Below are 56,526 nucleotides of genomic sequence, written 5' to 3'. Positions count from 1 at the left end.
CCTCGCCGTCCAGGGCGACGACGTCCGGCCGTGCCGTGCCGAGCGCCGCCAGCGCGTGCCCGTACGCGTCGCGCGTGGCCACCAGATCACCCACCGCGTACCGCGGCAGCGCCGGATGCGCCGCGACGGCGCGCGGGGGCGGGGCGGCGGGCGGCGGGGTCTGGAGCTCGACGCGCACGTCGGAGGTGCCGCCCAGCTCGGCGATCGCCGCCTCGGGGTCCGGCAGCGGCTTGCCGTGCATGCCCTCGCGGTTCGCGACCGAAGCGACCCCGCTGCCCTTCACGGTGCGGGCGAGCACGACCGTCGGCCGGTCGGTCACCGACTCGGCCTCGGTGTACGCGGCGTCCACGGCGGCCATGTCGTGGCCGTCGACCTCGACGATGTGCCAGCCGAACGCCTCCGCCCGGCGGGCGTACGCGTCCAGGTCCCAGCCGTGCCGGGTGGGACCGCGCTGGCCGAGCCGGTTGACGTCGACGATCAGGGTGAGGTTGCCCAGATGCTCGTAACCGGCGTGCTCGAACGCCTCCCAGACCGAGCCCTCGGCCAGCTCACTGTCGCCGCACAGCACCCACACCCGGTACGGCAGGTGCGAGAGCCGCTTGCCGGCCAGCGCCATGCCGACGCCGATGGGCGGCCCCTGCCCGAGCGCCCCCGTGGCCACGTCGACCCACGGCAGCATCGGCGTCGGATGCCCCTCCAGCCGGCTGCCCAGCTTCCTGAACGTCAGCAGTTCCTCGTCGTCGATGGCGCCAACCGCCTTGAACGCCGCGTACAGCAGCGGCGAGGCGTGCCCCTTGGACAGGACGAGCCGGTCCGCCCCGGGGTGGTCGGGCCGGTCGATGTCGTAGCGCAGATGCCTCGCGAGCAGCACGGCCATCAGGTCCGCCGCGGACATCGACGAGGTGGGGTGGCCGGATCCGGCAGCGGCGGCGGCCCGTATGGCGTCGACGCGCAACTGGCGCCCGAGCTCGGTGGAAAGGTCCAGGTCCACATCGGCGGATGTCATGTCGTGCTCCTTGTCCGAGCGGTGTGCTCTGCGGCTACGGGCACGGCGGCGCACCGGTCCGGTCACGCACGCGTCGTGTCCTGGTCGGTCATGCGGGCCGGGTACCACGCTTCAGCGGGCACTAACGACCGATTTGCGGTGATGCCGGCCGGGCCACCGGGGGCGGAGCGGGCCCGCCCGGCCGGTGCGGGCGGGCTCCGCTCACGGCCGCACGCGCGGGGAATCCGCAGGTCGACCGGGTTCGGAGGGCCCGTTCCGTGGGGCGGGGCGGCCAGCGCTCGTGCGAGGTGCCGCCCCGTCGTATTCTGGAACGGTCCGTGTCAGCACTGTTTGCATCGGACGGCGCCGGTCAGGCGGACCGACGTGCTTCGGACAGGAGGTACACCCCAGGAGTGCACGGCTTCCAGCCGTCGGCGCTCCGGCCTCCGTTCGGTCCGGGCACCGCCGTTTCGGCCGCGGCCCCCTCTCCCGCCGCCGTCATCCTCTCCCGTGAGAAACGAACGCGCACCACTCGCCCGAGGGAGGCCACCGTGCCGCATGTCCGGGCCAGGAGAAAACACCCGCACCACGACGCACCCGACACCTCCGCGCAGTTCCGCCGGCTCGCCGGAATGCCCGAGGGACCCGACAAGAAGGCCCTGCGGCAGGAGGTCGTACGCGCCTGGATGCCGATGGCCGAGCGGCTCGCCCGCCAGTTCAGAAACCGCGGGGAGACGCTGGAGGACCTGGAACAGGTCGCCCACCTCGGCCTGGTGAAGGCGGTCGGGCGGTACGACGCCGCGCGGGGCAACGCCTTCGAGAGCTACGCCGTGCCGACGATCGTCGGCGAGCTGAAGCGCCACTTCCGTGACGACATGTGGAGCGTCCACGTGCCCCGCCGGGTCCAGGAGCTGCGCAACCGCGTCCGCAGCGCCGCCCTGTCGCTGGCCGTCACGGCCGACGACCGGTTCCCGCCGACCGCGGACATCGCCGAGGCGGCCGGGCTGACCGAGAGCGAGGTGCGCACCGGCCTGGAGGCGTGGGAGAGCTACGCCACGCTCTCCCTCGACGCCGCCGTCACGGCTGCCGAGGACGGCTACTCGCTGGTCGACACCTTCGGCAGCATCGAGCCCGGCTTCGAGCAGGCGGTGGAGCGCGAGGCGGTACGGCCGCACCTGAGCCGGCTGCCGGAACGCGAACGCGAAATCCTCTATCTGCGCTTCTTCTGCGACATGACGCAGCGCCGCATCGCCGAGCACCTGGGCATCTCGCAGATGCACGTCTCCCGCCTGATCAGCAACTCGTGCGCGCGTGTCTGCGCGCGTGTGGAGGCCGACCAGGACGCCGCCGCACCGGCCGCCGCCTAGGCGGCCCCGGTCGCAGCGGCCGGACCCCGCCCGGGCCGGCCTGCGCGCGCGGGCGCCCGCGGGGCCGGCGTGTACGGACCGTGAACTGCCGGGTCACCGCGCCCCCGTCCCGTCGGCGGGAGACGGGAAGGCAACCGGGTAGTCCTCGCCGGAGTCGGCGGAGCGGCTCACGGCCTCCCACGCGGCGGCCTCGGCGAGCTGGCCGTGTGCATACTCCTGGGCCATGTGGACGGCGCCCGCACCGAGGATGAGGTGGGAGGGGAGATCGGGCCGTCTGACGAGGCGGACCAGGATCTCGCCGGCGCGGTCGGGGTCACCCGGGGAGAGGTGGGGGCCGAGCCGGCGCGCCATCTCGCCGACGGTCGCCTCGTACTCCGGCGGGACCTCGGGGATCCGCATCGAGGAGCCGGCCCAGTCGGTCGCGAAGCCACCGGGCTCCACCACCAGGCAGCGGATCCCGAACGGCGCCGTCTCGGCGGCCAGGACTCGGGTGAAGCCGTCGATGGCGAACTTCGCGGCCTGGTACGAGCCGACGCCGGGGTTGCCGCCGACGCGGCCTCCGATGGAGGAGAACTGCACGATCACACCGCCGCCCTGGGCGCGCAGGACCGGGATGGCCGCGGTGGAGACGTGGTAGACGCCCCAGAAGTTCGTCTCGAACTGCGTGCGGAAGTCGTCCTCGGGCGTCGTTTCGATGGCCGAGGTGTTGGCGTAGCCGGCGTTGTTGACGACAACGTCGATGCGGCCGAAGCGCTCCCCGGCCGTCCGGAACGCGGCCCGGACGGCCGCGGCGTCCGTGACGTCGAGGGGCACGGTCAGGACGCGGTCGCCGTACTTCTCGACGAGGTCGGCCAGGTGCCCGGGCCTGCGGGCCGTGGCGGCGACCCGGTCGCCCGCCTCCAGGGCGGCGACGCTCAGGGAGCGGCCGAAGCCGCGCGAGGAGCCGGTGATCAGCCAGGTGTAGGGGTGCGTCTCCATGGGCCCAGCAAAACACGGTTGCACTAATAATGAAACACCGTTGCGCTATCTGCCCCACGGGTATCGCAACCATGTTGCGTTACGCTGGGGCGGTGACCGGCACCGAGTTCCTGCGCGCCCGCAGCCCCGGGGCCAAGCGTGCCCGCGAGGACGCGATTCTCGCCGCGGCCACCCGGCTCGCCACCGAGCACGGGGTCCGGGAGGTGACCGTCACCGCGATCGCCGAGACCGTCGGCATGCACAAGTCGGCGATACTGCGCTACTTCGAGACCCGCGAGCAGATCTTCCTGCACCTGGCCGCCGACGCCTGGCACGCCTGGTCGCTCGAAGTCCGCAGCGGGCTGGCGGAGATACCGGCCGCTTCCGCGGACGACCCCCGGTGGGACCGCACGGCCCGGAGGATCGCCGAGCTGCTGGCCGGGTCCCTGGCCGACCGCCCGCTCTTCTGCGACCTGCTCGCCCACACCCCGCTGAACCTGGAACGCAACGTCTCCCACGACGCCGTACGGTCCTTCAAGAGGCAGGCCGTCGCCGAGGCCGACTCCATAGGCACCGCCCTCGGTACGGTCGCACCGCTCGGCGCCGACCAGGCGCGCAGCGTCGTGACCACCGCCACCGCCATGGCGGGGGCGCTCTGGCAGATGGCGGCCCCGGGCACACGGCTGCGGACCTTCTACGAGACCGACCCCGAGCTCTCGCACTCCGTCGTCGAGGTGCGGCCGAGGCTGACCGACCTCCTCACCGCACTGCTCGCCGGCTACGCCGGCCGCGGCTGACATCCGCCCGGTCCTCTTCCCTTCCCCAGAGCACCACCACGTCCAGAGCGGGCAGCCCGCCGGCCGCCCGGTAAGGAGCCGGAATCCCGTGCAAGCCCTCACTGTTCGCGACCGTGACGCCGGCCCTGAGGGGATGACCCTGACGGACCTGCCCCACCCGAACGCCGCCGAGAACGACGTCATCGTGCAGGTCCACGCGGCCGGCTTCACCCCGGGCGAGCTGACCTGGCCGACGACGTGGACCGACCGCGCCGGCCGGGACCGGACGCCGAGCGTGCCCGGGCACGAGCTGTCCGGCGTGGTCACCGAGCTCGGCTACGGCACCACCGGCCTCACCGTCGGCCAGCGGGTCTACGGACTGGCGGACTGGGCCCGGGACGGCTCCCTCGCGCAGTACACGGCCGTCGAGGCGCGCAACCTCGCGCCGCTGCCCGCCGGCGTCGACCACGTCACCGCGGCGGCCCTGCCGATCTCCGGACTCACCGCCTGGCAGGCGCTGTTCGACCACGGCCGGCTCGCCGCGGGGCAGACCGTGCTGATCCACGGCGCGGCAGGTGCCGTCGGGTCCCTCGCGGTGCAGCTCGCCCGCGACGCGGGCGCCCGGGTGGTCGGCACCGGCCGGGCCGGCTCGCGGGCGACCGCCCTGGAGCTGGGCGCCGACGCGTTCGTCGACCTGGAGTCGGAGCGGCTGGAGGACGCCGGACCCGTCGACGTGGTCTTCGACCTCATCGGCGGCGAGATCCTCGACCGCTCCGCCGCACTGGTCCGCCCCGGCGGCACGCTGGTGACCGTCGTCGAACCGGTGAGGGTGCGGCCCGACGACGGACGGGCGGTCTTCTTCGTCGTCGAAGCCGACCGGGCCCGTCTCGCCGACCTCGCCGAGCGGCTGCGGGACGGCCGGCTCAAGCCGCGGATCGGGGACGTACGGCCGCTCGCCGAGGCGGCTGCGGCGTTCACCCCCGGCCGGCGCGCCTCGGGGAAGACGGTCATCCGGGTCGCCGAGGACCGCTGACGCCCCGGGCCGCCGGAGCGGAGCGCGGGAGCGGTGTCACCCCGGCACGCGGTCCAGAAAGCCGAGCACGGAACGGATCCGGCCGTCCTCCGCCAGCGTGACGACGTCGAAGCCCTGCACCGGTGCCGAGCCGTCCGGCGCGATCAGCTCCCAGGAGAAGCGGGCCGTGTCGTGGTGGCCGTCGACCGGGCCGAGGAGGCGGAACTCGAAGCCCGGGAACTGCTCCCGGGCGCCGGTGATCACGGCCGCGAGGCCGGGGTGGCCGCTGACCTCGGCGAGGGGGTCGGTGTACGTCGCCTCCTCGGTCCAGGCGGCGGCGACGGCCTGCTCGCGCTCGGCGGGGTCGTGGGCGTTCCAGGCGGCGAAGTAGCGGGTGACGGCGGTCTCGTATGTCGACATGGCGACCTCCTCGGGGAGTGCTGCTGATCGGTGCGTCCACGATGCGGGGCGGCGGGGTGCGGCGTCGATTACCCCCGGGGTAAGGCCCGGCCGGGTGCCGGCGGTGCGGGGTGGGCGGAGACCGCGGCCGGCCCGGTGCCGGCCGCGGTCTCCGCGTGTCACCTGGTGAGTTCCGCGGGGTGATCGAGGCGGGTGAGCTTGTGCGGGTTGCGTACGACGGAGATCCGGGTGATCCTCCCGTCGTCGTCCGGCTCCAGGCTCACCGCCCCCGGCGCGCCGCCGAACGCGAGACGGCCCGCCGGGGCGCCGTTCAGCCAGACGACGGCCGTCTCCAGTTCCACCCGGTTCGCGCCCGCCAGCAGCTCCGCCACGGGGCGGGCGCCGTGGACCGGGGAGAGCACGGCGGGCACGATCCCGCCGCCGTCGGCGACCATCACCACGTCCGGCGCCATGACTTCCAGGAGTTCCTGCAGTTCGCCGGTGTGCAACGCGGCGAGGAACCGTTCGACCACCGCCTGCCGCTCGGACGGGCCGACCCGCACCCGCGGGCGGCGGGCCGCCACGTGGCCGCGGGCCCGCCGGGCGATCTGCCGCACGGTGGCGACCGGCTTGCCGACGGCTCCGGCGATCTCGCCGTACGGCATGTCGAAGACCTCGCGGAGCACGAACACCGCGCGCTCCGTGGGCCCGAGCGTCTCCAGCACGGTGAGCATCGCCATCGACACGCTCTCCGCCAGCACGATGTCCTCGGCGACGTCGTGCGTGGTCAGCAGTGGCTCCGGCAGCCACTCGCCGACGTACTCCTCGCGCCGCCGCGACAGCGTCCGCAGGCGGTTGAGGGACTGCCGGGTGACGGTCCGCACGAGGTACGCCCGCGCGTCCCGGACCCGCGACCGGTCGGCGCCGGCCCACCGCAGCCAGGACTCCTGCAGCACGTCCTCCGCATCCGCCGCCGACCCGAGGATCTCGTAGGCGACGGTGAAGAGCAGGCCGCGGTGGGTGACGAACGGGTCGTCGGGCGCCGTCGTCATGCCCGGCCGGCGGCTTCCGGGCGGCCGGCGAGCGGAATGGCGCACGACTCCGAGAAGCCCTGCGAGGTGATCCCGTGCGCCGTGTTCGCCCGTGTCGACATATTGGCGTACGCGACGAACGTGGTCAGCTCCACGACGCCGGCGGGGCCGAGCTGCCGCAGCAGGCTCGCCGCCTGCTCGTCGGTGACCGTCGTCGGGGTGACCGACATCGCCTCCGCGTAGGCCAGCACCTCCCGCTCCAGCGGGGAGAACACGTCCGAGTCCCGCCACCGCGGCACCTGGGAGGCCTTGGCCAGGTCCAGGTCGTCGTTCTGCGCCTGGAAGTAGCCGGCGTCCAGGCACCAACTGCATCCGACGAGCGCGGCGACGGCCATGTGCGCGAAGGACTTCAGACTCGCGTCGACGGCGCGCCACGAGGCCGCCTCCGCCGAGAACTCCAGATTGGCGGCGGCCAGCTCGGGGTGGTTGAACAGCACCTCGACCGGCTCGGGCACCTCGCCGAACTGCGCCGCCAATGTCTCCTTCCACTCGTCCGGAAGCTCCGTCTTGGGAACACGCACCGTCACGGTCTCTCCTTGGTCGCCATCGATCTGCCGCCCATCCAGACACCGCCCGGCGGCCCGGCGTGACACCTGACCGCGCGCTTTCGCCGGTCACCGCGGTCAGGCGTCGGTTCCGTCCTTCTCCAGATCGGCGAGTTCCGCCGCGGCCTTGTCGGCCGCCCTGCGGGCCTCGCGGCCGGCGCAGGCGCTGGCGGTGAGCGAGCGCCGGGCGCGGGCCAGTGCTTCGCGGGCCTGCGACTCCGCTTCCTCCGCGGAGCGCAGCCGGCCGGCCAGCTCGGTGACACGGGCGGTGGCCTCGTCGAGACGGGAGGCGGCCTTGTCCCGCTGGGCTTCGTCGTGGCGCAGCGCCTTGTCCCGGTCGCGGGCCCGGCGCTCGGCGGCCCCCGCTTCCCTGCGGGCACGGGCCAGCTCGTCCTTGCGGGCCTTGCCGGGGTCCTCGACGACCTTGAGGTGGCGCTTGCGGGCGGGGCGGGGAGCGGGTTCACGGCCGGTGGGTACGGTGCCGGGGAAGCCGGGGCGGGTGGCGAGGGGTTTGGCGAGGTGGCCCGTGGCCCACTCGCGGGCCGCGTCCGGGTCGGCGAGCACGGCGTGGAGGGTCGTCTCGACCTCGTGCTGGACGGCGTCCCCGACCGGCTGACCGGCTTCGGCGGCGAGCCGGCGGGCCTCGCGGGCGAGTTCGGCGACCAGCGCGTTGCGCTGCCGGGTCAGCTCGCGCAGTTGCTCGCCCGCGAGCCGGTCCTGCGCCTCGCGCAGGCCCTCCCCGAGCCGGCGCACCGTGTCGACCTGCTCGGGCGCGGAACGCACCAGCAGGTTCCCGGCCCAGGCGGCGAGCGTCGGCTTGCGCAGTGCGGCGATCTCCTTGGCGAGGTCCCGCTCCCCGGCGGTACGCGCGGCGGCGACGTGCCGGCCGCGGGCGGCGACGAACTCGCCCGGCGGCAGCGCGTACAGCTCGTCCGCGACGCTCTCCAGGTCCATCGGTCCCATTCTCCTCGCGGTCGGTACCCCGGTCTTCTAAAGAAACCTTTCTAAAGATATCTTTAGATACATGCCGGACCGACGCATCGACCTCACCGACGCCCGCGCCCTGCGCGCCTACGCCCACCCCACCCGGATGGAGCTGGTCGGCCTGCTCCGCCGCCACGGCCCGCTCACCGCCACCCGGGCCGCGGAGCTGACCGGGGAGTCCGTCGCCGGGTGCTCCTACCACCTGCGGATGCTCGCCAAGTACGGGCTCGTCGAGCAGAGCGGCGGAGGGCGGGGACGGGAGAAGCCGTGGCGGGCCACGGCACGTGCGACGCACTGGGAGGCCGCGTACGACGACCCGGATGCCACCGAGGCCGTCGGGGATCTGACGATGGCGCAGGTGGAGGCGTACGTGCGGAAGCTCGGCGCCGCGCTCGCGGTCCGCCACCGGCTGCCGCGCGCGTGGCAGGCAGCGGAGCACTCCGGCGACTGGAGCCTGTACCTCACGCCCGACGAACTGACCGGGCTGACGGAGGAGATGACCCGGCTGCTGTCCCGCTACGACGACCGCCTCGCGGACCCGGCGCGCCGCCCGGAGGGAGCGCGGCTGGTCAGCGTCCTGCGGCTGGCCTTCGTCGACCCGCAGGACGCGGCGGGACGGCCGGGTTCGCCGGCTCCGGCGGAGCCGCGGGATGCGGCCTCCCCCGGAGCCGGTCCCTCGCAGACCCCCTCGTGATACGCCCCGCCCGCCTCTCCGCCGCGGTGCCGGAGCTGCTGCGCGATCCCCCCTTCCGCCGCTACTGGGCCGGCCAGAGCGTCTCCCTCGTCGGCGACGAGGTCCACCGCATCGCCCTCCCCCTCGCCGCGGTCCTGCTCCTCGGCGCCGGCGCCGAGGACATGGGTCTGCTCACCGCCGCGGCGCTGCTTCCCGCACTGCTGTTCTCGATCCCCGCCGGTGCCTGGGCCGACCGCCGGCGCAGCCGCCGCCGGGTGATGATCGCCGCCGACCTCGGCCGGGCGGCGGCCGTCGCCTCCGTCCCCGTGGCGTACGCGCTGGACGAGCTGACGCTCACGCACCTGTACGCGGCGGCCTTCGCCGTCGGCACCCTCGGCGCGCTGTTCAACGTCTGCGCCGGCACCGTGTACGTCGCCCTGCTGCCCGTCGAGCGCTACGTCCAGGGCAGCTCCCTGCTCAACGGCAGCCGGGCGCTGGCGTTCACCGCCGGGCCGGGGCTCGGCGGCGGTCTCGTGCAGGTGGCCACGGCGCCGTTCGCGCTGCTGCTCGACGCGCTCAGCTACCTCGTCTCGGCGGTCTTCCTCGGCCGGATCTCGCCCGCGGAACCGCCGCCCGCCGCACGGGAGAAGAGCCGGGCGGCGGCGGGCATCCGGTGGGTCCTGCGGACCCCCGCGGTGCGCGCCTGTGCCGCCGCGACCGCGACGCTCAACTTCTTCCACTTCATCTTCCAGGCGCTCTTCGTGCTCTACGCGACCGGGGAGCTGGGCCTCGGGCCCGGACTCCTCGGCGTCGTGCTCGGCGCCGGCGGCGTCGGCGGCCTGGCCGGCGCCCTCCTGGCCGGCCGGATCGTGGCACGGTTCGGGGTGGGGCCGGCGATGACCGCGGGGTTCGCCGGCTTCAGCGTGCCGCTCATGCTGATCCCGCTGGCGGACGGGCCGACGCCGGTGGTCGCCGTGATGCTGCTGGCCGCCGAGTTCGCCTCGGCGTTCGGCGTGATGGTCCTCGACATCTCGGCGAACGCCTACTTCGCCGCGGCCATCCCCAACGAGCTGCGCTCCCGTGTCCTCGGCGCCTTCCAGACCGTCAACTTCGGCGTCCGTCCCCTCGGTGCGCTCGCGGGCGGGGCACTGGGCGGCGCGCTCGGGCTGCGGCCGACGCTGTGGGTGGCGACGGCAGGCGCGGCACTGGCGGTACTGTGGCTGCTGCCCTCGCCGGTGCCGCACACCCGGCGGCTGCCCGGCACGGGGCCCGCCGGGCGGGCCGCGGAGGACGAGGCGCCGGGACCGGCGTCCGCACGGCGTCCGCCGGACGAACCCTCCCCGCCCGGGGGACTACGCTGATCACCGATGTTCAGTCCCGAGGGCCCGACCCTTCTCGAGCTGACCGTGCAGGCGCTTTCCTCCACGGAACGCGGCTATGACCTCCTGGCACCGAAGTTCGACAGCACCCCGTTCCGCACCCCCGACCGCGTGCTGGACGCGTTCGTCTCCGCCGTCGGGCCGCTGGGGCCGTTCGCACGCGGCCTCGACGTCTGCACGGGCACCGGCGCGGGGGCACACGTGCTGCGCCGGCTGTGCACGGAGCGGGTCGTCGGCGTCGACTTCAGCGCCGGGATGCTCGCCGAGGCGCAGCGCGCCTACGCGGACGCCGGCCCGCCCCCGACACGCTGGGTACGGGCCGACACCCTGGCGCTGCCGTTCGCGCCCGCCTTCGACCTCGCGGTGAGCTTCGGCGCCTTCGGCCACTTCCTGCCCCGGGAGCGCCCGGCCCTCTTCGCGGAGGTCTTCCGCTCGCTGCGCCCCGGCGGCCACTTCGCCTTCCCCGTTCCCGCGCCGCAGCCGGTCGGGTCCCGGGGATACTGGGCGCTCTGGGGGTTCGACGCCGTGATGCGCGTGCGCAACGCCCTGTGGCGCCCGCCGTTCGTCATGTATTACCGCACGTTCCGCCTGCCCGGCGTGCTGGCAGATCTGGAGCGCACCGGATTCGCCGTGGCGACGGTCGCGCTGGAGGAGCTGGGGCGGCGGCCCGACGGCAGTCCCCGTGCCCGCGCGGTGCTCGCGCGGCGCCCCTGAAAACCCGGGCGGCGGCAGATGAGTAACCCCGGCGTACCAGAGGCATATTCAACCTCAACAATCGCTTTCCCTGTACACGTTGACTCCTTCGATGCGAGACTGAAGGGCGCGACCTGATCATCCCTGGGAGCCCGATGCACGCGCCAAGCATGTCGGAGACGAACTCGCTGCCGGCCCCGTCCCGAGGCGGCCCCACCGTCCGCCGCATCATCCTCGGCAACAACCTGCGGCGGTTGCGCGAGCAACGCGGCATCACGTTCCAGGCCGCCGCACGCACCATCGGCGCCTCGCAGCCCAAGCTGAGCCGGCTGGAGCTGGGCCGGGGCGGCTGCAAGGAGCACGACATCGCCGCCCTGCTGACCCTGTACGGGGTGGACGACCAGGCCGAGCGCGAGCACTACCTCGCGCTGGCCCGCGGCGCCAACAGCACCGGCTGGTGGTATCAGTACAGCGACGTGACGCCCACCTGGATGGAGACGTTCCTCGGCCTCGAAGAGGCCGCCTCACTGATCCGCTCCTACCAGGCCCAGCGCATCCCCGGCCTGCTGCAGACCGCCGACTACGCGCGGGCGTTCGCCCAGATCGCGTACCCGAACGCGGACGACGCGGCCATAGAGCGCCATGTCGACCTGCGGCTGCGCAGACAGCAGATCCTGGGCCACGCCGACGAGCCCGCCCGCTACTGGGTCGTCCTCGACGAGGCGGCGCTGCGCCGCCCCCTCGGCGGACGCACGGTGATGCGCGCCCAGATCAAACACCTGCTGGGAATCCTGGAGCTGTCCAACATCACCGTCCAGGTGGCGCGTCTGTCCACCGGCCGCTTCGCCGCCGTCGTCAGCCCGCTGACGATCCTCCGCTTCGCGGAGCCCGACCTGCCGGACGTGGCGTACGTCGAGCAACTGACCAGCGCCCTCTATCTCGACAAGCGCAACGACGTCGAGCGCTATCTGCTGACGATGGACGGCCTGTGCGCGGCGGCGGAGAAGCAGGAATCGAGCCAGGAGCTGCTGGAGCAGTTGCTCGCGGAGTACTAAGTGTGTGTCTGAAAACCTGACTGCGCCTCGGGGTAGAAGGCAGGCAACTACTCTCCTGGCGTGGGCGGTTGGATAGAGTGACGTCTATGCCAGATTCGGTCTCCGGCCCCTTGGACGACACGGATCCCGACCTGTGGGACCCCGAGCCGCTCACGGTGCGCCAGCGTGCTGCCGCCGCGGCGATTGGTGGGGTGCTCGCGGGAGCCGGGGGCACCGCGGTCTTCATCAGCGAGAACCAAGTCGGCAGCGGCATCCTGCTGTTCGCAGGAGCTGTCTTCCTGCTCGTGGCTGTCAGCGGTATGCCCTTGCTGGGCGCGCGCTTCCAGGAGTTCGAGCTGCGTCTAGCCTGGCGACGCCGGCAATCGGCCCTTCAGACCGCCGCCCGCCTGCCCACCGAGGAAAGCCGGCGGTTGCTTGAGATCATCAACGAGGTCCATCCCGGTTCCACGGACGATCCCTTCCTGTCGCTGATCGAATCGCTTCTCTTCGAGGGACGAGTGACGGGCGCGGTCATCGCCGCGGCGGAGCGACGTGAGCAGGTCGAGAGTCATCCGGGGGCGGATGTCGGGGAACCACTGCTCGACTGGATCTCCCAGTCTGGCGACATCCGGATCGGCGTCTACGCGATGTTCGTGATGACCGAGACCGTCAACGTTTCGCAGGCGCTCAGCGATCAGTTTCTGCAGCGCCTGCCCCGTGCCGGCTACGACGCTCTGATCTGGGTCACCTGCGCCCGCGACGAAGGTGACCTCACTACTCTGGCCGACCGGGTTCAACGGGAACTCGATCTGCCCGTGGCCATCGAGGTCTGGGCTCGTCGAGACAGCCGTCCCTCGCTGCGTCCTGCAATCGACCGGCTGACTGCTCAGACACGCGCCTCTGCGATGACGAAGGCGCGAGCACCCCGTCAGAGCCGCGCCGAGCCGGGTTCGGCGACCAATGAGTGAGTGCTCTTCCTCAAATCCGGCAGGCTCGCTCAGGGCTTCCTCGACCAGTCACCACGTGGGCCGCTTCGGGTGAGTCTCCGGGTCATGAGGGTGATGAGTGCCCAGGTCAGATGCGCTTCGGAGTGTTGTGGGAGGCGTTCGAAGTCGCGGACGTTGCGCCGGGCTCTCATGATCCAGCCGAGGGTGCGTTCGACTTTCCAGCGCCGGGGCAGGACGACGAATCCCTTGGCGCCGCGCGGGCGGGAGACGGTTCTGAGGGTCAGGTCGAGGAAGGTGTCGGACCAGGTGGTGAGCTGGCCGGCGTAGGCGGAGTCGGCCCAGACCTGGGTGAGCTGGGGCTGCATGACGCGCAGGCGCCAGAGGAGTTCGCGGGCGGCGTCGCGGTCGGTGGTGTCGGCGGGCGTCACCGTGATCATCACGGGCAGTCCGAGGGTGTCGACCGCCAGATGTCTCTTGCGCCCGTTGATCTTTTTCCCTGCGTCGTAGCCGCGGGTGGCCTTCGAGACGGTCTCGGCGCCCTTGACCGACTGGGAGTCGATGATCAGCGTGACCGGCCAGGGGCAACGTCCCTGGCCTGTTCGGATGTGACGGCGGAGCTGGTCGCGGACGACGGCGACCACGCCGCGGCGGTGCCAGCGGGCGAAGTGGTAGTAGACGGTCTGCCAGGGTGGGTAGTCCGCGGGCAGGGCCCGCCACTTGATCCCGTTGTCGACGACGTAGAGCCGTGGGAAGCCGTCCGGGGTGCGGTGACCGGCCCACTCGGCGGGCTGCCGGCCTCCCGTGCGTGACGCCTGCCCGGCGGACCCCGGACGTCGTCCACGTCCGTCGCGACATCGCTTCCGGGGCTGAGAGCGTCAGTTCACCGGCCGCCGGGTCACGGGGCGGTGGGTGCGCCGAACCACCTCGGCAGGTGGCCGAGGAGATCGGCCTGGTCCTCGCCGGCCCAGGCCACGTGGCCGTCCGGGCGGAGCAGCACGGCGGGGACGTCCAGTTCCGCCCCCGCGTCGACGATGTGGTCCACGCGATCCGCCCAGCCCGCCGCCGAGAGCCGCCCGGTCCGGTCGAGCAGGATGCCGCGGCCGGTGCGCGCCAGCTCGTACAGCCGCCCCCGGCTCAGCTCCATGTCCCGCAGCCGGCGCCCCAGCAGATCGTGGCCCGGGCCGAAGTCGTAGCGGATACCGACCGCCATGACCCTCTCGATCAGGTACCGGTGGACCTCGTCGAAGTCCATGAGGTCGGTCATCAGGCTGCGCACCGCCCGCGGCCCCGGCTCGGTGGACATCAGCTCCGACTGTGCCCGGGTGAAGTCCAGCACGCCGGCGGCGACCGGGTGGCGCTCGGTGTGATAGCTGTCCAGCAGCCCTGCGGGGGCCCAGCCGGCGAGGGCCGCGGCGAGCTTCCAGCCGAGGTTGAACGCGTCCTGGACCCCCAGGTTGAGTCCCTGCCCGCCGGTGGGCGGGTGGATGTGCGCCGCGTCACCCGCCAGCAGCACCCGGCCCACCCGGTAGTGCTCGGCCAGCCGGGTGGCGTCGCCGAAGCGGGAGAGCCAGCGCGGGGAGTGCGCGCCGAAGTCGGTGCCGGCGACGGCCCGTAGCTGCGCCGTGAGCTCGCCGAAGGCGGGCGGCACCGAGCGGTCCTCGGCCACCCCGGCGGCCGGCACGCCGACGCGGTACGCCCCGTCCGCGAGGGGCATGGCGCCGAACCGGAGCTGGGTCGTGCGGACTTCGGCCACCACGGCGGCCACCGTCTCCGGTGACGCGGTCAGTTCCATCTCGCCGAGCAGGGTGTCGACCCTGCTGGGCTCGCCCGGGAAGCCTACGCCGAGCAGCTTGCGCACCGTGCTGCGGCCGCCGTCGCAGCCGACGAGGTAGCGGGTGTGCAGCCGGGTGGCGGTGCCGGCTCCGGCCACCTCGACGGTCACGCCGTCGTCGTCCTGGCTCAGCCCGACGACCTCGCAGCCGCGGCGGATCTCGGCGCCCGCCTCGGTGGCGTGCTCCTCCAGGAGCCGGTCGGTGAGGGTCTGCGGCAGCCCGAGGATGTAGGCATGCGCGCTGTCGAGCCCCTCGGGCGACGGCTTGGCGATGCCGGCGAAGAAGCCGCCGACCGGGTAGCGCTTGCCGTGCGCGAGGAACCTCTCCAGCAGACCGCGCTGGTCCATCAGCTCGATACTGCGCGCGTGCAGCCCGAGCGCCCGCACGACCGGCGTCGGCTCCGGCTCCTTCTCCAGCACGACCACGTGTACGCCGCGCAGCCGCAGTTCCGCCGCCAGCATCATGCCGGTCGGGCCGCCGCCGGCAATGATCACATCACTCATGAATCCCCCCATATCCGCAGGTCCTGGCCTCGGCGGGAGATTCTGCAACAGCCCGGGGGCCTTGCCGCAAGCCCCGGGGTGCGCTATAAGTTGAGAGTGGCAAGGAGCGCGGCGCTCCTTGCCGTTCGTCGTTTCGGGCGCCTTCGCGCACGTGCCGTGCGACCCCGTACAACCGGGGGCCGGTGGACCGGGGCGGCCGGGCTCAGACGATCTCCATGACCTCCGCCAGCGGCCGGCGTGGCGTCGACGGGCCGCGGGGGCCGTAGCCGATGCGCAGCACCATCTGGACCTGGCCGACGTCGGTGAGCGGGTCACGTACGAGTGGCCGCAGGTCGGACCACTCCAGCGCCTCGCTCGTCAGCGACGCGACCAGCCCGGCGCGGGTGGCGGTCAGCAGCACGCGCTCCAGCGCCTGGCCGGCGCGCAGCCAGTCGGCCGGGGTGTCGTGCGCGGTGCCCAGAAGGGCGAGGTTCGGCGTGGTCTCGAAGCTCACGCTGGTCCGCCCCGGCGGCTCGACGCCGCGGCCGAAGTCGCGCATCGGGGCGGCGCCGGTGCGGCGCCGGGGGCCGTAGGCGTAGCCGGGGACGCCCTCGTCGGCGCCGTCGGGCCGCGGGTGCGTCCAGCGGGCCAGTTCCGCGGCGCGGTCGGGCGTCTCGGCGTCGCGCACCTCGGCGTCCTGCACCAGCTCCAGCAGGGTCGCGGCGTGCCAGGCGTCGGGGAACACCAGCTTCGCGCCCTCGGCCCGCGCCGCCTCGACGAGGTCCGACAGCTCGGCGGGCGGGACGGGCTTCTCCGCGAAGGGCCAGCGGCTGGAGTGCCGGCGGGGGATCTCCGGCGCCAGCCCGGCCAGATCGGTGTCGGCCTCCTCGCCGGGCTCGGCGCAGACGAGGCTGACGGAGGCGAGCAGCAGCGGCTCGTCCGCGGCGGGGAACAGCTCGGTCCGGGGCCGCCAGCCGGCGGCCGCCGCGGCGGCGCGCAGATTGAACAGCGCCGCCCCGCAGCCGACGTGCAGGGAGCGCCTCTCGGGGTCGGCGGCGGGCATGGCGCGCTCCATGTCGGCGCGCACCTCGATGGTCCGCTCCCCGAGGTGGCAGCGGAAGTGCCACGGCTGCGCGTTGTGCATGGAGGGCGCGGCGGTCGCGGCCTGTACGAGTCCCGCGGCCCCGGTGGCGTCCAGCGCTCGCGCGGCCATACTCCCAGCGTACGACCGCCGCCCGCACCCCACGACTCGAGCGGCCGCCGGCCTGCGGAGACCGCCCGGTGCGCGGCGGCGGACCTCCGCGCCGGGGCCCACGGCAGGCGGCGGACGGCGGCGCCCGCCGCGCCCCTCAGTCCTCCCGCGGCCCGCCCAGCGCGCCGAGCAGCGCCCTCGTGCACACCTCCCGGACCTCCGCCCGTGAGGGCTCCCCGCGCTCCAGCCAGTCCAGGACCGCCGCCGTGACGAAGGCCAGCCAGCCGTGCACCGCGAGCCGCAGCGCCGCGGGCGCGGGGCCGTCGATCAGCCCGGCGGCGGCCTGCGCGTCGAGCACCGTGACGATCCGCCGCTCCTGCTCGGCGAGGAGCTGCTCGTGGATCTCGTGGATCTCCCGGTCACCGGTGGCCGAGGCGCGGTGGAAGGCGCGCAGGCCGGGCGCGTGCTCCTCGGCGTACCGCAGGTACGCCTCCAGGCCCTGCTGCACCTGCCGCCCGACAGGCGTGGCGGGGTCCGGCTCGGTCATGCGCAGCAGGCGTTCGCCCTCGTGCCGGACGACGGCGGCGTAGAACTGCCGCTTGGCCGGGAAGTAGTGGTACAGCAGCCCGCGTGAGACGCCGGCGCGCTCGGCGACCTCCTCGATCCACACGTCGTCGAAGGGCCGCTCGGCGAAGAGTTCGGCGCCGATCCTCAGCAACTGCCGGCGCCGCTCCTCGGTGCCCATGCGGGTGCGCGGGCGCCCCGTCTGGGTGCCACGAGCGCCGGAACGAGCCATCGCGCCACCTTACTTGACACCGGTTCAGCGGTGCCGCACGCTGCGTACTGAACCGAGTTCAATAAGGGAGGGCACGATGGCGAAGCCGTTCTTACGCACCCGCCCCGGTCCCTGGCCGGAGCTGCACCGCATCCCCCACCCGCCCCGCCGGGTGCCGGTGGTGGGCGATGTCTTCGGCATCGACCCCGCCACGCCCGTACAGGACTCGCTGCGGATGGCCCGGGAGCTGGGGCCGATCTTCCGGCGCAAGATCTTCGGGCTGGAGATCGTGGTGGTCTCCGGCGCCGACCTGGTCGCCGAGCTGGCCGACGAGACGCGCTTCGCCAAGCGCGTCGTGCTCGCCGTGCACAACCTGCGCGACCTCGGCGGTGACGGTCTGTTCACCGCGCACAGCCACGAGCCCAACTGGCAGCTCGGCCACGACATCCTCGCGCCGGCCTTCGCCCGCGAGGCGATGGAGCGCTACCACCCCGTGATGCTCGCGATGGCCCGGCGGCTCATCGCCGCCTGGGACGGGCACGCCGCCGCCGGCACCGCGGCGGACGTCTCCGCCGACATGACGAAGCTGACTCTGGAGACCATCGCGCACACCGGCTTCGGCTACGACTTCGGCTCTTTCGAGCGCACCGAGCAGCACCCCTTCATCGCCGCCATGGTCCGCTCCCTGCGCCACGCCCAGGGCAGCAACGTGCCCCGGCCGCTGAGCCCGGTGAAGAAGCGCGGGGGCGGCCGCAGGGGCGCCGCCGACACCGCGTACCTCACCTCCGTCGTCGACGAGGTCGTACGGGAGCGCACCGAGCGCCCGGACCCCGACGCGCAGGACCTGCTCGGGCTGATGCTCCACACCCGCCACCCGCGGACCGGCGAGAAGCTGTCACCGGAGAACATCCGCCACCAGATACTCACCTTCCTGGTCGCCGGGCACGAGACGACCTCGGGTGCGCTGTCCTTCGCGCTGTACTACCTCTCGCGCCATCCCGGGGTGATGGCTCGCGCCCGCGCCGAGGTGGACGAGGTGTGGGGGCGGGCCGGGGAGCCGTCGTACAAGCAGGTGAGCAAGCTGCGCTACGTGCGCCGGGTGCTGGACGAGTCGCTGCGGATGTGGCCGACGGCCCCCGCGTTCACCCGCGCCGCACGGACGGACACGGTGCTGGGCGGCGTCCACCCGATGCGCGCGGGTGCGTGGGCCCTGGTGCTGATCCCCGCCCTGCACCGCGACCCGGCCGTCTGGGGCCGGGACGCCGACAGCTTCGATCCGGACCGCTTCCTGCCGGAGCGGGTGCGGGCCCGGCCGGGACACGTCTTCAAGCCCTTCGGTACCGGCGAGCGGGCCTGCATCGGGCGGCAGTTCGCGCTGCACGAGGCGACGCTCGTGCTGGGGCTCCTGCTGCGCCGGTACGAGCTGCGCGGCGATCCCGGCTACCGGCTGGACATAGCCGAGCGCCTGACGCTGATGCCGCGCGGGTTCACGCTGGCACCGGTGCGCCGCCGGCCCGCCGCGCCCCGTACGGCGCCGGGACCGGCGGCGGAGCCGGCGGGGTCACCGGGCTGACGCGGTGCCCGCCTCCGACTCGCCGGCGGAGACGCGCTCGTGGTCGGGATCCTCGGCGCCGCCCGGCAGCGGCGGGGCGGTGCTCGGCTCCCCGGACTCGGTGCCGGGGCCGTCCGACGGGCCGGGCCCCTCGGACGGGCCCTGGGTGGTCGGCCCGGGGTTTCCGGTGGGCTCGGCGCTCGGGCTCGGCGAGCGGCCGTCCGGGCCCGGTGAGGGCGGGCTGAAATGGTCCCGCGGCGGCTGCGCCAGCTTCCGGTCCTGGCCGGGCTGCCCGCCGACGGGCCGCTCGAACCACAGGTTCGTCGTGACGTCGACGATGACCAGCTTCGTCAGCGCCTGCTTGGCCGGGGTGACCACGACCGTGCGCGAGGGCCGGTAGTCGCGCCAGCCCGTGCCGCCGTAGCGGCGGTCGCCGGTCAGTTCCTCGGGCGCCGTCAGCGGGCTGCCGCTGGCGCACCGCACCCGCGGCACGCCCCTGTCGTCGACCAGGACCGCGGTGCCCGCCTGGAGCACCGACGGGAAGGGGTGCGCCGCGGCGTCCGCGAAGCCGTGGTCGGTCAGCCGGGTGTCGGCACGCAGCAGCACGGAGGTCAGCTCGCGCAGGAAGCCCGGCAGGTCTCCTTCGTCGACCCGCAGGGTCTGCGCGAACGCCGCCTGCCTGTCGGCGTCGCGGCCCAGGAAGGCGATCTGCTTGTGGACGTCGCAGCTCGCGACGTTCCGTACGCCGGCGTAGAGACCGTCCATGCTCCCCGGCACCGACCGGTGCCGGCTCGGCTCCGCCGGCGGCGTGCTGTCGGGCGGTGCGGCGGTGGGCGAAGGCGAGGGGTCCGCGCCGTCGGGCGTCGCGGTGCTCGGGGTGAACGGGTCGTGCCCACGGTCGGCGACGGGCTGCAGCACCAGTTCCGCCGCCGGGTCGGCGGCGGCGGCGGAACCGCCCTGCCCGGGCGCGGCGCAGGACGCCGCGGCGACCGACAGGGCGAGGGCCACCGCCGCGGTGCCGGCGAGGTGCGCGGCGCGCGGGAGCCGCAGCGTGGGGCGCGCACGGCGCGGGACACGGCGCGGCGGCAGCGGTGCACGGCGCGCGGAACGCAGACGGGGCACGAGGGTCTCCCTATCGGGGCCGGATGGACACCTTCCGAGGCCATTGTCTGGATTGTTACCAAGGTGTGCGCAAGCTGAGAGCCGCCATCGGTGCGACACCGCCCGCGCGCCGCGGTCCACGGCGGGCCCGTTACGGTTGACGTGGGAGAACGGCCGGCCGGCGACCACCGCGAGCGGAGGGGAGCACCGCACATGACCGAACGCAAACCACCGGGTGTGAGCTTCGAGTCCTGGATCGACCGGCAGATCCGCGAGGCGGCCGAGCGAGGCGAGTTCGACGACCTCCCGGGCACGGGCAAACCGCTCCCGGGCCTGGACCAGCCGTATGACGAGCTGTGGTGGGTCAAGGCGAAGATGGCGCGCGAGCAGGTGTCCGCGCTGCCGCCGTCCCTCGCCGTCCGCAAGGAGGCCGAGGCCGCGCTCGCCGCCGTGACCAGGGCACGGAGCGAGAAGGAGGTGCGCCGGATCGTCGCAGAGGTCAACGAGAAGATCCTTGCCGCGCACCGCGCGCCCGCCGTCGGCCCGCCGCTGAAGCTGGCGCCGCTGGACGCCGACGCGCTGGTACGTGAGTGGCGCGAGGGGCAGGAGGGACGCAAGTAGCGGGTCAGGAACGACCGGAGCCGCGGCCTCCGCCGGTCCCCAACGCGCGCGGGAGCGTCGGTCGTTGGTGGTAGGGTCCCCCTCGAATACGTCAAGCCGTACGCGAGCGCACGGGGTAGACGCAGTCCGGGGGGAACTGATCCGTAGGACACACCCCTGCGCGGCCGTTCCGCCGTCCCGACCAGACGGCGCGGCAGGAGGGTGCCCGGCCCGTATCCGGATACGGGCGCCCTTGCACCGCTTCCCGGCCCGGTTTCCGCCACGGCGGACCCGGTGGCCGGACCGGCTCACCCCCGGCGGGTGACGCGGCCCGGGACACTGCGTGCCGACCCCGCCACCGCCTCCGGACGGCGCTGTCATCGGCACCAGATCGTCCGAGAGGGGGAGCCGGTTGACCTCCCGTCGGCAGTTCCTCGCCGCCTCGGTCGCGGGCCTCGGCGCCGCGGCGCTGACCCCCGCCCCGCTCGCCGCCGCGCCGGGCAGCCCTCGCGGCGACCGCCCCAACATCGTCCTGATCGTCGCCGACGACCTCGGCTACGGCGAACTCGGCTCGTACGGCCAGCGGCTCATCCACACCCCCCACCTCGACCGCCTCGCCGCCGACGGCCTGCGGTTCACCGCGGCGTACGCCTCCGCGCCCGTCTGCGCGCCCTCGCGCGCCTCGCTCCTGACCGGCCTGCACAGCGGCCGGGCCCGGGTGCGCGAGAACCCGATGCGCGGCGTCCAGCCCTCCATCGGCGACGACGACACCACCGTCGCCGAGCTGCTGCGGGCCCGCGGCTACCGCACGGCGTGCATCGGCAAGTGGGGCTTCGGACCCGAGGAGCCGGACCAGCACAGCCACCCCAACTACCGCGGTTTCGAGGAGTTCTACGGCTATCTGACCCACCGGCACGCGCACTCCTACTTCCCGGACTACCTGTGGCACAACAGCCGCCGCGTGCCGCTCACGGGCAACGGGGACGGCGCGCGCGGCACGTACGCGCCCGGCCAGTTCTCCACGCGCGCCCTGGAGTTCATCCGCGGCCACGCCGAGGAGCCGTTCTTCCTCTACCTCTCCCCCAACGTGCCGCACGCCCCGAGCGCCGTGCCGGACACCGGCGAGTACAGCGACACGGACTGGAAGCCGGAGGACAAGGGGCACGCCGCGCAGGTCGCCAACTTCGACCTGATGGTCGGCCAGGTGATCGAGGAGCTGTACGCGCAGCGGATCGCCGAGGACACCGTGGTGATCGTCACCAGCGACAACGGCCGGCACGAGGAGGGCGGCGTGACGCCGGCACTCTTCCAGCGCGAGCGCCCTCTGCGCGGCTACAAGCGGAACCTGTACGAGGGCGGCATCCGGGTGCCGCTCATCGCCTGGTCCCCGTACCGCATCCGCCCGGGGGTCGTGAACCGCCCGACGCCGCACATCGACCTGCTGCCCACCCTCGCGGAGCTGGGCGGCGCCCCCGCGCCCCGGGACGTCGACGGGCTGTCCCTCGCCCCGCTGCTCACCGGCACGGGACCGGCGCCCCGGCACGATTTCCTCTACTGGTACCGCAACGAGCGGGCCTCGACACCGCTGGCCCGCGCCGCCGACCACGACCGGATCGGCCGGATCTCGGAGGCGGTGCGCGCCGGCGACTGGAAGGCGGTGCGCTTCGCACCGGGCAAGGACCGTGCGGCGCCGGACGGCCGCTGGCAGGTGGAGCTGTACAACCTGGCCGACGACCCCGCCGAGTCGGTCGACCGCGCCGCGGACCGGCCGGACATCGCCGCCCGGCTGGTGCAGATCATGCGGCGCGAGTGGCACGAGTCGTACGGCCGCGAGCCCTTCGGCGTACGCATCGGGGCCCCGCCCTACGCCGAGCCGGGCCGCACGCTGACGGTCACCGCCACCCTGCACAACGGCTCCGGCACCCCGTGGACGGAGCCGCGGGTGCAGGTGCAGGTCCCCGAGGGCTGGAAGGTGCGCGCCGCGACCCGCCGGCCCCGCGGCCGGCTGGCGCCGGGCACCGAGGTGGTCACGCGCTGGCGGGTCACGCCGCCCAGGGACGCGCCCGCGGGCCGCTGGGAGCTGCGCGCGCGGGCCGTCGCGCGCTGCGCGGACGGGCCGCTGACGTACCGTACGCGCCGCGCGGTGCTCACGCCGCCGGCCCGGGGCGGCTACTTCGGTGAGCTGCCCTGGCTGACCTGAGGGGCCCGTGCCGTACGGACCGGGCCGGCGCCCCGGCCGGCACGGCTGAGAGCCGCGCGGTCAGGGCCGGGGGATGTTGCGGAGGTTGGAGCGGGCCAGGTCGAGCATCGTGCCGACGCCGCCTTCCAGCACCGTGCGCCCGGCGGCCAGCGCGAAGCCGCGCACCTGCTCCAGTGTGATCCGCGACGGGACCGACAGCGCGTTGGAGTCGGTGATCAGCTCGACCAGCGCGGGGCCCTTCGCCGACAGCGCCTCGCGCAGCGCGCCCTCGATCTCGACGGGCTTCTCCACCCGCCAGGCGGGGATTCCCACGCCACGGGCGATGGCCGAGAAGTCGACCTTGCTGTGGTCGGTACCGTACGCGGGCAGGCCGTCGACCAGCATCTCCAGCTTGACCATGCCGAGCGAGGAGTTGTTGAACAGGACGGTCTTGACCGGCAGGTCGTGCTGCTTGACGGTGATCAGCTCACCGAGCAGCATCCCGAGGCCGCCGTCGCCGGACAGCGAGATGACCTGGCGGTCGCGGTCGGCGCTCGCCGCGCCGATGGCGTGCGGGAGGGCGTTGGCCATGGAGCCGTGGGTGAACGAGCCGATGACGCGGCGGCGGCCGTTGGGCGTGAGGTAGCGGGCTGCCCAGACGTTGTTCATGCCGGTGTCGACGGTGAAAACCGCGTCCTCCGCGGCGAGTTGGTCGAGTACCCGGGCGGCGTACTCGGGGTGGATCGGCACGTGCTTGTCGACCTTCGAGGTGTACGCCTCGACGACCCTGGTCAGTGCCCGCTCGTGCTTGCGCAGCGTGGCGTCGAGGAAGCGCCGCTCGTGCTTCTCGCGCAGCAGCGGCTGCAGCGCGTCCAGGGTGGAGGCGACGTCGCCGTGCACGGCGACGTCCAGGGGCGTTCGGCGGCCGAGGCGGGTGGCGTCGATGTCGATCTGGACCATCGCCACGGATCCGGCCTGCGGAAGGAAGGCGTCGTACGGGAAGTCGGTGCCGAGCATGACGACGAGGTCGGCCTCCTGCAGCGCGTCGTAGCAGGCGCCGTAGCCGAGCAGGCCGATCATGCCGACGTCGTACGGGTTGTCGTACTGGATCCACTCCTTGCCGCGCAGGGTGTGCCCGACGGGCGCCTTGACGGTCTCGGCGAGCCGCATGACCTGGGCGTGCGCGCCGCGTACGCCCGCGCCGGCGAAGAGCGTGACGCGGTCGGCGGCGTTGACCGCGTCGGCCAGCTCGCGCACGGTCTGCGGGTCGGGCACGATGCTGGCGGGACGGGCGCAGGGGACGGTGCGTCCGGTGGGGTTGGCCGCCTGCTTGTCGGCGATGTCGCCCGGGAGGACGAGCACGGCGACCTCGTTGGCGCCGACCGCGTGCTGGGCGGCGATCCGGGCGATGCGGGGCATCTGCTCGGGCTGGGAGACCATCTGGCAGTAGCCGGATGCCTGGTCGAAGAGCTTCTCCGGGTGGGTCTCCTGGAAGTAGCCGGTGCCGATCTGGGTGGACGGGATGTGCGACGCGATGGCGATGACGGGGGCGCCGCTGCGCTGCGCGTCGAACAGCCCCTGGATGAGGTGGGTGTTGCCGGGTCCGCAGGAGCCGGCGCAGGCGGCGAGCTGCCCGGTGACCTGGGCCTCGGCGGCGGCGGCGAAGGCGCCGGCCTCCTCGTTCTGCACGTGCACCCACTCGATGGCGCCGCCGCTGCGGCGGATGGCGTCGACGAGCGGGTTGAGGCTGTCCCCGACGACGCCGTAGATGCGCTTCACGCCGTACTGGAGCAGGACCTCCACGAGCTGGTCGGCGACCTTGGCACTGCTCATCGTGCTCTCCTCGCATCGTCTTCGCGGCGTCCGGGAACAACGTGTCCGATCGTAAGCGATCACGGTCGAAGAGGACGGATCACGCCTCGTCGTGCATCCTGGCCGCGGGCACGCCGGGCGGGCTATAGTCCGAAACTAGCACCGCTAGTTTCGATGGGGAGGCCCGCCGTGCGCACCGTCCATTTCGCCGCCGCCCGCCGCACGCCGATCGGGAAGCTGCGCGGCGCGCTCTCCGCCGTACGCCCCGACGACCTCGCCGCGGGGGTGATCCGCGGGCTGCTCGACGGCGTCCCGGCGCTCGACCCCGCCCGTATCGACGACGTCTACTGGGGCGCCGCCAACCAGGCCGGCGAGGACAACCGCAACGTCGCCCGCATGGCCGTCCTCCTCGCCGGCCTGCCCGAGTCCGTTCCCGGCGCCACCCTGAACCGCCTCTGCGCCTCGGGTCTGGAGGCCGTCACGACGGCCGCGCGCGCCATCGCCGCCGGCGAGGCGGACGTGGTGCTCGCCGGCGGCTCGGAGTCGATGAGCCGCGCGCCGTTCGTGCTGCCGCGGCCGGACGAGGCGCTGCCGCGGGCGATGGCCACCGCCGACACCCGGCTCGGCTGGCGGCTGGTCAACCCGCGGATGGGCGAGCTGCACGGGCTCCTCTCCATGGGCGAGACCGCGGAGGAGGTCGCCGAGCGGTACAAGGTGGGGCGGGAGCGGCAGGACGAGTTCGCGCTGCGCAGCCACCGGCGGGCCGCGGCGGCGCGGGCGGCGGGGCACTTCGACGCGGAGCTGCTGCCGGTGGCACCGCCTGCCGGAGGTGCGGCGGTGACGGCGGACGAGTGCATCCGCGAGGACACCTCGACGGAGCAACTGGCCAGGCTGAAGCCCGTGTTCCGAACGGGCGGCACCGTGACCGCGGGCAACTCCTCGCCCATGAACGACGGGGCGGCGGCGCTGTTGCTGGTCAGCGAGGAGGCGCTGGCGTCCCTCGGTCTGGAGTCCCTCGGCCGGTACGCGGCCGGTGCCTCCGCCGGGGTCCACCCGGACGTGATGGGCATCGGCCCGGTGCCGGCGACGCGCAAGGCGCTCGACCGGCTGGGCTGGTCGGTGGCGGACGTCGAGACGGCGGAGCTGAACGAGGCGTTCGCGGCGCAGTCGCTGGCGTGCGTGGACGAACTGGGGCTGGACCCGGAGAGGGTCAACCCCGACGGCGGCGCCCTCGCGCTGGGCCACCCGCTGGGCTGCTCGGGGGCACGGATCCTGACGACGCTGCTGCACCGGATGGCGCGTACGGGTGCGCGGCGAGGGCTGGCGACGATGTGCGTCGGAGTGGGGCAGGGCTCGGCGGTGCTGGTGGAACGGGCCTGAGGAGCGCGGCGCCGCCGTGCCGCGGGAAACCCGCGGGGTGTCCCTGGCGCACAATGGCCCCATGGATCTCCGCATCTTCACAGAACCGCAGCAGGGCGCCTCGTACGACACCCTCCTGACCGTGGCCCGCGCCACCGAGGACCTCGGCTTCGACGCCTTCTTCCGCTCCGACCACTATCTGAAGATGGGCGACGTGAGCGGCCTGCCCGGACCGACGGACGCCTGGGTGACGCTGGCGGGCCTGGCCCGCGAGACGCGCCGGATCCGGCTCGGCACGCTGATGACCGCCGCCACCTTCCGGCTGCCGGGGCCGCTGGCCATCCAGGTGGCGCAGGTGGACCAGATGTCGGGCGGGCGGGTCGAGATGGGCATCGGCGCGGGGTGGTTCGAGGACGAGCACACCGCCTACGGGATCCCCTTCCCGAAGGAGAAGTTCGCCCGGCTGGAGGAGCAGCTCGCGATTGTGACCGGGCTGTGGGGCACACCCACGGGCGACACCTTCAGCTACTCCGGGACGCACTACGAGCTGAAGGACTCCCCCGCGCTGCCGAAGCCCGTGCAGGCGCCGCTGCCGGTGCTGATCGGCGGCATGGGCCCGAAGCGCACCCCGGCGCTGGCCGCCCGCTACGCGGCGGAGTTCAACGTACCGTTCAGCTCGGTGGCCGACACCGAGCGGCAGTTCGCCCGGGTCCGTGAGGCGGCGGAGGCAGCCGGCCGCACGCCGTCCGACCTGGTGTACTCCAACGCCCTCGTCGCCTGCGTCGGCAAGGACGACGCGGAGGTCGCCCGCCGCGCGGAGGCCATCGGCCGGCAGGTGCCGGAGCTGAAGGAGAACGGCCTGGCCGGCACCCCGGCGGAGGTGGTCGAGAAGATCGGCCGCTACGGCGCCGCCGGCTCGCAGCGCTTCTACCTCCAGATCCTCGACCTGTCGGACCTGGACCACCTGGAGCTGATCGCCGCCGAGGTGATGCCGCAGGTCTCGTGACCGGCGGGCGGCGAGCCGGCCCGTAAAACCCCTGGCGGGCGGCGGTCCCGCCCGGCGAGGATGGCCGGGTGGAACGCGGCGGGCTGCTGGTCGAGGAGCACACCATCCTGGCGGTGGTGGCGGGCTCGCGCGCCTTCGGCCTGGCCACGGCGGCGTCCGACACCGACCGGCGCGGGGTGTACGTCGCGCCGACGGAGTGGTTCTGGCGGCTGGAGAAGCCGCCGCCGCACTGGGAGGGGCCGCTGCCCGAGCAGTTCAGCTGGGAGGTGGAGCGCTGCTGCGCGCTCGCGCTCGGCGGGAACCCGAACCTGCTCGAAGTGCTCCACTCCCCGCTGGTCGAGCGCTGCACCCCGCTCGGCGCGGAACTGCGCGAGCTGCGCCCGGCATTCCTGTCCCGTCAGGTCCACCGCACCTTCGGACGGTACGCGTACCGCCAGCTCACCCGGGCCCGCACGCGCCGGGAGCGCACGGGTGAGGTGCGGTGGAAGCACCTGGTCCACCTGCTGCGGCTGCTGCTGAGCGGGGCGGCGCTGCTGCGGACGGGCGAGCTGTGCGTCGACGTCGGCCCGAACCGCGACCGGCTGCTCGCGGTCGGGCGCGGCGAGGTGACCTGGGACGCGGTCACGCAGTGGTCGGCGGAGCTGTCCCGCCGCCTGGACGAGGCGCTGCCGGGGAGCCCGCTCCCGGAGTCCCCGGACCAGGCCCGCGTGGAGTCCTGGCTCGCCTCCGTACGCCACCGCGGTCTGGCCTCCGCGTGAGCGCGGCCCCGAACCCCGCTGTCCTCGGCTCCTCGGGTGCGCTGAAGCCGCTGCTCTCCGGCGTCCTGGACGTGGCGCAGGAACGCGCCGCGCTGCGCCCGGAGGGCGCGCGGAGCCGGGCGAGATCGTCGTTGATGCCCGGCTCCATCAGGGTTGACGCCGCATAACGACTGGCTCCGACCTCTTGACCTGCCTCCCGGGAGACTTCTATGTTCACCGCCAAGAGGTAGAACGTAGGACCTCCCACGACCTCGCTCATCCCCGGGACAGGGGCGGGCGCGGTGACATCCCCTGTTTCCCCTCCTGGAGGCACCGTGAGCGACGTATCACCAGAGCCGGGCGTCGACCGCCGGCGAGTGCTGCAGTACGGCGGGGCGCTGAGCGCCTTCGGCGTCATGGCGCCGGCGCTGGCCGCCTGCTCCGGAGGTCCGGACTCGACCTCCGACACCGGCGGGGGCGGCGGCGGGGACTCCGTCACCGCCGTCATCGGGTACGGCAATGATCAGAGCTGGGACCCGACGCTGACCGCGTCCGCGTTCTCCGTCGCCAGCAACCACCACATCTTCGAAGGGCTGCTCGACACCGACCCCATCACCCGCGAGCCCTACGCCGCGCTGGCGACCGAACCGCCCGCCGACCCCGGCGCCACGACCTGGTCGTTCACCCTGCGCGACGGCGCCACGTTCCACGACGGCAAGCCGGTCACCGCCGACGACGTGGTGTTCACCTTCGACCGGATACTCGACCCCGGGACCCAGACCCTCGCGCACGGGTTCTTCGCCGGCTGGCTGAAGGAGGTCAAGAAGACCGGGGAGAACACCGTCGACCTGGTGCTCGCCTTCCCCTTCCCGGACGGGCTGTCCCGGCTCACCCTGGCGAAGATCCTTCCCCAGCACATCCTGGGCAAGTCCGGTGCCTTCAAGGACCTCGACACCGGTCTGCCCGAGGTCACCGTCGGCTCCGGCCCGTACAAGATGACGGCCAACCAGCCGCTGTCGAACACCTCCTTCGAGGCGTACGCGGAGTACAACGGCCCGCGCAAGGCGAACTTCAAGAAGATGAACTGGCTGTCCATCGTGGACGCCGCACCCCGGGTCGCGAAGATCTCCGGCGGGAGCGCCGGCGCCCAGATCGCCGACAACATCCCGTACGCCAACGTCAAGCAGTTGGAGCAGGACGGCCTCACCGTCGAGGGCGGGGCCGGCATGAACCACATGTTCCTGCTCTTCAACACCGAGCGGGCGCCCTTCGACGACGTACGCGTGCGCCAGGCGCTGCACTACGCCATCGACACCGACAAGATGATCGAGGCCGGTCTGAAGGGCTACGGCAAGGCCGCCAGCTCCTTCCTCGACGAGGGCAACCCCGCGTACCGCGAGGCCAAGACGGTCTACGGCTACGACCCGGACAAGGCCAAGGCGCTGCTGAAGGACGCCGGGGTCAGCGGGCTGAAGGTCACGCTCATGGCGTCGACCGTGAGCTGGATCGCGGACTGCATACCGACGATCAAGGAGTCCTGGGACGCCATCGGCGTGGAGACCACGCTCGATCCGCAGGAGACCTCCGCCCTCTTCACCAAACTGGACCAGAAGGCGAACTACCAGGTCGTCGCCTCCGCGTCGAACCCGAACCAGCTCGGCATCGACCCGGACCTGATCCTCCGTTACAACTACACGGCGGACAACATCTGGATGGGCTACGCCCGCTGGTCCCAGGCGCCCGAGGCCAAGGAGCTGTTCCGGCTCATGGACGCGGCGACGCGCGAGCCCGACCAGGACAGGAAGAAGCAGATGACGCAGGAGTACCTGGACGTCATCGCGGAGAACGCGGTCATCTACCCCGTGGTCCACACCGAGCTGATCACCGCCTGGGACCCCGACGCGATCACCGGGATCCAGCCGCAGCCCTACCCCGGCATCAACCTCCTCAAGGCAAAGCCCGCGTAGGGCGGCACGTCACGGTCAGTCAAGGCTAGGAGCTCACGTACGTGGCCCAGATCGCCAGGATGCTGCTACGCCGCATCGCCCTGCTCGTCCCGCTGATGCTCGGGATCGTGCTGTTCGTCTTCCTCGTCATGCGCTTCTCGGACATCGACCCGGCGGTGGCGCACTTCCAGGGTGCCAACCCCACCGAGCAGCAGCTCGACGACTACCGCGAGGAGCACGGACTCAACGACCCCCTGCCCGTGCGCTACGCCGCCTTCGTCGGCGACCTGCTCAAGGGCGACATGGGTCTCAGCGTGCTCAACGGCCGGCCGGTCATCGACCAGGTGACCACCGCGCTGCCCCTGACCATGCAGCTCACCTTCCTGGGGCTCGCCATCGCCCTCGTGCTGTCGGTGCTCTTCGGGGTCACGGCCGCGATCTACCGCGACCGGATCCCGGACCAGGTGATCCGCGTCGTCTCGCTGGTCGGCGTCGCCGCGCCCGCCTTCTGGGTCGCGCTGCTGCTGATCCAGTACCTGGCGGTGGACCGGGGGTGGTTCCCCTCCGGGGGGTACGTCAACCCGGGCGACTCCTTCACGGGCTGGCTCAAGACCATGACGCTGCCGGCCATCGCGCTGTCGCTGCACGTCGCCGCGCAGCTCACCCGCATCGTCCGCACCGCGGTCGTCGAGGAGCTGGACAAGGACTACGTGCGCACGGCGATCGGCAGCGGACTGCCGCCGGTCGTCGTGGTCGGCCGCAACGTGCTGCGCAACGCGCTGGTCAACCCGCTGACCGTGCTCGGGCTGCGGGTGGGATACCTGCTCGGCGGCGCGGTCGTCATCGAGACGATCTTCTCCCTGCCCGGCATGGGCACGTTGATGATCAACGCGGTGAAGAACGGCGACCCCGCGGTGGTGCAGGGCGTGGTGCTCACCGTCGCGGTCGCCTTCGTCATCGTCAACCTCGTCATCGACATCCTCTATCTGCTGGTCAACCCCCGACTGAGGAGTGCCGCCTGATGCTCGCCACCCTCGGGGGCCGCCAGAAGCTCGCGGAGCGGCTGTCCCGGCCCGGGCTCAGGCTCCGCGGGCTCACCCGGCTGCCCTGGACGTCCCGGATCTCGCTGGGGCTGATAGCCCTGGTCGTGCTCGTCGCGGTGTTCGCGCCGCTGCTCGCCCCGCACGACCCGCTCGACCAGCAGGCCCAGGCCGACGGCACCGGACACCCCTCGGCCGATCACTGGATGGGGCAGGACAGCCTCGGCCGCGACATCCTCAGCAGGCTGATGTACGGGGCCCGCTGGTCGCTGGTCATCGGCCTGGGCGCCACGCTGCTGGCCCTGGTCGCCGGGGCGTTCCTCGGCGCCGTGGCCGCCACCTCCCGCAAGGCGGTGGACGAGTTCGTCATGCGCTGCCTGGACGTCGTCATGGCGTTCCCCGGGATCGCGCTGGCCGCGGTGCTCGTCGCCGTGTTCGGCGGCAGCATCCCGGTGCTGGTGTGCGCCATCGCGTTCCTGTACGTGCCGCCGATCGCGCGGGTCGTACGGGCCAACGTGCTGGACCAGTACGGCGAGGACTACGTGACCGCGGAACGGGTCATCGGGGCGCGTACGCCGCACATCATCGTCAAGCACGTCGCCATCAACTGCGCCGCGCCGATCCTGGTGTTCTGCACCGTGCAGGTCGCCGAGGCGATCGTCTTCGAGGCGTCGCTGTCCTTCATCGGGGCGGGCGTGCGCCCCCCGGACCCCTCCTGGGGCAGTGTCATCGCGGACGGCAAGAACATGGTGCTGCTCGGCGGCTGGTGGGCCACGGTCTTCCCGGGCCTGCTGATGCTGCTGACCGTGCTGGCGCTCAACATCCTCTCCGAGGGCATCTCGGACGCCTGGGCGGCGCCCGCCTCCCGGCGGGCCGAGAGCGTGCCGGTCAAGGACGCGGTCGCCGAGGACCGGATCGAGGCCGCCGCGCCCGGCACCGGCCAGGTGCTGGAGCTGCCCGGACTCGACGAGGCCGCCCGGCGGCTGCGCGAACGGGCCCGGCCGCTGCCCGGCGGCGCGCCGGTACTGTCGGTGAAGGGCCTGGCCATCGGCTTCGACACACGGCACGCGGGCGTGGACATCGTCGACGGCATCAGCTTCGACATCCGTCCCGGTGAAGTCCTCGGCCTCGTCGGCGAGTCGGGCTGCGGCAAGTCGCTGACGGCGCTGACGGTGATGGGCCTGGAGCCGGACGGCGCGCGCGTCCGCGGCAGCGTCGTCTTCGACGGCCGGGAGCTGATCGGCACGCCGATGCGGGTGCGCCGCAAACTGCTCGGGCACGAGATGGCGATGATCTACCAGGACGCGCTCAGCTCGCTCAACCCCGCGATGACGATCCGCGCGCAGCTCAAGCAGTTGATCCGGCGCGGCGGTACGCGCACCGCGGGCGAGCTGCTGGAGCTGGTGGGGCTGGACCCGGAGCGTACGCTGCGCAGCTATCCGCACGAGCTGTCCGGCGGGCAGCGGCAGCGGGTGCTCATCGCCATGGCGCTCTCCCGCAACCCGAAGCTCATCGTCGCCGACGAGCCCACCACCGCGCTCGACGTCACGGTGCAGGCGCAGGTCATCGAGCTGCTGCTGCGGCTGCGCGAGGAGCTGGGCTTCGCGCTCGTCCTCGTCAGCCACGACCTGGCACTGATCTCCGACGTCACCGACCGGGTGGTCGTCATGTACGGCGGGCAGATCGTCGAGACCGGCGTGACCGCCGACCTGGTCGAGGCGCCCGCCCACCACTACACCCGCGGGCTGCTGGGCTCGGTGCTGTCACTGGAGTCCGCCCAGGAGCGGCTGACGCAGATCCGCGGCGTCGTGCCCTCGCCGGCCGACTTCCCCGCCGGCTGCCGGTTCGCCGACCGCTGTCCGATGGCGAGCGGCGCGTGTCTGGAGACCGCGCCCGAACTTCTCGGCGAGGAACGCAGACACGAGGTGGCGTGCCACCACCCGGCGGTCGCCACCGTGGTCACCGCCGCGGGCGAGGCGGAGAAGGAGGCGCTGCGATGAGCGCGAAGGACAGCGGCGGCCCAGCCGGCGAGTCCCCGGCCGGGGGCGGCGGTGCGCCGCCGGCGCTGATCGCCGTACGGGACGCGCACGTGGTGCACCGGGCCCGCACCGGCGGCCTGTTCGCCCGCGACCGGGTGTACGCGCTGACCGGCGCGGACCTGACGATCGCGGCGGGCGAGACGGTCGGCGTGGTCGGCGAGTCCGGCTGCGGCAAGTCGACGCTGGCGAAGGTGCTGGTCGGGGTGCAGCCCCCGACGGCCGGCACGGTGGAGTTCCGGGGCCGCGACATCTGGACGATGGACGGCGGCGAACGGCGCACGGCCATCGGCACCGGCGCGGGCATGATCTTCCAGGACCCGTCGACGGCGCTCAACCGGCGGCTGCCGGTCCGGCAGATCCTCCGCGACCCGCTCGACGTGCACCGCCGCGGCACGTCCGCGCAGCGCACCGAGCGGGTACGGGAGCTGATGGCCCTCGTCGGCCTGCCGCCGGTGCTCGCGGACGCGCTGCCGGGGCAGTTGTCCGGCGGGCAGCGGCAGCGGGTGGCCATCGCCCGTGCCCTGGCGCTGGAGCCGGACCTGGTGGTGGCCGACGAGCCGACGTCGGCGCTCGACGTGTCCGTGCGCGCCCAGATCCTCAATCTGCTGCTCGATCTGAAGGAGCGGCTGAACCTGGCGCTGGTGTTCGTCTCGCACGACATCCAGACGGTGCGGCGGATGAGCGACCGCGTCATCACCATGTACCTGGGCCGGATCGTGGAGGAGGCGCCGGCGGTGGCGCTGGGTTCCGGCGGTGACGCCCCCGGGGACCGCGGCACGGACACCGCCCGGCACCCGTACACGCGGGCGCTGTTCTCGGCGACCCCGGGGCTGCTCGACCCCATCGACCCGATCCCGCTCGTCGGCCCCGTGCCCTCGGCGACCCGGCCGCCGAGCGGCTGCCCGTTCCGTACCCGGTGCTGGAAGGCCACGGAGGAGTGCGCCGCGGCCATGCCGGAGGTCACGCAGGCGGCACACGCCCACCGGTTCCGCTGCCACCATCCGGTGGCCGCCGCGGAGAGCACCCGCGATCTCGTGATCCAAGCGAAGGAGAACGCATGACCCGTCCCACCCACCTGACCGGCGTCGTACCGCCTGTCTGTACCCCCCTGACGCCGGATGCCGAGGTGGACACCGCCTCGCTGATCAGGCTGGTGGACTTCCTCGTGGCGGGGGGCGTCGACGGGCTCTTCGTGCTCGGCTCGTCCTCGGAGGCGGCCTACCTCAGGGACGAGCAGCGCAGGGCCGTGGTGGACACGGTGGTACGGCACGTCGGCGGCCAACTGCCCGTGCTCGCCGGCGCGATCGACATGACGACGCCGCGCGTGCTCGACCACGCCCGCAGCGCGCTCGACGCCGGCGCGGACGCGCTCGTCGTCACCGCGCCGTTCTACACCCGTACCCACCCGGCGGAGGTCGACCGGCACTACCGCGAGGTCGCCGGCCGCACCGGCGCGCCGGTCTACGCCTACGACCTGCCCGCGTCGGTGCACACCAAGCTCGGACCCGACCTGGTGCTCCGGCTCGCCGCGGACGGGGTGCTGGCCGGGCTGAAGGACTCCAGCGGCGACGAGACGGGGCTGCGCCGCGTCGTCGTCGGCGTACGGGACGAGGTCGCCGGCTTCTCGGCGCTGACGGGGTCCGAGACGATGGTGGACAGCGCGCTGGCGATGGGCGCCCACGGCGTCGTCCCGGGCCTCGGCAACGTCGACCCGCACGGGTACGTGCGGCTGTACCGCAGTGCGCGGGAGGGCGACTGGGTGTCGGCCCGTGCCGAGCAAGAGCGGCTGCTCGCGCTCTTCGGGATGGTCGGGAGCGGCGATCCGGCGCGGATGGGCATGAGTTCGTCGGCCCTGGGCGCGTTCAAGGCGGCCCTGCATCTGCGCGGGGTCATCGACTGCCCGGCGACGATGGTGCCGCAGATCCCGCTGGACGCCGAGGAGGTGGGGCGGGTGGAGAAGCACCTCGCCGCGGCGGGGCTGCACTGACGCGGCGCAGACGCCGTACGGCGCCGGGAGGGGCGGGGGCACGGGGCCCCGCCCCTCCCGGCGTTGTCATCCTCCGCCGCCGACGGGGACCCGCCCCTTGCCGCCGCCGGTCTCCCCGGTGGCCGACGGGGCCCTCGGGTCCGCCGGGGCCGCGGGGTCCGGGTGCGCGGCGGGGGCGGCGGACGCGGCCGGTTCGAGGTGCAGCTCCGGCAGCAGCCGGTCCGCCCAGCGGGGCAGCCACCAGTTCACCCGCCCGAGGAGCGTCATCGTGGCCGGCACCAGCACCGTGCGGACGACCGTCGCGTCCGCCAGCACCGCCACCGCCATGCCGACACCGATCATCTTCACCGTCACGTCGGGGTCGATCGCGAATCCGGTGAACACCGCGATCATGATGGCCGCCGCGCTGGTGATGACGCGCCCGGTCGCCGCGAGGCCGCGGACGACGCTGCCGTGCGCGTCGCCGGTGGCCGGCCAGTCCTCCCGGATCCGGGAGAGCAGGAAGACCTCGTCGTCCATGGAGAGCCCGAACAGGATGGTGAACATCAGGATCGGCACCCAGCTCGAGACCGGTACGGCAGCGCGGCCAGCGCCGCCTCGGCGTCCGCCAGCCAGCGCGGCGCCTGCCAGCGGCGGGCGACGGTGGCGGCGTGCGCGTAGTGGTCCGCGGCCTGGTCCGTACGGCCCAGCAGCAGGGCGAGGTCGCCGAGCGTCTGGGCGACGGGCCGCAGGGCCAGGCACCCGCTCGCGGCTCCCGCGACCACGTCGCGCAGCGGCAGCAGCTCGGCCAGCAGGCCCTCGGCCTCGTCCCGCTCCTCCAGCGCCACCACGGCCAGCGCGCGGGCGGTGAGGAAGAGCGAGTAGAAGAAGTCCTGCCTGATGGGCGGTCGTTCGGCGCGGACGGCGCGGGCCTCGTCCGGGCGGCCGGCGTCGATCAGGGCCAGCGCGAGGGAGTCGCCCGCGAGGGCCCCGTACACCGACAGCGCCTCCCGAAGCTCCGGCAGCACCTCCGCCGGCCGGCCCTTGCGCCAGCACAGGGCGAAGCGCGACACCGTCCACCTGTCCTGCGCGTGCGGGGAGCCGTTGGCGCGCAACCGGGCGACGGCCTCGGTGTAGCCGCGCTCGGCCGCCGCGAGGCGGTCCCCGGCCATGTGCAGCGCGGCCAGTTGGACGTGCCGGACCGCGTCGGGCTCGCTGAGCCGGTGGGTCTCGGCGATCTCCAGCCCGCGGGCGACGTGCCGGCGTATCGCCGCGACGTCCCCCCGGACGGCGGCGGTCCCGGCCGCCAGGTAGGCGGCGAACCACGCGTAGGTGGGCATGTCGTGCTCCGCCGCGAGCTGCGCCAGCTCGGCGGCGATCTTCTCGCGCGGCGCGGGGTCGATCTCCCAGTCCATGGCCCTGCTCCGGGTGGCGAGCACCTGGGCGAGCAGCCCCGGGTCGCCGAGGCCGCGCGCCAGGTCGACGGCCTCGGCCGCCGCCGCCCGCCCCGCGTGCACGGGGCCCGCGGAGCTGTCGACGGCGGCGGCGAGGGCGTCCAGCAGCCGGCAGCGGACGGCGTCGTCGAGCGTGCGGTCCGCCAGCAGACGGCGCAGCACGGCGGCGGCGCGGGTGTCCTCCTGCGGGTAGGGCCTGCGCTCCCAGGCGGTGGGCTCGGTCCAGGCGGTCAGCGCCTCCACCAGCAGGTCGTCGCGGCCGTGCCGCTCGGCGACGTCCATGGCACGGGCGCGGACGGCCTGCGCCTCGACGACGGCGCCGCCGCGGGCCCGCGCCTGCAACTGCAGCCCCAGCAGGGCGACGACGCGGGCGGCGGCGTCCTCACCGGCGAACGCCGCGGGGTGGCGATCGACGCACGCGACGGCCCGGCCCAGCAGTCCGGCGGCGGTGTCGTGGGCGTAGCGGCGCCCGGCGAGGGCGGCGGCGCGTACGGCGTAGTCGACGGCGGTGCGGGCGGTGGCGGTGCCGGGGGCGCGCAGGTGGTGGTGGGCGATGGCGGAGACGTCGTCGGGGCGCAGCTCGCGCAGGGCCCGGCCGAGGGCGGCGTGCAGCCGGGCGCGGCGCAGACCGCTGGTATCGGTGTAAAGGGTGTCGCGTACGAGGGTGTGGGCGAAGCGGACGCGGCCGGGGCCGGGCTCGGTGAGCAGCCCGGCGGCGACACCGGCGTCGAGCCCGTCGAGGACGGCGTCTTCGGCGGCGGGTGCGGTGGCCGGGTCGGTCCCCGGGCCGGGGACCGGTCCCCCGGGGCGGCCGAGGCGGAGGGTCGCCGCGGCGTGGATCTCGCGGGCGGTCAGCCGCAGCCCTGTCAGGCGGGCGGTCTCGGCCGCCGCCCAGGGCGCGTCGGCGAACTCCGCGTACGCCGCGCCCCGCCACAGCCGCAGCGCCGCCGCCGTCTCCGTACGCGCCCGCCCCGGGTCCGGCGCGAGGAGATGCCGGGTCCGGGTGAGCGCCCGTTCGAAGCGCCAGGCGTCCACGGCCTCTTCGGGCAGGTGCAGGGCGTAGCCCGGCCGGGTGCTGACCAGCAGCCGGGCCGGGGCGCGGCGGGAGCGGCCGGGTTCCAGTCCGCGCCGGAGATGGGAGACGTATGCCTGGAGCGAGGCTCGTGCGCGCGGCGGCGGCGCCCCGTTCCACAGGTCGTCGATCATCCGGTCCGCGGAGAGCGTCTCCCCGCGCGCCGTCAGCAGCAGGGCGAGGACCGCACGCTGGCGCGGGCCGCTGAGTTCGGCCGGCACGCCGTCGACCTCGGCGGCGAGCGGGCCCAGCACGCCTATCGCCACCACAAGGAGATTTTAGGTCGCGCCCGCCGCCGCCGGTGCGCCGGGGAAAGCCCCGGCACGCCGGCGGCGGGCGGGCAGCACCCGACCGACCGGCCGTCAGGCACCGTCGGTCGCCGTCGGCGGGCGTACGGCGCCGCCCGTCGCGTCAGCCGTCGAGGTTCCGCAGGTCCAGGCGGCGGAACTCGATGGTCTCGGACGACCCGGACGCCCCCGTCTCGTACAGGATCCCGAGCGTCCGGCCGTTGACCTGCACCAGGTCCGAGTACGCCGCGGGCTGCTGCGACAGCGTCGTCACCTTGGTGAAGTTGCGCCCCGCGTCGTCGCTGCGCCAGAGGGCCATCTTCTCGCGCTTCTCCGGGTTCGACGGGCCGGAGAACAGCAGCGGCGCGTGCCGCCCCACGGGCTGCAGCACGCTCGCCTGGACGACGGGCACCTCGTTCAGGTCCTGCTGCACCCCGTACGGCCGGTCGAGGCTCGTGCCGCCGTCGCTGGAGTAGGTGTCGAGGCGGTTGCCCTCGGAGGTGCCGTTCTGGTCGCGGGTGCTGAAGTACAGGCGTCCGTCGGGCAGTTCGGCGGCGATGTTCTCGTTACTGTTGATCTCGCCCTCGTACTGGTCGTCGATGAAGCCCATCTGCCAGGTGCGGCCCCCGTCGTCGCTGTAGATGGCGTGGGCGCCGTAGTACCTGGCCTCCTGCCCGGTGTCGGCGGAGCCGGCCGGCGGGGAGGTGGAGTGGTTGGACGGGATGACGAGCCGGCCGCGGTTCGGGCCGTGCCGGAGGGCGACGGCGTGCCCGGGACCGGTCGCGTACCAGCGCCACTGCGGCAGCTTGACGTCGGCGGTGATCTCCCGCGGCTCGCCGAAGGTGCGGCCGTCGTCGGTGGAGCGCTGCACGAAGACCCGCCGGCTCTGCTCGGCGGTGGCCTCGCCGCGCATGATCTGCGCCTCGGTGACCTCGCCGCTGTTGTACGAGGTGACGAGGACCAGGTCGCCGGTCTTCGGGTCGACGACGGGCGCGGGGTTGCCGCGGGTGTTCCCGCCGCCCGCGGCCACGACGGACATCGGGCCCCAGGTGCAGCCGCCGTCCTCGGAGCGGCGGACGACGACGTCGATGTTGCCGCTGTCCCCGGCGCCGCCGACGCGGCCCTCGGCGAAGGCGAGGAGGGAGCCGCCGCGGGTCTTGATGCTGGCGGGGATGCGGTAGGTGTCGTAGCCGCCCTCGCCGGATCTGTAGGGGACCGAGGACGTGCAGGGGGCCTTGGCGGACGCCGTGGCTCCGGCGTCGGCCGCCGCCGTGCCGGGGCCGGCGGCCAGGGTGCCGAGGAGGGCGGTCGCGGAGAGGAACAGGAGGCTGGTCGAGGTGCGCATGCGGCGACTCCGGAGTCATGGGACGTAGGAGGTGGGATGTCTGAGCGCAAAACGTAGAGGGCGCGGCGGCACGAGGCAAGACCCCTGACACGGGGAAAGGACACCGGGAGGATCGCACCACCGTGCTCGGCCGCACGTGTTCGTGTGCGATCGTGAGCGGGAATCGAGCTGGTTGGACAGATGAGGGGCCGGTCGGGACGACCGGCCGGTGCCCGGACGGGACTCAACGGGCGGGCGGAGGAGGCCGGGTGGCGAGCACGGGCGAGATACGGCGGGCGCGGTACGCCGTCGCGGCGGTGTTCGCCGCGCACGGCGCGGTCACCGGCAGCTTCGCCACCCGGGTCCCCTGGGTGCAGGACCACGCCGGGATCAGCGCCGGCCAGCTCGGCCTCGCCCTGGCGATGCCCGCGCTCGGAGCCGCCACCGCGATGCCGCTCGCGGGCCGGATCAGCCACACCTTCGGCGCCCGGCGTGCGCTGCGCGGGCTGATGGTCCTGTGGTGTCTCGCGCTGGTGCTGCCGGCGCTCGCCCCCGGTCTCGCGACGCTGTGCGCGGGCCTGTTCGTGTACGGAGCGACCGCGGGCATGGCGGACGTCGCCATGAACGCACTCGGCGTCGACGTCGAACAGCGGCTCGGCCGCTCGATCATGTCCGGGCTGCACGGCATGTGGAGCGGCGGTGCGCTGGCGGGCTCGGCGGCGGGCACCGTCGCCGCGCACACCGGTCTGGACGGCCGGGTGCACTTCGCGCTCGCCGCCGGCGTCCTCACCGCGGTCTCGGCCGTCGCCTGCCGCTGGGTGCTCGCGCCCGTCGCACACGCCGAGGAGGAGCCGCCGCCGCACTTCGCCCTGCCGCCGAAGTCCGCGCTGCTCATCGGCGTGGTGGGGTTCTGCGCGGTGTTCGCCGAGGGCGCCAGCCTGGACTGGTCGGCCGTCTACCTGCGCGACGAGATGGACTCCTCCGCCGGTCTCGCCGCCGCGTGCACCACGGGCTTCGCGCTGACGATGGCCGTGGCCCGGCTCCTGGGCGACGCGGTCGTGGAACGCCTCGGCCCGGTGCGCACGGTGCGCGCGGGCGGGGTGCTGGCGACGCTGGGCGGCGTGCTCATCGTCACCTCCTCCGCCGCGGCGCAGGCGATGGCCGGGTTCGGGCTGCTGGGCCTGGGCATCGCGGTGGTGGTTCCGGTGGTCTTCGCGGCGGCGGCGCGGTCCGCCCAGGCGCCGAGCCAGGCGATCGCGGGGGTGGCGACGATCATGTACGCCTCGGGGCTGGTGGCCCCGGCGGCGATCGGGCAGGTCGCCGACGCGACATCGCTGACGGTGTCGTTCGGGCTGGTGACGCTGCTGGCCGGCGGGCTCATCGCGGGCGCGGGGCTGCTGGGCGCGCGGCGTGCGGAGACGAAGGCCCGGGTGCCCGGCCCGGCGCCGGACCCGGCCCCGGCGCCGGGCACGGACGCCTAGGCGGCGGGCGGCCCGTGCGGGCCCTCAGCCCACCGCCTTCGCGGCGGCGCGGCCCGCGGCGCGGCCGGAGAAGAGGCAGCCGCCGAGGAAGGTGCCCTCCAGCGAGCGGTACCCGTGGACGCCGCCCCCGCCGAAACCGGCGGCCTCCCCCGCTGCGTACACGCCCGGCAGCGGCTCCCCGCCCTCGGTGAGCACCCGCGAGGACAGGTCCGTCTCCAGCCCGCCGAGGGACTTGCGGGTGAGGATGTTCAGCCGCACGGCGATGAGCGGGCCGTTCTTCGGGTCCAGGAAGCGGTGCGGGGAGGCGACACGGATGAGCTTGTCGCCGAGGAAGTTGCGGGCGCCGCGCAGGGCGGTGATCTGCATGTCCTTGGTGTAGGCGTTGCCGATCTCGCGGTCGCGCGCGGCGAGCGTGCGGCGCAGCGCCTCCTCGTCGATCAGCTTGTCGCCGGTCAGCTCGTTCATCCGGCGCACCAGCGTGCCGAGGTCGCGTTCGACGATGAAGTCGGCACCGTTGTCCATGAACGCCTGCACCGGGGCGGGCGCCCCGGAGCCGGCCCGGCCCAGCACGTCGCGCACGCTCTTGCCGGTCAGGTCCGGGTTCTGCTCGCTGCCGGAGAGCGTGAACTCCTTCTCGATCACCTTCTGGCTGAGGACGAACCAGGTGTAGCCGTACCCCGACTTCATGATGTGCTCCAGCGTGCCGAGCGTGTCGAAGCCCGGGAACAGCGGCACGGGCAGCCGCCGGCCGGTCGCGTCCAGCCACAGCGAGGAGGGGCCGGGCAGGATGCGGATGCCGTGCCGGGCCCAGACGGGGTCCCAGTTCTCGATGCCCTCGGTGTAGTGCCACATCCGGTCGCGGTTGATCAGCCGGCCGCCGGCGGCCCCGGCGACGTCGAGCAGCAGCCCGTCGACGTGCGCGGGGACGCCGGAGAGCAGCTTCTCCGGCGGGGCGCCGAGGCGCTCGGGCCAGTGAGCGCGGACGAGGTCGTGGTTGCCGCCGATGCCGCCGGAGGTGATGATCACCGCCTGGGCGCGCAGCTCGAAGGTGTCGGCCACCTCCCGGCTGCTGGCCATGCCTCGCGGGGCGTCGCTGGGCTGGAGGATCTCCCCGCTGACGGTGTCGACGGCGCCGGCGCTGCGGGCGAGGCCGGTGACGCGGTGGCGGAAGCGCATCTCCACGCGGCCCAGTTCCGCGGCCTCGCGTACCCGCCGCTCGAAGGGGGCGACGAGGCCCGGACCGGTGCCCCAGGTGATGTGGAAGCGGGGTACGGAGTTGCCGTGGCCCTCCGCGTCGTAGCCGCCGCGCTCGGCCCAGCCGACGACCGGGAAGAACGAGACGTCCATGGAGCGCAGCCAGGAGCGCTTCTCACCGGCGGCGAAGTCGACGTACGCCTCGGCCCACTTGCGCGGCCAGTGGTCCTCGGCGCGGTCGAAGCCGGCGGTGCCGAGCCAGTCCTGCCAGGCCAGCTCGCGGCTGTCGCGGATGCGCATCCGGCGCTGCTCGGGCGAACCGACGAAGAACAGGCCGCCGAAGGACCAGTGCGCCTGGCCGCCGAGCGCCTGCTCCGGCTCCTGGTCCAGCAGGATGACCCTGCGTCCGGCGTCGGCCAGTTCCGCGGTCGCGGCGAGGCCGGCGAGCCCCGCTCCGATCACGATGACGTCGGCGTCGTAGACCATGGCTGCCGCCCCTTCGAAGGTTACCGGTCGGTTCAGATCCTGTTGACTGGGCGTCCGCCCGTCAACCGCCGGGCGCCGGGCACTTCGCCCGCCGCGGGCCGCGCCGCGGGCGGGGCGGGTCGGCCGCCGGGTGCGCGGCGGCGTTCGGTTAGGGTCGAGGCCGTGAGCGACCCCGAACGTCCGTCCGCCGTGCGGCTGTGGTTCGCGCCCCGGCGGCTGCGCGGTGAAGGCCGCACGCCGGACTACCGCTTCTCGCTCGCCAACGAGCGGACGTTCCTCGCGTGGGTGCGGACCGCGCTGGCGCTCGTCGGCGGCGGCATCGCCGCCGACCAGTTCCTGGATGAGATGTCCCGCCCCTTCCGTACGGTCATCGCCGCGGTGCTGCTGGCGGGCGGAGCGGTCTGCGCGGTACGGGCCGTCAACCACTGGATCCGCTGCGAGCGGGCGATGCGCCGCGGCGAGGACCTGCCGGAGTCCCGCTTTCCGGGGCTGCTCGCCGTCGGCACGGCGGTGGCGGCGGTGGCGCTGATCGTGGTGGTGCTGATCGGGACGGGGCGGTGAGCGACCCCCGGGACCCCGCGGCGCAGCCGGAGCGTACGCGCTTCGCGTGGCGGCGCACCACGCTGACGTTCGCCGTCGTGGTGGTGCTGGAGATACGGCGGGTGGTCGTCGAGGGCGCCTCGGCGGGCCGGTACGCGGGGCTGTCGCTCGCGCTGTGCACGTGGCTGGTGTTCCTGGCCGCGGGCCAGCGTCGGATCAACCAACTGGCCTCCGCCGCACCGGCGTCGATGCCGCCCGGGCTCGCGGTGGCAGCGGGCCTGTGCGTGGTGGCGTCCGCGCTGTCCGCGGCGGCGCTGCTCCTGTGACGCGGGCCGGCGCCCGCGGACGGCTCGCGGGCCGCCGCGCGTGCCGGCCGGGTTCTAAGCTCGCAGGACAGCACCACCGCGCAGGCGGGCGTTGTCTTGAGGGGGCATGCGCATGGCCGTCACCGTGCCGTTGATCGTCGTCATGGGCGTGTCCGGCTGCGGCAAGACCACGGTGGGCCGGGAGCTGGCCGAGCGGTTGAACGTGCCGTACGCGGACGGCACGGACATCGCCCGGGAGGCCGGCCTCCCCCACGCCTGCGACGGGCCGCCCGACGCCGCCGTCACCGCCTGGCTGCGCAGACGGTCCGCGAGCGGCGGCGTCGTCAGCCGGCCCGCCCTGCGCCGCCGCGACCGCGACCGGCTCGCGGCGGCCGTGCCGGGGGTGTACTTCCTGCACCTGGAGGGCTCCCGGCGCCTGATCGGCGCGCGACTGGCCGAGCGCAAGGAGCTGTTCGTCCCCCACGACGTGCTGGACGCCCAGTTCGCGGCGCTCGAACCGCTGGCGCCCGACGAGCACGGGGCCGCGGTACCCATCGACGGCACACCGGCGCAGATCGTGGACCGCGCGGTCGACGCGGCCCGCACGCCGTACTCCGTGCAGCTCGCCACCGGCGTGCACGCCTACGTCCAGCCGGACGGCGGCTGGTGCCTGAGCAACGCGGGCTTCGTCAGCGACGGCACGACCACCCTGCTCGTCGACACCGCGGCCACCGAGCCCCGGGCACGGCTGCTGCGCGAGGCGGTGCTCGCCAGCGGGGCACCCGACCCGGCGCTCGTGGTCAACACCCACCACCACGGCGACCACACGTACGGCAACAGCGTCTTCGCCCCCGCCACGGTCGTCGGCCACGCCGCATGCCGGCAACAGGTGCTGGCCGCGGGGCGCCATCTGGAGCTGGTGTGGCCGGAGGTGGAGTACGGGGACGTACGGCTGACGGCGCCGGACATGACGTACACCGAGTCGATGACGCTGACCACGGGCGGCACGGAGGTCCGGATGCTGCACCCCGGGCCGGCGCACACCGTCGGGGACACGGTGGTGTGGCTGCCGGAGCAGCGGGTCGTGTTCGCCGGGGACATAGCCATATGCGGCGGGACGCCGTTCGTCGCGTTCGGCTCGCTCGGGGGGTCGCTGCGGGCGCTGGAACACCTGCGGTCGCTGGGCGCCGAGACGGTGGTGCCGGGACACGGGCCGGTGACGGACGCGGGGGTGTTCGACACGGTGGAGCGGTATCTGCGCTACGTCGGCGAGCTGGCCGCGCAGGGCCGTGCGGCGGGCCGGACGCCGCTGGAGACAGCGCGGGCGGCGGACCCGGAGGCGTTCGCGGAGCTGGGGGAGCCGGAGCGGCTGGTGGCGAACCTGCACCGGGCATACAGCGAGCTGGCCGGCGAGCCGGAGGGCCACCCGCTGGACGCGGCGCAGTACTTCGCGGACATGGCGGCGCTGAACGGCGGCGAGATGATGCCCTGCCACGCGTAGCGCCTGCGGCGCGCACGGCGGGACCCCGGGGGCCCGGCCCGCCGCAGCCGCCGCCCCCGCGGCGCCCGCGCGACGCGGGCCACGGGCGGGGGGGGGCGGCGAGCGGTGGGCCTCACTCCGACCGGCCGAGGACAGGCGCGCAGCAGCACCCCCGGCCGGCGCCGGCGACCGGTCTCGCGAGGCCGGCACACCGCGGCGCCCGCATGGTGCGGGCCGTGGACGGCCCGGCCCCCACCGGTCCGGAAAAGGACGGACACGGACACCACCCGCCTCGGCACAGCCCGAGCGACCCGCCCCGCGCAGCCGGCGCGCATACGGCCCCGGCGGCACACATTGCCGGCGGCCCGGCCCCCCGGGACAGACGCGAACACACCCTGAGCACCACCCGCCTCGGCACAGCCGAGCACTCGGACCCCGCGCGGCCGGCGGGCCGGTCGCGCCCGCGCGCCCCGCGAGGCGCGGGCCGCCGGGGCCGGACCACCCCGGGCTGACGGCGAGCGCACCACCCGCCTCGGCACGGTCCGAGCGACAGGTCGCCACCGCACGGAGCCCTCGCGGCGCCCCGCGGTCGGCGTGTCCGCGGCGCGGGCTGGACGGCATACCGACCGGTCGGCACTATGGACCCGGGGCATCGGCCCCGGATACCGTCGACCGCCGCCCCCGGAGGGACCCCGCATGAGCGACGACCACCCGCCCGGCCTCGATCTCGACGCGCTACGGCGTCACCTCGACGCGCAGCTCCCGGGGCTCGTCCGCGGCGGGCTCCGCGCCCGGCTCGTCGAGGGCGGCAGGTCCAACCTCACGTACGACGTCACCGACGGCGCCGGCCGCTGGGTCGTCCGCCGTCCGCCGCTCGGCCATGTCCTCGCCACCGCGCACGACATGGCCCGCGAGCACCGCGTGCTCACCGCCCTGCACCCGACCCCGGTCCCCGTGCCGCGGACCCTGCTGCTCTGCGCCGACGACTCCGTGCTCGGCGCCCCGTTCTACGTCATGGAGTACGTTCCCGGCACGGTCTACCGCACGGCCGGACACCTGACCCCCCTGGGGCCCGCGCGCACCCGCGCCGTGGTCGACGGCCTCGTCGACACCCTGGTCCGGCTGCACGCCGTCGATCCGGCCGCCGCCGGCCTCGGCGACTTCGGCCGCCCCGACGGCTTCCTGGAGCGCCAGCTCCGCCGCTGGGGCAAGCAGCTCGGCGCCTCCCGCAGCCGCGAGCTGCCCGGCATCGAGGAGTTGCACGACGGCCTCGCCCGCGACCTGCCCCCCGCCGCGGCACCCGCCGTCGTCCACGGCGACTACCGCCTCGACAACGTCCTCGTCGACGCCGGCGACACCGTGACCGCCGTGCTGGACTGGGAGATGTCGACCCTCGGCGACCCGCTCACGGACGTCGGCCTGCTGGCCATGTACAGCGCCCCCGCGCTGGGCGCCGACTCCCCCATCGCCACCACCGCCGGCGCGCCCGGTCACCCGACCGCCGCCGAGATCACCGCCAGATACGCCGAGCGGTCCGGCCGGGACGTCTCCCGCGTCGCGTGGTACACGGCCTTCGCATACTTCAAGCTCGCGGTGATCCTGGAGGGCATCCACTACCGCTTCACGCTCGGCCAGACCGTCGGCGCCGGCTTCGACCGCATCGGCGAGCTGGTGCCCCGCTTCATCGCGGGCGGCCTCACCACGCTGCAGGAGGGCTGATCCGGCCATGGACTTCGCACCCGACGCACGCACCGAGGAGCTGCGCGAGCGCCTGCTCGCGTTCATGACCGAGCACGTCCACCCCGCCGAGCCCGTCGCCGCCGCGCAGCTCGCCGCGCAGGACGACCCGTGGGTCCACCCTCCCGTCGTGGCCGGGCTGCGCGCCGAGGCGCGCAGCCGCGGGCTGTGGAACCTCTTTCTCCCCGACCCGGCGTACGGCGCGGGCCTGACGAACCTGCAGTACGCGCCGCTCGCCGAGATCACCGGCCGCAGCCCTCACCTGGCCCCTCTGGCGCTCAACTGCAACGCGCCGGACACCGGGAACATGGAGCTGCTGGCCCAGTTCGCGACCCAGGAGCAGCGCGCGCGGTGGCTGGAGCCCCTGCTGGAGGGCCGGATCCGCTCGGCGTTCGCGATGACCGAGCCGGCCGTCGCGTCCTCGGACGCCACGAACATCGAGACCAGGATCGAGCGGGACGGCGACTCGTACGTCATCAACGGCCGCAAGTGGTACATCTCCGGGGCGATGAACCCCGACTGCGCCGTGTTCATCGTCATGGGCAAGACCGACCCGGAGGGAACGGACCCGCGCCGTCAGCAGTCCATGGTCCTCGTCCCCCGCGACACCCCCGGTCTCACGGTCCGCCGCGCCATGCAGGTCTACGGCTTCGAGGACCATCTGCACGGCGGCCACGCCGAGGTCGTGCTCGACGACGTACGGGTCCCTGCGGCGAACCTGATCGGCGACGAGGGCGGCGGCTTCGCCATCGCGCAGGCGCGGCTGGGGCCGGGCCGTATCCACCACTGCATGCGGCTGATCGGCATGGCGGAGCGGGCGATCGAGTTGATGTGCCGGCGGGCCGTGGAACGTGCGGCGTTCGGCAAGGAGCTGGCGCGGCAGGGCGTGGTGCAGACGTGGATCGCGGACGCGCGGGTGGCGGTGGAGCAGTTGAGGCTGCTGGTGCTGAAGACCGCGTGGCTGATGGACACGGTGGGCAACCGCGGCGCGCACACGGAGATCCAGGCCATCAAGATCGCTGTGCCCCGGGAGGTCACCGGCATCCTGGACCGCGCGGTGCAGGTGCACGGCGCGGCGGGCGTCGGTCAGGACACCCCGCTGGCGGAACTGTGGGCGTCGGCGCGCACGCTGCGGCTGGCGGACGGTCCGGACGAGGTGCACCAGCGGTCGCTGGCCCGGCGCGAGCTGAGGAAGTACGCGCCGGGCGCGTGAGCCGTACGGCGCGGGCCCGCCGTCGCTATCTGCGCAGGGCCCGCATCAGCAGCTCCGCCAGGTGGTCGCCGACCTCCCGGGCCGACATCGGCCCGTCCGGGCGGTACCAGGTGCCCAGGTGGTGCAGCGCGCCGAAGTGGTAGTCCACCACCAGGTCGGCCGGGGTGGCGGTGGAGAACACCCCGGCGGCCTGGCCCTCCTCGATGAGGCCGCGGAAGCGCTCGTGGTAACGCCGCCGCTCCGCCCGTACCTCCTTGGACTTCTCCGGGCCCAGCATGTGCATCGAGCGGAAGAAGATCAGCGCGTCCTCGTGGTGGTCGATGGTGGTGACGACGACGTCCGCCGCCGCCGCCCGCAGCCGCCGCTCGACCGGGGCGTCCAGGGCCGCGAAGTGGTCGAGGCGCTCCTGCTGGAGCCGCAGGAGGCGGCCGTAGATCTCGTGCAGCAGGTCGTCCTTGGAGCCGAAGTAGTGGTAGAGGGCGCCTTTGGTGACGCCCGCGGCCTCGACGATTTCCTGCACCGAGGTACGGTCGAAGCCCCGCTCCGCGAAGAGCCGTGTGGCGGCGGCGAGCAGCCGCTCCGGCACCCTGCCGCTGGTCCCGCCCGTCGTCGTCGCCATGCTCTCGCCCTTCGTCGTTCCGGCCTCCAGTGTCGGCCCCGGTGGCCCGGCCCGTCACGGTCTCCGGGAAGGTCCGCGGGACGTCCGGCTCAGCCGGGGCCGTCCTCCAGTGTCCGCTGCAGACGGTTCATGCCCGTCAGCCAGCGGTCCGGGTCGGTGGCGCGCACGGCGCTGTAACCGGCGACCTCGGGGTGCGGCAGGATCAGGAACCGGTCCTCGGCGATGCCGGCCATGACGGCGTCGGCGACCTGCTCCGGCTCCATGGCGCCGGGGGCGAGGACGAGGTCCCCGGCGGCCCCGGTGGCGCGGAGCATGCCGGTGCGTACGCCCTGGGGGCAGACCGCGTGCACGGCGATGCCGCGGTGGCGGTAGGTCAGGGACAGCCACTCGGCGAAGGCGAGCGCGGCGTGCTTGGTGACGCTGTACGGGGCGGCACCGACCATCGACAGCAGACCCGCGGCCGAGACGGTGGCGACGAACCGGCCTTCACCGCGCTCCAGCCACTCCGGCAGCAGCTCGCGCGCCGCGCGCACGTGTGCCATGACGTTGACGTCCCAGGCGGCGGACCACTCGTCGTCCGGGGCCTCGGGGCCGCCGCCCGTGGCGAGGCCGGCGTTCGCGCAGAAGAGGTCGATGCCGCCGAGCGCCTCGCGGGCGGCGGGTACGGCACCGGAGGCGTCGCCGGGCAGCGCGACGCCACCAATCTCGGCGGCGACGGCGCGGGCCGCGGCGGCGTCGAGGTCGTTGACCGCGACGCGGGCGCCCTCGGCGGCGAGCCGCCGCGCCAGCGCGGCGCCGATGCCCGCGCCGCCCCCGGTGACCACTGCCCGCGCCTTGCGCACGCTGCCCACGGTGCCCGCCTCTCCACGGTTGCCGCCCCGGTTGCCGACACCGCGCAGACTAACCGGTCGGTATGCCGGGGGGAACCCTCTCCGGCGGGAGCCGCACCCGGGCGGGGCCGTTGACAGAGGGGCCGCGGCGCCACCATGCTAAGCAGTCGCTTAGACCATCCCGCACGCACCCACGCCCGCCCCGGGAGGCACGCCATGGCAGAGCCCCGCACGTTCACCTCGGCCGACGAGCTGAAGGGCGCGGTGGGCGAGCAACTGGGGCACACGGACTGGGTGGAGATCGACCAGCGGCGCATCGACCTGTTCGCCGAGGCGACCGGCGACCACCAGTGGATCCACGTCGACCCGGAGCGGGCTGCGGGCGGCCCGTTCGGCGGGACCATCGCCCACGGATATCTCACGCTCTCGCTGCTCCCGCTCTTCGGCCCGCAGCTCATCGACGTCGCGGGCGTCCGGATGGGCATCAACTACGGCACGAACAAGGTGCGCTTCCCCGCACCCGTCCCCGTGAACTCCCGGCTGCGGGCGTCCGCCACGATCACGGACGTCACCGAGGTCGCGGGCGGCGTGCAGCTCACCCTCCGGTACACGATCGAGCGCGAGGGCGGCGAGAAGCCCGTGTGCGTCGCGGAGTCGGTGGTCCGCTACTCCTTCTGAGGGCCCTGCCGCCGGGCGTCCCCGGTGCCCGGCGCCGCGACCATCCGGCCGACCAGGTCCGCGTACAGCGCCGCCAGCTCGTCCGGCGGCCGGCGGCCCGAAGCACTGAACCACCGCGCCACGTCCACGCACAGCGACAGCACGGCCAGCGCGGTCCCCGGCACATCGGCCACCGCGAACGCGCCGTCCCGTACGCCGTCCTCGATGATCCCCCGCACCAGCCGGTCGATGTCCCGCCGCAGCGCGACGATCTCCGCGTAGTGCTCCTCGCCGAGCGCCGCCAGCTCGTACTGCACCACGCGCGCCGTGGTGTGGTGCTCCGCGTGCCAGCGCACGAAGGCGCGGACGGCGCGCGCCAGCCGCTCCTCCGCCGTGCCGTCGGACTCCGCCGCCGCGGCGATGATCGCCCGCGCCCGCTCGTGGCCCACCCTGCTGATACGGAAGAGCAGCTCTTCCTTGGTCTTGAAGTGGATGTACAGCGCGGCAGGGCTCATCCCGGCGCGGCCGGCGATGTCGCGGGTGGTGGTGGCGTGGTAGCCGCGCTCCGCGAAGGACTCGACCCCCGCGGTGAGCAGCCGCTGCGCCGCCTCCGGCTCGACGCCGCCCCAGGCCGCCGGGTCCTGGACGTCCTGCATGCTCGCTCTCCGCTCTCCCGGGTGCAGCGGGGAACACCCTACCGCCGACGCTGAGCAAGCGCTTAGGGGCCTGCGGACCGGGCGTGACGGGTCGGGACCGGAGCGGCCCCCGACGCGGGTTAGCGCTGCTAGTTTCCGTCCCGCCCGCTCTAACATGTGCGGCATGGCCCGCCCCCGCAAGCCCCTGCTGAGCCGTGAGCGCATCGTCACGGCGGCGCTCGCCCTGGTCGACGCCGAGGGGCTGCAGGCGGTGTCCACCCGGCGGCTCGCCGCCGAACTGGGGGTCAGCGGGCCGTCGCTGTACAACCACTTCGAGACGAAGGACGAGTTGCTGGACGCCGCGGTCGACGCCGTCGTCGGGGAAGTCGACCTGTCGATGTTCGCGGACCCCACGCCGTGGCCCGAGGCGCTGCTCGCCTGGGCCAGGTCGTACCGGGCGGCGCTGGCCGCGCACCCGAACATCGTGCCGGTGCTCGCCCAGGGCCCCGGCCGCAGGCCGGCGGCGCTGCGGCTGGCGGACGCCGTGTTCGGCGGCATGGTCGCCGCGGGCTGGCCGCCGGCAGAGGCCACCCGCGTCGGCGCCCTGATGCGGTACTACGTCGCCGGCTCCGCGCTGGGCTCGTTCGCGGGCGGCTTCGTCACCGACCCCGCGGCGTACGACCCGGAGGACTACCCGCACCTCGGCCGGGCGCATCTGCTGGCGGCGCACCGGCGGGAGGTGGACGAGGGCGCCTTCGAAACCGGGCTGCGGGCGCTCGTGGACGGGCTGCGGCTGCAGTTCGCCCAGCTCAACGGGGAGCCGACGGGCTGACGCCGGGCCGGTGCCGGGGCGCCGCCCGGCGGGCCGCCGCCGGGGCTATGATCCCGCAATGGCCGACCTGGTACGCGTGATCTACCGCAAGTACGACGGCACCCTGCACTGGAACTCGACCATGCGCCGCCTCGGCGAGGACGAGCACGGCGTGTGGCTCGGCCAGCCGGCCGGCGGCACCACGCGCAAGGGCGCGGGCCCGCCCGTGACCTTCGCGTGCGCGTACGTGGCGCTCTTCCCCCGGGACGCCTGGTGGACCGCCGATTTCAACGCCCCCCCGCGCACCACCGAGCTCTATGCGGACATCACCACGCCGCCGCGGTGGCGCTCGGCCGCGGAGGTCACGATGGTCGACCTGGACCTCGACGTCGCCCGGCGGCGCGGGGAGCGGGAGCCGCGGCTGCTGGACGAGGACGAGTTCGACGAACACCGGGTGCGCTACGGCTACGCGGAGGAGACCGTGGCCCGGGCGAGGGCATCGGCCGAGTGGCTGATGGCGGCGGTGGCGGCGGGCACGGAACCGTTCGGCGGGGCGCACCGCAGGTGGCTCGAACAGCTCGCGGACGGCGAGACCGGACCGCGCCCGCCGAGCGGCCGGTAACCGCCGCGTCGGGAGGCGTGAAATCGCAGGTCCGGTGTCGGTGAGCCGACCTACCATGGCGGGCATGGCCCGATCGAACAGCCTTTTCACCCGGCCCGCCCCGCCACGTCGCGCCGGCGGGCGCCGATGAGCGCCGGAACCCCGCACGCGCCGCCCGGCGCCGAGGCGGCCGACCCGCTGCGCGGGCCGGCGCTCGCGGAGTTGCGCCGGCGGACGTCGATGAAGTGGCGGGCGTATCCGCCCGACGTGCTGCCGCTGTGGGTCGCCGAGATGGACACGCAGCTCGCGGCGCCCGTCGCCGAGGCGGTGCGCGACGCCATCGGCCGCGGCGACACGGGGTACGCGACCGTCGAGCCGTACGCGGAGGCGCTGGCGGAGTTCGCCGAGCGCCGCTGGGACTGGCGGGTGCCGGCCGAGCGGATCGCCCTCGTGCCGGACGTGATGCTCGGCATCGTCGAGGTGCTGAAGCTGGTCACGGGCCCGGACGATGCCGTCGTCGTCAACTCCCCGGTCTATCCGCCGTTCTACGCCTTCACCGAGAACCTGGGCCGCCGCGTGGTCGAGGCCCCGCTCGGCGCGGACCGCCGCCTCGACTTCGCCGCCCTGGCCGAGGCGTTCGCCGCCGCCCGTTCCGGCGGCCACCGCGCGGCGTTCCTGCTGTGCAGCCCGCACAACCCGACCGGCACCGTGCACACCGCCGCCGAGCTGGCGCAGGTCGCCGCGCTCGCCGGGGAGTACGGGGTGCGGGTCGTCGCCGACGAGATCCACGCCCCGCTCGTGCCGCCGGGTACCGGCGCGCGGCACGTGCCGTATCTGACCGCGCCCGGCGCGGAGCGGGGCTTCGCCCTGCTGTCGGCGTCGAAGGCGTGGAACCTCGCGGGGCTGAAGGCGGCGGTGGCCGTCGCCGGCGAGGAGTCGGCGGGCGAGCTGGCGCTGATGCCGGAGGAGGTCGCGCACGGGGCCAGCCACCTGGGGGTCATCGCACACGTGGCGGCGCTCCGGCACGGCGGCCCGTGGCTCGACGCGCTGCTGGCCGGGCTGGACGGGAACCGGCGGCTGCTCGGGCGGCTGCTGGCCGAGCGGCTGCCGGAAGTGGAGTACCGCCCTCCGGAAGGTACGTTCCTGGCCTGGCTCGACTGCCGGACGCTGGGCCTCGGGGACGACCCCGCGGCGGTGTTCCTGGAGCACGGGCGCGTGGCGCTGGCGTCGGGGATCCCGTTCGGCACGGGCGGCGCGGGCCACGCGCGGCTCAACTTCGCGACCTCACCCGAGGTGGTGACCGAGGCGGTGGACCGGATGGCCGCCGCATTGCCCCAGCCGGGAGGCAGGCCATGACCGACGACGTCACCGAGGACCGGCAGGACGGCAGGGCCGCCCGCGAGCGCGCCGGCGCGGGCAGGCGCCGCACGGCGGCCCGGCGCGGTGGCCGCAGCGCCGGGTCCCCCGCGGGAGCCGCGGCACCGGCGGACCGCGGGCCCGTCCACGCCTTCCGGGACGACGCCCTGGGTGCGCACGACGCCGTCGCCCTCGCCGCGCTCGTCCGCGACGGCGAGGTCAGCGCCGGGGAGCTGGCCCGGGCCGCCGTCGAGCGCATCCGCCTGGTCGACCCCGAGCTGCACGCCGTCGCCGTCCCCGCCTACGACGCGCACGGACCGGGCGAGCCGGAGACAGCCGCCACCGGCCCGCTCGCCGGAGTGCCCACCCTGCTCAAGGACAACACCGACTACGGCGGCCTGCCCACCGGCCACGGCAGCGCCGCCTTCACCCCGCGCCCCGCCCCGCGGCACGCGCCGTTCACGCGTCAGTTCCTCAGCACCGGCATGACGTTCCTCGGCAAGACCCGGCTGCCGGAGTTCGGCTTCAACGCCAGCACGGAGTACGAGAACGACGAGCCCGTCCGCAACCCCTGGCACACGTCGTACTCCCCCGGCGGTTCCTCCGGCGGCAGCGCCGCGCTCGTCGCCTCCGGCGCGGTGCCGATCGCGCACGCCAACGACGGCGGCGGCTCCATCCGCATCCCCGCCGCGTGCTGCGGGCTCGTCGGCCTCAAGCCGACCCGGGGCCGGGTCGTGGCCAACGAGACGGGCCGCCGGCTGCCGATCGACATGGTCGCCGACGGCGTTCTGAGCCGGTCCGTGCGCGACACCGCCGCGTTCCTCGCCGCGGCCGAGCGGCACTGGCGCAACCCGCGTATGCCCCCGCTGGGCCTGGTCGAGGGCCCGGGCACGCGCCGCCTGCGGATCGGCCTGGTGGCCGAGTCGCCGACCGGCGCCAGGACCGACGCGGCCACGCGCGCGGCCGTCGCCGCCGTCGCCGCCGTGCTGGAGGGGCAGGGGCACATGGTCGAGCCGTACGCGCTGCCGCTCGACGGCCGCTTCGAGCAGGACTTCATCTCCTATTGGGGCATGCTCGCCTTCCTCGCGGGCGCCGGCGGCCGGTTCGTGTACGACCGGCACTTCGACGGCCGCCGGATGGACGGGCTCAGCAAGGGCCTGCGGGCGACGTACCTGCGCCGGATGCACACGACCCCGGCGTTCCTGCGCCGCCTGCGCCGTGCCGCGGACGAGGCGTACGACGCGGCGCTCACCCGCTACGACGTGCTGCTGTCCCCGGTCCTCGCGCACACCACCCCGCGCCTCGGGCACCTCTCGCCCAACGTCCCGTACGAGGAACTGCTGAACCGCCTCCGGGCGTACGTGGCCTTCACCCCGATCAACAACATCGGCGGCAGCCCGGCGATCTCCCTGCCCGCCCCGGCGGCCGACCCGGGACCCGCGGGCGGCGTGCCGGCGGGGGTGATGCTCTCGGCGGCCCACGGCGACGAACGCACGCTGCTGGAACTGGCCTTCGCGCTGGAGGCCGACCGGCCCTGGCGCCGGATTCAGGACGTCTGAGGGGGCGGGCACCCGGAACCGTTCCCGGCCCGATCGCCGCCGGACGGCCGGACCCGCCGGTCACGCCGGCCGGCCCGGGAACGGGCCAGGTGCCCGGCCGATGTGGCCGGGCACCTGGGTCCGGCGAACGGGCGGTTCGGCGTGCCGCCCGTTCCCCGTGCCGGCCCGGGGGCCGGTCCGTCGCCGCCGCCCCTCGCGGCGACGACGGGCCCTCGGGGCGCGGGGGTCAGCCGCAGTCGGCCTCGATCGCGCCCGCCGACCAGCGGACGCCGCCCAGGAGGTGGCGTACGAAGTCCGGCTCGGCGTAGGACTCGGCGGTGTGGCCGCCGCCGGTGTAGAAGGACCGGCCGCCCTCGTACTCCTGGCACCAGGCGATGGGGTGGTCCTCGCCCATCTGCCCGCCGTCGTAGGTCGACTCGTCGAGCGTGGCCAGCACGTGGGCGGTGTCGCGCGCGTTGGCCCGGTAGTCGTACCACTCGTCGTTGCGGACCCACCGGTCGTCCAGGTGCGCGGTGGCGTCGTGCGCGTGGTCCTCCACGTTCACCGTGGCCTGCTGGATCGCCGGGTGGGAGGCGAACCAGGCGCCGACCAGCTCGCCGTAGAACGGCCAGTCGTACTCGGTGTCGGCGGCGGCGTGGATGCCCATGTAGCCGCCGCCGCCCGTGATGTAGCCCTCGAACGCGGCCTGCTGGGTCGCGTCGAGCACGTCGCCCGTCGTGTGCAGGAAGACGACCGTCTCGTACTGGGACAGGTTCTCCGCGGTGAACGCGCCGGCGTCCTCCGTGGCCGTGACGGTGAAGTCGTTCTCGGTGCCCAGTCGGGTGAGCGCCGCGACGCCCTCGTCGATCGAGTCGTGCCGGAAGCCGGCCGTCTTGGAGAAGACGAGCACGTCGAAGGCGGCTGCCTCGTCGCCCGCCGCGGCCGGCGCCTTGGGTGCGGGGGCCGCCGTCGCGCCGGTCATCGGCAGCGCGGCCACGGCGCCCAGCAGCAGGCATGCGGCGGCCGGGAGGGCGAACCGCCGGGCCCGCCGCTTGGTGGTGTCAGTCACTGTTCGCCTCCGGAGCCGAGGGTGAAGGAGTCGATGGTGAAGGGCGCGTCCTGTGCGCCCGTGAAGACCAGGTGCAGCGTCGTGGTGCCCGCCGGCGCGTCGGCCAGCGTGGTGGTCACGTCTTCGTACGTGTCCGCGCCCCCGGTCGCCGGCACGTCGACGGTGCCGAGCAGCGTGCCGTCCGGCGCGTCGGCGCGCACCTCGACGGCCCCGCCGGCGGCCTCCGCCGCCACGCGGGCGGTGAAGTCGCCGTCCTCGACCAGGTACGGGCTGAAGGCGATCCAGTCGCCGTCGTCGATGCCGCCGGCCCGCGCGCCGCCCTCCGCCGACTCCGACTGCTCGACCTCGACGCCTTCGGTGGTCTTGAAGTGCTCCGCCTGCCGGTGCCGGGGCTGCGCGAGGTGCTGGTCGGTGACGATCGTGCCGTCCGCGGCGGTGTACTTGGCCGTGAAGACGCCGAAGATGTTGGCGCTCACGTCGTGCCCGCCGTCCTGGGGCGTCTGCAGGGTGCCGGAGCAGCCCGAGGCGGACGCGAGGTGGTGGGCGTGCGAGTCGTGGCCGAGCAGGTAGTCGAGCGTCACCTTCGAGCAGTCGACCTCACCGCCGTCGGGGTCGGTCACCTCGATCTCGAACGGCACGGCGTCGCCGAACTCGAAGAGCTGCCCGTCGCCGGGGAGCTTCAGCTCCACCGACGCCGCGCTCGCGGCCTTCGGCGCGCCGCTGTCCGCGCCGCCGGCTTTCACCGCCTCCGGCTCGTCGCCGGCCTTGGCGCCGCCTGCCTGGCCCGCCGGTACGTGCTCGATCCGGTAGAGCGCGCTGGAGTCGTCGCCGCTGCCGAAGCCGGTGCCGTAGTCCAGGACGTACAGCGCCCCGTCGGGCCCGAACGCCATGTCCATCACCTGCGTGCCGGACCAGGGGAAGTCGTTGATGGACTGGATCCCGCCGGAGCCGTCGACCTTGATGTTCTTGATCCAGCGGCGGCCGAACTCGCCGGCGAAGAAGTCCCCGTCGAACTCCTCGGGGAACTTCACGGCCGAGTCGAGGCCGGCGTCGTAGTGGTAGACGGGGCCGCCCATCGGGGACTCGGAGCCGTTGCCGAACTCGGGGACGGAGCCGCCGTCGTAGGGGATCCAGGCGGGCTGGGCGGGCGGCAGCTCGGTCAGCCCGGTGTTGTGCGGCGAGTTGTTCACGGGCGCGTCGCAGTCGAACGCGTCGCCCGAGGCGCCGGAGCCGAAGTCGTAGTCGCGGTAGGCGTCGTTGGCGCCGGTGCAGTACGGCCAGCCGAAGTTGCCGGGCTCGGTGACACGGGCGAACTCGACCTGTCCGCCGGGCCCGCGGGTGTCGCTCGCGGTGCCCGCGTCGGGGCCGTAGTCGCCG

At 74.2% G+C, this 56,526-nt stretch carries 51 protein-coding genes and 1 pseudogene (1 of these 52 only partly in view); 31 read left to right on the top strand and 21 right to left on the bottom strand.

The features are described 5' to 3' along the window. Positions 1-1,006 carry the 5' portion of a transketolase gene (locus I003_RS0117780; protein WP_051368310.1) on the bottom strand. It extends 866 nt beyond the left edge of the window, so only the first 1,006 of its 1,872 coding nucleotides appear in the window; the start codon lies at positions 1,004-1,006; its stop codon lies beyond the left edge, outside the window. Between the two features lie 530 nt (positions 1,007-1,536). Here I003_RS0117780 and I003_RS0117775 point away from each other — a divergent pair. Continuing rightward, positions 1,537-2,352 (top strand): SigB/SigF/SigG family RNA polymerase sigma factor, encoded by an 816-nt coding sequence (locus tag I003_RS0117775; RefSeq protein ID WP_027772737.1) that lies wholly within the window; start codon positions 1,537-1,539, stop codon positions 2,350-2,352. Between the two features lie 93 nt (positions 2,353-2,445). Here I003_RS0117775 and I003_RS0117770 read toward each other — a convergent pair whose 3' ends face one another. Continuing rightward, positions 2,446-3,330, bottom strand: a complete 885-nt coding sequence (locus I003_RS0117770) for an SDR family NAD(P)-dependent oxidoreductase (RefSeq protein WP_027772736.1) — start codon at positions 3,328-3,330, stop codon at positions 2,446-2,448. Positions 3,331-3,401: 71 nt separating this feature from the next. Between I003_RS0117770 and I003_RS0117765 the strand changes: the two genes are divergently transcribed. Both I003_RS0117765 and I003_RS0117760 read left to right on the top strand, forming a co-directional pair. After that, complete coding sequence (locus I003_RS0117765) at positions 3,402-4,106, top strand: TetR family transcriptional regulator (protein WP_199784315.1); 705 nt, start codon at positions 3,402-3,404, stop codon at positions 4,104-4,106. Positions 4,107-4,194: 88 nt separating this feature from the next. Further along, entirely contained in the window at positions 4,195-5,118 is a 924-nt protein-coding gene (locus I003_RS0117760; RefSeq protein WP_027772734.1) for an NADP-dependent oxidoreductase, read from the top strand. A 36-nt stretch (positions 5,119-5,154) separates the two neighbouring features. Here I003_RS0117760 and I003_RS0117755 read toward each other — a convergent pair whose 3' ends face one another. The 4 genes from I003_RS0117755 to I003_RS0117740 form a co-directional block, all read right to left on the bottom strand. After that, positions 5,155-5,517, bottom strand: a complete 363-nt coding sequence (locus tag I003_RS0117755; RefSeq protein ID WP_027772733.1) for a nuclear transport factor 2 family protein — start codon at positions 5,515-5,517, stop codon at positions 5,155-5,157. Positions 5,518-5,675: 158 nt separating this feature from the next. Further along, a complete protein-coding gene (sigJ, locus tag I003_RS0117750) occupies positions 5,676-6,548 on the bottom strand; it encodes an RNA polymerase sigma factor SigJ (protein WP_027772732.1) in 873 nt (290 codons plus the stop codon). Beyond that, positions 6,545-7,114, bottom strand: a complete 570-nt coding sequence (locus tag I003_RS0117745; protein WP_027772731.1) for a carboxymuconolactone decarboxylase family protein — start codon at positions 7,112-7,114, stop codon at positions 6,545-6,547. Before I003_RS0117745 ends, sigJ begins: the two co-directional genes overlap by 4 nt. A gap of 96 nt (positions 7,115-7,210) precedes the next feature. Continuing rightward, on the bottom strand, positions 7,211-8,086 hold the full coding sequence (locus I003_RS0117740; RefSeq protein WP_027772730.1) for a hypothetical protein: 876 nt from the start codon (positions 8,084-8,086) through the stop codon (positions 7,211-7,213). A 70-nt stretch (positions 8,087-8,156) separates the two neighbouring features. On the opposite strand from I003_RS0117740, the gene I003_RS32560 reads away from it, so the two are divergent. The 5 genes from I003_RS32560 to I003_RS0117715 all read left to right on the top strand — a co-directional run bounded on the left by I003_RS32560 (position 8,157) and on the right by I003_RS0117715 (position 12,863). Next, positions 8,157-8,810 carry a winged helix-turn-helix domain-containing protein gene (locus I003_RS32560; RefSeq protein ID WP_078564132.1) on the top strand — a complete coding sequence of 218 codons (654 nt, stop codon included), beginning with the start codon at positions 8,157-8,159 and terminating at the stop codon, positions 8,808-8,810. Continuing rightward, positions 8,810-10,150 carry an MFS transporter gene (locus I003_RS32555; RefSeq protein ID WP_051368315.1) on the top strand — a complete coding sequence of 447 codons (1,341 nt, stop codon included), beginning with the start codon at positions 8,810-8,812 and terminating at the stop codon, positions 10,148-10,150. Before I003_RS32560 ends, I003_RS32555 begins: the two co-directional genes overlap by 1 nt. A gap of 6 nt (positions 10,151-10,156) precedes the next feature. Then, entirely contained in the window at positions 10,157-10,882 is a 726-nt protein-coding gene (locus I003_RS0117725; protein WP_027772729.1) for a class I SAM-dependent methyltransferase, read from the top strand. 149 nt (positions 10,883-11,031) lie between these two features. After that, entirely contained in the window at positions 11,032-11,916 is an 885-nt protein-coding gene (locus tag I003_RS0117720; RefSeq protein ID WP_027772728.1) for a Scr1 family TA system antitoxin-like transcriptional regulator, read from the top strand. Positions 11,917-12,002: 86 nt separating this feature from the next. Next, positions 12,003-12,863, top strand: a complete 861-nt coding sequence (locus I003_RS0117715; protein ID WP_027772727.1) for a hypothetical protein — start codon at positions 12,003-12,005, stop codon at positions 12,861-12,863. A gap of 32 nt (positions 12,864-12,895) precedes the next feature. Here I003_RS0117715 and I003_RS32550 read toward each other — a convergent pair. From I003_RS32550 to I003_RS0117695, 4 genes and pseudogenes are all read right to left on the bottom strand, one after another. Continuing rightward, a pseudogene (locus I003_RS32550) lies at positions 12,896-13,582 on the bottom strand (IS5 family transposase); the annotation flags it as partial. A gap of 155 nt (positions 13,583-13,737) precedes the next feature. Beyond that, entirely contained in the window at positions 13,738-15,177 is a 1,440-nt protein-coding gene (rox, locus tag I003_RS0117705) for a rifampin monooxygenase (protein ID WP_027772726.1), read from the bottom strand. Between the two features lie 202 nt (positions 15,178-15,379). Further along, positions 15,380-16,369 (bottom strand): Acg family FMN-binding oxidoreductase, encoded by a 990-nt coding sequence (locus I003_RS0117700; protein WP_027772725.1) that lies wholly within the window; start codon positions 16,367-16,369, stop codon positions 15,380-15,382. A 136-nt stretch (positions 16,370-16,505) separates the two neighbouring features. After that, positions 16,506-17,144 (bottom strand): TetR/AcrR family transcriptional regulator, encoded by a 639-nt coding sequence (locus tag I003_RS0117695; protein ID WP_199784314.1) that lies wholly within the window; start codon positions 17,142-17,144, stop codon positions 16,506-16,508. Positions 17,145-17,220: 76 nt separating this feature from the next. On the opposite strand from I003_RS0117695, the gene I003_RS0117690 reads away from it, so the two are divergent. Then, positions 17,221-18,696 carry a cytochrome P450 gene (locus I003_RS0117690; protein WP_027772723.1) on the top strand — a complete coding sequence of 492 codons (1,476 nt, stop codon included), beginning with the start codon at positions 17,221-17,223 and terminating at the stop codon, positions 18,694-18,696. On the opposite strand, the gene I003_RS0117685 is transcribed toward I003_RS0117690, so the two are convergent. Further along, positions 18,685-19,797, bottom strand: coding sequence for a DUF6777 domain-containing protein (locus I003_RS0117685; protein WP_027772722.1), 1,113 nt, complete (start codon positions 19,795-19,797; stop codon positions 18,685-18,687). The two genes, I003_RS0117690 and I003_RS0117685, sit on opposite strands and share 12 nt — an antisense overlap. 192 nt (positions 19,798-19,989) lie before the next feature. Here I003_RS0117685 and I003_RS0117680 point away from each other — a divergent pair, with 192 nt between their 5' ends. Together I003_RS0117680 and I003_RS0117675 are read left to right on the top strand one after the other, a co-directional pair. Continuing rightward, entirely contained in the window at positions 19,990-20,397 is a 408-nt protein-coding gene (locus I003_RS0117680) for a DnaJ family domain-containing protein (protein ID WP_027772721.1), read from the top strand. A gap of 391 nt (positions 20,398-20,788) precedes the next feature. Beyond that, the gene (locus I003_RS0117675; protein WP_027772720.1) at positions 20,789-22,576 is read left to right on the top strand and encodes a sulfatase-like hydrolase/transferase; all 1,788 of its coding nucleotides are present in this window, start codon (positions 20,789-20,791) and stop codon (positions 22,574-22,576) included. Positions 22,577-22,636: 60 nt separating this feature from the next. Here the strand turns inward: I003_RS0117675 and I003_RS0117670 are convergent, their stop codons facing one another. After that, on the bottom strand, positions 22,637-24,388 hold the full coding sequence (locus I003_RS0117670; protein ID WP_027772719.1) for a pyruvate dehydrogenase: 1,752 nt from the start codon (positions 24,386-24,388) through the stop codon (positions 22,637-22,639). Between the two features lie 168 nt (positions 24,389-24,556). Between I003_RS0117670 and I003_RS0117665 the strand changes: the two genes are divergently transcribed. The 9 genes from I003_RS0117665 to I003_RS0117625 all read left to right on the top strand — a co-directional run bounded on the left by I003_RS0117665 (position 24,557) and on the right by I003_RS0117625 (position 34,481). Beyond that, a complete protein-coding gene (locus I003_RS0117665) occupies positions 24,557-25,747 on the top strand; it encodes a thiolase family protein (RefSeq protein WP_027772718.1) in 1,191 nt (396 codons plus the stop codon). Positions 25,748-25,808: 61 nt separating this feature from the next. Further along, the gene (locus I003_RS0117660; protein WP_027772717.1) at positions 25,809-26,732 is read left to right on the top strand and encodes an LLM class F420-dependent oxidoreductase; all 924 of its coding nucleotides are present in this window, start codon (positions 25,809-25,811) and stop codon (positions 26,730-26,732) included. A gap of 68 nt (positions 26,733-26,800) precedes the next feature. Continuing rightward, the gene (locus I003_RS0117655) at positions 26,801-27,490 is read left to right on the top strand and encodes a DNA polymerase beta superfamily protein (RefSeq protein ID WP_027772716.1); all 690 of its coding nucleotides are present in this window, start codon (positions 26,801-26,803) and stop codon (positions 27,488-27,490) included. Continuing rightward, complete coding sequence (locus I003_RS36120; protein ID WP_158689003.1) at positions 27,487-27,657, top strand: hypothetical protein; 171 nt, start codon at positions 27,487-27,489, stop codon at positions 27,655-27,657. Before I003_RS0117655 ends, I003_RS36120 begins: the two co-directional genes overlap by 4 nt. Positions 27,658-27,885: 228 nt before the next feature. Further along, positions 27,886-29,436, top strand: coding sequence for an ABC transporter substrate-binding protein (locus I003_RS0117645; RefSeq protein WP_486584272.1), 1,551 nt, complete (start codon positions 27,886-27,888; stop codon positions 29,434-29,436). A 59-nt stretch (positions 29,437-29,495) separates the two neighbouring features. Continuing rightward, positions 29,496-30,437: an ABC transporter permease gene (locus tag I003_RS0117640; RefSeq protein ID WP_486584271.1), complete on the top strand. Its 942-nt coding sequence runs from the start codon at positions 29,496-29,498 to the stop codon at positions 30,435-30,437. After that, on the top strand, positions 30,437-32,455 hold the full coding sequence (locus I003_RS0117635) for a dipeptide/oligopeptide/nickel ABC transporter permease/ATP-binding protein (RefSeq protein WP_027772713.1): 2,019 nt from the start codon (positions 30,437-30,439) through the stop codon (positions 32,453-32,455). Before I003_RS0117640 ends, I003_RS0117635 begins: the two co-directional genes overlap by 1 nt. Then, a complete protein-coding gene (locus tag I003_RS0117630; protein WP_078564126.1) occupies positions 32,452-33,555 on the top strand; it encodes an ABC transporter ATP-binding protein in 1,104 nt (367 codons plus the stop codon). Before I003_RS0117635 ends, I003_RS0117630 begins: the two co-directional genes overlap by 4 nt. Next, positions 33,552-34,481 carry a dihydrodipicolinate synthase family protein gene (locus I003_RS0117625; RefSeq protein ID WP_027772711.1) on the top strand — a complete coding sequence of 310 codons (930 nt, stop codon included), beginning with the start codon at positions 33,552-33,554 and terminating at the stop codon, positions 34,479-34,481. The genes I003_RS0117630 and I003_RS0117625 overlap by 4 nt, the downstream gene beginning before the upstream one ends. 66 nt (positions 34,482-34,547) lie before the next feature. Here I003_RS0117625 and I003_RS0117620 read toward each other — a convergent pair whose 3' ends face one another. From I003_RS0117620 to I003_RS0117610, 3 genes are all read right to left on the bottom strand, one after another. Beyond that, positions 34,548-35,027: an MMPL family transporter gene (locus tag I003_RS0117620; RefSeq protein ID WP_486584266.1), complete on the bottom strand. Its 480-nt coding sequence runs from the start codon at positions 35,025-35,027 to the stop codon at positions 34,548-34,550. Beyond that, positions 35,027-37,255 carry an AfsR/SARP family transcriptional regulator gene (locus tag I003_RS0117615; protein WP_486584265.1) on the bottom strand — a complete coding sequence of 743 codons (2,229 nt, stop codon included), beginning with the start codon at positions 37,253-37,255 and terminating at the stop codon, positions 35,027-35,029. Before I003_RS0117615 ends, I003_RS0117620 begins: the two co-directional genes overlap by 1 nt. A gap of 142 nt (positions 37,256-37,397) precedes the next feature. Next, the gene (locus I003_RS0117610; RefSeq protein WP_027772708.1) at positions 37,398-38,618 is read right to left on the bottom strand and encodes a sialidase family protein; all 1,221 of its coding nucleotides are present in this window, start codon (positions 38,616-38,618) and stop codon (positions 37,398-37,400) included. Between the two features lie 248 nt (positions 38,619-38,866). Here I003_RS0117610 and I003_RS0117605 point away from each other — a divergent pair, with 248 nt between their 5' ends. Continuing rightward, complete coding sequence (locus I003_RS0117605; RefSeq protein ID WP_027772707.1) at positions 38,867-40,078, top strand: MFS transporter; 1,212 nt, start codon at positions 38,867-38,869, stop codon at positions 40,076-40,078. Between the two features lie 24 nt (positions 40,079-40,102). Here I003_RS0117605 and I003_RS0117600 read toward each other — a convergent pair whose 3' ends face one another. Continuing rightward, complete coding sequence (locus tag I003_RS0117600) at positions 40,103-41,758, bottom strand: FAD-binding dehydrogenase (RefSeq protein ID WP_027772706.1); 1,656 nt, start codon at positions 41,756-41,758, stop codon at positions 40,103-40,105. A 162-nt stretch (positions 41,759-41,920) separates the two neighbouring features. Here I003_RS0117600 and I003_RS0117595 point away from each other — a divergent pair, with 162 nt between their 5' ends. From I003_RS0117595 to I003_RS0117575, 5 genes are all read left to right on the top strand, one after another. Next, positions 41,921-42,319, top strand: a complete 399-nt coding sequence (locus I003_RS0117595; protein ID WP_027772705.1) for a DUF202 domain-containing protein — start codon at positions 41,921-41,923, stop codon at positions 42,317-42,319. After that, positions 42,316-42,624, top strand: a complete 309-nt coding sequence (locus I003_RS0117590) for a DUF202 domain-containing protein (protein WP_027772704.1) — start codon at positions 42,316-42,318, stop codon at positions 42,622-42,624. The genes I003_RS0117595 and I003_RS0117590 overlap by 4 nt, the downstream gene beginning before the upstream one ends. 112 nt (positions 42,625-42,736) lie before the next feature. Then, positions 42,737-44,104 (top strand): MBL fold metallo-hydrolase, encoded by a 1,368-nt coding sequence (locus I003_RS0117585; protein ID WP_027772703.1) that lies wholly within the window; start codon positions 42,737-42,739, stop codon positions 44,102-44,104. Positions 44,105-44,779: 675 nt separating this feature from the next. After that, entirely contained in the window at positions 44,780-45,802 is a 1,023-nt protein-coding gene (locus tag I003_RS0117580; RefSeq protein WP_027772702.1) for a phosphotransferase family protein, read from the top strand. 7 nt (positions 45,803-45,809) lie between these two features. Next, a complete protein-coding gene (locus tag I003_RS0117575; RefSeq protein WP_027772701.1) occupies positions 45,810-47,033 on the top strand; it encodes an acyl-CoA dehydrogenase family protein in 1,224 nt (407 codons plus the stop codon). A gap of 25 nt (positions 47,034-47,058) precedes the next feature. Here I003_RS0117575 and I003_RS0117570 read toward each other — a convergent pair whose 3' ends face one another. After that, complete coding sequence (locus I003_RS0117570) at positions 47,059-47,652, bottom strand: TetR-type transcription factor C-terminal domain-containing protein (protein WP_027772700.1); 594 nt, start codon at positions 47,650-47,652, stop codon at positions 47,059-47,061. Between the two features lie 89 nt (positions 47,653-47,741). Beyond that, on the bottom strand, positions 47,742-48,503 hold the full coding sequence (locus I003_RS0117565) for an SDR family oxidoreductase (RefSeq protein WP_027772699.1): 762 nt from the start codon (positions 48,501-48,503) through the stop codon (positions 47,742-47,744). Between the two features lie 195 nt (positions 48,504-48,698). Between I003_RS0117565 and I003_RS0117560 the strand changes: the two genes are divergently transcribed. After that, positions 48,699-49,160 carry a MaoC family dehydratase gene (locus I003_RS0117560; RefSeq protein WP_027772698.1) on the top strand — a complete coding sequence of 154 codons (462 nt, stop codon included), beginning with the start codon at positions 48,699-48,701 and terminating at the stop codon, positions 49,158-49,160. Here the strand turns inward: I003_RS0117560 and I003_RS0117555 are convergent. Beyond that, a complete protein-coding gene (locus I003_RS0117555) occupies positions 49,148-49,795 on the bottom strand; it encodes a TetR-type transcription factor C-terminal domain-containing protein (RefSeq protein WP_027772697.1) in 648 nt (215 codons plus the stop codon). The genes I003_RS0117560 and I003_RS0117555 overlap by 13 nt on opposite strands. A gap of 163 nt (positions 49,796-49,958) precedes the next feature. Here I003_RS0117555 and I003_RS0117550 point away from each other — a divergent pair, with 163 nt between their 5' ends. From I003_RS0117550 to I003_RS0117535, 4 genes are all read left to right on the top strand, one after another. Beyond that, complete coding sequence (locus I003_RS0117550; RefSeq protein WP_027772696.1) at positions 49,959-50,606, top strand: TetR/AcrR family transcriptional regulator; 648 nt, start codon at positions 49,959-49,961, stop codon at positions 50,604-50,606. A gap of 58 nt (positions 50,607-50,664) precedes the next feature. Next, on the top strand, positions 50,665-51,207 hold the full coding sequence (locus I003_RS0117545) for a ribonuclease FAU-1 family protein (protein ID WP_027772695.1): 543 nt from the start codon (positions 50,665-50,667) through the stop codon (positions 51,205-51,207). A 126-nt stretch (positions 51,208-51,333) separates the two neighbouring features. Then, a complete protein-coding gene (locus I003_RS32545) occupies positions 51,334-52,542 on the top strand; it encodes an aminotransferase class I/II-fold pyridoxal phosphate-dependent enzyme (RefSeq protein WP_037721080.1) in 1,209 nt (402 codons plus the stop codon). After that, positions 52,539-54,101, top strand: coding sequence for an amidase (locus I003_RS0117535; RefSeq protein ID WP_027772694.1), 1,563 nt, complete (start codon positions 52,539-52,541; stop codon positions 54,099-54,101). Before I003_RS32545 ends, I003_RS0117535 begins: the two co-directional genes overlap by 4 nt. 226 nt (positions 54,102-54,327) lie before the next feature. On the opposite strand, the gene I003_RS0117530 is transcribed toward I003_RS0117535, so the two are convergent. Continuing rightward, positions 54,328-55,062 carry a ThuA domain-containing protein gene (locus I003_RS0117530; protein ID WP_486584270.1) on the bottom strand — a complete coding sequence of 245 codons (735 nt, stop codon included), beginning with the start codon at positions 55,060-55,062 and terminating at the stop codon, positions 54,328-54,330. An 83-nt stretch (positions 55,063-55,145) separates the two neighbouring features. Further along, on the bottom strand, positions 55,146-56,526 hold a 1,381-nt coding region (locus I003_RS32540; protein ID WP_037721078.1), incomplete at its 5' end, for a carbohydrate-binding protein.

This window comes from Streptomyces sp. CNQ329 (assembly GCF_000482585.1).
The sequence above is the reverse complement of the archived record's forward strand: the minus strand, read 5'-3'. Positions and strand labels throughout refer to the sequence as shown.

Bases quoted from the DNA above. Each gene is read 5' to 3' on its own strand.
- I003_RS0117550 (WP_027772696.1), top strand. From the start codon at position 49,959: ATGGCCCGCCCCCGCAAGCCCCTGCTGAGCCGTGAGCGCATCGTCACG.
- I003_RS0117765 (WP_199784315.1), top strand. From the start codon at position 3,402: ATGTTGCGTTACGCTGGGGCGGTGACCGGCACCGAGTTCCTGCGCGCC.
- I003_RS0117620 (WP_486584266.1), bottom strand. From the start codon at position 35,027: ATGTTCACCATCCTGTTCGGGCTCTCCATGGACGACGAGGTCTTCCTG.
- I003_RS0117725 (WP_027772729.1), top strand. From the start codon at position 10,157: ATGTTCAGTCCCGAGGGCCCGACCCTTCTCGAGCTGACCGTGCAGGCG.
- I003_RS0117600 (WP_027772706.1), bottom strand. From the start codon at position 41,758: ATGGTCTACGACGCCGACGTCATCGTGATCGGAGCGGGGCTCGCCGGC.
- I003_RS0117740 (WP_027772730.1), bottom strand. From the start codon at position 8,086: ATGGACCTGGAGAGCGTCGCGGACGAGCTGTACGCGCTGCCGCCGGGC.
- I003_RS0117700 (WP_027772725.1), bottom strand. From the start codon at position 16,369: ATGGCCGCGCGAGCGCTGGACGCCACCGGGGCCGCGGGACTCGTACAG.
- I003_RS32560 (WP_078564132.1), top strand. From the start codon at position 8,157: ATGCCGGACCGACGCATCGACCTCACCGACGCCCGCGCCCTGCGCGCC.
- I003_RS0117610 (WP_027772708.1), bottom strand. From the start codon at position 38,618: ATGCGCACCTCGACCAGCCTCCTGTTCCTCTCCGCGACCGCCCTCCTC.
- I003_RS0117680 (WP_027772721.1), top strand. From the start codon at position 19,990: ATGACCGAACGCAAACCACCGGGTGTGAGCTTCGAGTCCTGGATCGAC.
- I003_RS0117715 (WP_027772727.1), top strand. From the start codon at position 12,003: ATGCCAGATTCGGTCTCCGGCCCCTTGGACGACACGGATCCCGACCTG.
- I003_RS0117755 (WP_027772733.1), bottom strand. From the start codon at position 5,517: ATGTCGACATACGAGACCGCCGTCACCCGCTACTTCGCCGCCTGGAAC.
- I003_RS0117635 (WP_027772713.1), top strand. From the start codon at position 30,437: ATGCTCGCCACCCTCGGGGGCCGCCAGAAGCTCGCGGAGCGGCTGTCC.
- I003_RS0117720 (WP_027772728.1), top strand. From the start codon at position 11,032: ATGTCGGAGACGAACTCGCTGCCGGCCCCGTCCCGAGGCGGCCCCACC.
- I003_RS0117585 (WP_027772703.1), top strand. From the start codon at position 42,737: ATGGCCGTCACCGTGCCGTTGATCGTCGTCATGGGCGTGTCCGGCTGC.
- I003_RS0117560 (WP_027772698.1), top strand. From the start codon at position 48,699: ATGGCAGAGCCCCGCACGTTCACCTCGGCCGACGAGCTGAAGGGCGCG.
- I003_RS0117645 (WP_486584272.1), top strand. From the start codon at position 27,886: ATGGCGCCGGCGCTGGCCGCCTGCTCCGGAGGTCCGGACTCGACCTCC.
- I003_RS0117625 (WP_027772711.1), top strand. From the start codon at position 33,552: ATGACCCGTCCCACCCACCTGACCGGCGTCGTACCGCCTGTCTGTACC.
- I003_RS0117690 (WP_027772723.1), top strand. From the start codon at position 17,221: ATGGCGAAGCCGTTCTTACGCACCCGCCCCGGTCCCTGGCCGGAGCTG.
- sigJ (WP_027772732.1), bottom strand. From the start codon at position 6,548: ATGACGACGGCGCCCGACGACCCGTTCGTCACCCACCGCGGCCTGCTC.
- I003_RS0117640 (WP_486584271.1), top strand. From the start codon at position 29,496: ATGCTGCTACGCCGCATCGCCCTGCTCGTCCCGCTGATGCTCGGGATC.
- I003_RS0117575 (WP_027772701.1), top strand. From the start codon at position 45,810: ATGGACTTCGCACCCGACGCACGCACCGAGGAGCTGCGCGAGCGCCTG.
- I003_RS0117670 (WP_027772719.1), bottom strand. From the start codon at position 24,388: ATGAGCAGTGCCAAGGTCGCCGACCAGCTCGTGGAGGTCCTGCTCCAG.
- I003_RS0117570 (WP_027772700.1), bottom strand. From the start codon at position 47,652: ATGGCGACGACGACGGGCGGGACCAGCGGCAGGGTGCCGGAGCGGCTG.
- rox (WP_027772726.1), bottom strand. From the start codon at position 15,177: ATGAGTGATGTGATCATTGCCGGCGGCGGCCCGACCGGCATGATGCTG.
- I003_RS0117535 (WP_027772694.1), top strand. From the start codon at position 52,539: ATGACCGACGACGTCACCGAGGACCGGCAGGACGGCAGGGCCGCCCGC.
- I003_RS0117555 (WP_027772697.1), bottom strand. From the start codon at position 49,795: ATGCAGGACGTCCAGGACCCGGCGGCCTGGGGCGGCGTCGAGCCGGAG.
- I003_RS32545 (WP_037721080.1), top strand. From the start codon at position 51,334: ATGAGCGCCGGAACCCCGCACGCGCCGCCCGGCGCCGAGGCGGCCGAC.
- I003_RS0117530 (WP_486584270.1), bottom strand. From the start codon at position 55,062: ATGACCGGCGCGACGGCGGCCCCCGCACCCAAGGCGCCGGCCGCGGCG.
- I003_RS0117695 (WP_199784314.1), bottom strand. From the start codon at position 17,144: ATGGCTCGTTCCGGCGCTCGTGGCACCCAGACGGGGCGCCCGCGCACC.
- I003_RS0117630 (WP_078564126.1), top strand. From the start codon at position 32,452: ATGAGCGCGAAGGACAGCGGCGGCCCAGCCGGCGAGTCCCCGGCCGGG.
- I003_RS0117660 (WP_027772717.1), top strand. From the start codon at position 25,809: ATGGATCTCCGCATCTTCACAGAACCGCAGCAGGGCGCCTCGTACGAC.
- I003_RS0117580 (WP_027772702.1), top strand. From the start codon at position 44,780: ATGAGCGACGACCACCCGCCCGGCCTCGATCTCGACGCGCTACGGCGT.
- I003_RS0117545 (WP_027772695.1), top strand. From the start codon at position 50,665: ATGGCCGACCTGGTACGCGTGATCTACCGCAAGTACGACGGCACCCTG.
- I003_RS0117770 (WP_027772736.1), bottom strand. From the start codon at position 3,330: ATGGAGACGCACCCCTACACCTGGCTGATCACCGGCTCCTCGCGCGGC.